The organism is Streptomyces sp. NPDC056231 (assembly GCF_048270745.1).
Taxonomy (GTDB): domain Bacteria; phylum Actinomycetota; class Actinomycetes; order Streptomycetales; family Streptomycetaceae; genus Streptomyces.
The window spans coordinates 1-52186 of sequence record NZ_JBLVKW010000060.1 but is presented as its reverse complement, the minus strand read 5'-3'; the positions used below and the strand labels follow the sequence as shown (position 1 = coordinate 52186).

Genomic DNA, 52186 nt, shown 5'->3' with positions numbered 1-52186 from the left:
GCCTTCTTCGCCCTCGACACCCAGGTGCTCAGGGTGGTCTCGTTGATCCCCAGGTCCTTCGCGACCTGCGCGATCGGCCGACCGGTCTCGGAGACGATCCGCACAGCCCCCTCACGGAACTCCGCGTCGAACTTCCGTCGCTTCTCTCCCATGACCCCCAACTTCCCCTGCAGTCACGGCCTCTACGCTACGAGGGGAAGGTCAGAATCCGCTGTGCTGGTTGTCAGTGCATTCTCGTAGGCGCTCGGCGACCTGATTGAAGGGATTGCCATGGAAGACCCAACAGGCATCACAGCACTGGCCAAGATCCTTCCCCCAGATCTTGGCGCTGACGAGGAGATCGACTGGTCGGCCGCGGAAGCGCGGTGGGGTACGCGGCTCCCGCGGGACTACATGGCCTTCATGTCCGTGTACGGTGCCGGCTCGTTCGCGGACGTATGCATCCTCATGCCCCTGCCGAAGGAGTACATCCAGTGGGATCCCGGGACGTTCGAGGAGGAGACGGAGAACGCCCGCTACACCTGGGAGATGCTGGACGGCCAGGAAGGCCTGGACAGCAACCCGGACCATATCCTCGCCTGGGGCATCACCGCTGGCCCAGACATCCTCTGCTGGCTGACTACCGATCCCGACCCTGACCGGTGGCCTGTCCTGGTCTGCGGCCGCCACACCCGAGACGACTTCACCCTGTTCCCCTGCGGCATGGTCGAATTTCTCCGCAAGCTGCTCGCTGACGAGTTCGACCCTTACCCACTCAGCATCGATCTCCGTGACGCCTCACCGCGCTACGTGCACTGGCTCGAGCGACAACGCCGCTGGAAGGCGGGCTTGGATCGATACCCCGGTGAGCCACAGCCAGCCAGCGAGTAGGGGTTGTCGCGGCCCCACTGGTCGCAGCCATTCGTTGATGGCTGCGACCACCACGGTCGCGTGATAACGGACGGCGAGCCTGTCATACCTCGTGGCGACCGCGCGGTGGCGCTTCAGGCGGTTGATCCCGCACTCGACGGCGTGGCGCTCCTTATAGTCGTCCTTGTCGAACTTCGGCGGGCGGCCGCCCCGAGAACCGAGCTTCTTGCGGTTGCGGACCTGGTCGGTCTTCTCCGGAATGGTGCACCGCACGCCTCGTCTGCGCAGGTAGGCGCGGTTTGCGCGGGAGCCGTATGCCCTGTCCGCGCGGACCTTATCCGGTTCCGTGCGCGGTCGGCCCGGTCCGGTTTGGGGCACACGGATACCGTCCAGGACCGGCTGGAACTGGGGACTGGCGTGTCGCTGGTCGGCGGTGACGAGCAGGGACAGTGGTTTCTGCCCCGGCTCGACCGTCAGGTGCAGCTTGGTGGTTAGGCCGCCACGCGAGCGCCCGAGGCCGTGGTCGTCGGGCTCGCTGTCGATGCCCCCGGGAGGCTCCTTCTGCAGGTCCCCCCTACGCGCTCCGGCAGCGTGCTGATGGGCCCGCGAGATCGTGGAATCCACGCTAACGTCCCATGTGATCGGGCCTTTTGCGTCGGATTCGGCCTGTAGCCGCTCGAAGATCTGATTCCAGGTGCCGTTGCGCTGCCATCGCCGAAACAGGTCGTCGGCCCGGTCCTGCGGCCCGTAGCACTCCGGGAGATCTTGCCGCGGCGCACCGGTCCTGGTGCGCCACCTTATGCCGTCGATCAGCTGCCGATGCGTCCAAGTCCGAGGGTGGCCTGGCTTCTTCCCCGCCGGCAGCAGCGGCTCCAGACGCTCCCACTGGTCGTTTGTCAGATCACCACGTCCCACAGCTGGTGATGATCCCTGACCTTGATCCACTTTCGCAACAGGCCCTGGATCCGTGCCCGGGGGCGGGCGCGGCCGCTGGGGGGACTGCTGGACCCCCGCTCTGCGCCTACCGCTAGAGTGCGATGCTTGTTCGATTCGCCGCGAGGTGGAGGGGGAGGGGTTGTGAGCGCACAACTGAGAGACACGGCCGTGGAGTTGGCGGAGATCTTGTGGCGGGAACACACTGTGTACCGGGAGCGGGCCGGCGGTGTGGTCATCCGGGGTGAGCATGTACGGCGGTGGATCAGCCTCGCTCCGACGGGCGGCCGGGACGAGGTCCTCGTACGCGCGGGGCGCATCCTGGACGGCGGCACCACCGCTCCGGCGCGTTCGGAGGCCGTGGTGCCCCTTTCCGCCGGTACAGGTGTGCTCGCCGCGACCTGTCGTCGCCTGCTCGCCGATGCGGCGGCCGATGCGGCGCTGGTCGTGCCGGGACGGGCAGCGCGCGGGCGGTCCAGTCGCACCGGGAAGGCCGCGCGGGCCAAAGGCAGTGGGAAACACACCAGTTTCGGTTCATGGGTGATCCTCGCCTGCGTCGCCGGTGTGATCGCCCTGTACGTCTACAGCACCGCGATGCACGGCTAGTAGGGCTTTGTTACGTGTCTGGGCAGGCGGGCCACCGGCCGACAGCGGCGACACGGACGAGGCCATCCGTACGAGGGGCGGAGCACCAGGGGAAGCAAGCCGGAGCCCGCCCGCTGGGACGCCAGACGAGCTTGTTGCCCGCCTGCTGGGAGGGCTCAAGGTGCGGCGGATAGTTCAAGCGTCAGAGACCTGAGGCAACCGATCGGTTGTTGGACATCAGTCGAGAGGAGGCTGAAAAAAAATAAGTCACTGATTCCGTCTCACGCGACTCTGTCTCTTTCTCACGGCGTCTGGTCGGATTCGCTACTGGTCTCACTCGGCGGTGTCTGTACGGGCTGACGCGACGCGGCGAGTCTCACTGGATCGTGTTCGTCAGCTCGACTTCTTCGGCATGATGTCCGTCTTCGCCAGCCTGCACCACGAGTTCGTACGCGCGGCCACCAACGACGGCCTGGCCGCTGCCCGCGCCCGCGGCAAGACCGGCGGGCGGCCCCCACGGTTCACCCCGGAACAGATCGAACAGGCGCAACAGCTCTACGACTCCGGCACCCCGGTCCCGAAGATCGCCCGCACTTTCAATGCCGCACCCGCAACCATGCACTGCTACATCACACTCAAAGCGGTGAAGTGACAGCCGGGCTCATCGCAGGATCAACACGGCCAGCGTTCCGATGACTGCGTTGGCGGTCACGTGCACCAAGTAGGTGATCAGGATGCCGCCACTGCGCACGCGCATGACGCCCATGACGAACCCCCAGGCCGCCGCCATCATCATGCCGACGGGTCCGGACGGGAATCCCGCGAAATGCGCGGCTCCGAACAGCACAGCTTGCAGCACTACCGCGGCCCTGACGCCCCAGACCGAGGCCAGTTCGGTCAGCAGCACCCCCCGGAAAAGCATCTCCTCCCACACCGGATTGACCAGGGCGAACGCCACGATGCCCAAGATCGCGAGCCAGAGCGGGAGCCGTTGCAGCTCACTCATGTATTCCGGTGGCTCGGGCCGCACAACGAGTGCCCAGGCCGTGAGCGCCGCCGCACTGAGCACCACAGTTGCCACACCCAGCCACGGGGCCCCGGGCGTCAACGAACCGCGCGCCAGCCACGGAACCACCGGTCTCAACGCAGGACGGCGACCGGCGAACAGCAAGCATGCCAAGGGAAGCGCACATACCAGAACCGTGGTGACCGCGGGCGGCCACCCGCCGAGAATCCCAACCGCGAAAAGGCCGAAGAGCGGACCGATGAACACCGCCGCGCGGATCGCCGCCGCCGATCGCAGGACACAGGCACCGACGATCAGCGCGACCGCGACCAGGCCAACGATCGCCGTCCGAACCGGCACCTCCGGCCGGATCGGCAGGACCGCGCATATGCCCAGAGCGACGATGAACGCGCCTGCAAGCGTTGTCCTGACAGAGGAGGGGGTGCCTCTCCTCGTGGCCGGCTGCGGCGGCGCCGAATCTTCCAGTTCGGAGGTCATCCATGGCTCCGATCAACTTGCTGTCAGCAGTGGGCAGCAGATCATCCTGCTACATCCTGCCGACAACGCCGATCGCAGGTCTCGCAGACACGATGAATTGAGACACAGTCCGCCATCTACGCTCGGCGGACACGGCATTGTGAGACACGGACAACGGCGCATCTCACTGCACACTGCATCACGCCTGGTCAGAGAGACGAACCGGAGCTAGATCAAATGAGACGGGACTGCTCCGCTGTTCCCCCACGCTGGTCTCTGGCCCGCACGGCTGGCTGGCCCGGGAGCCCGCTGTCATCGCAAGTTCTGCGGCCGCGTTCATACGAACTGCCCGTTCAGGTCCGGGTGATCCGGCGCGCGCGGATGCTGGTGTGGAGAGCCCAGGCCGTCAGGAGTACACAGGCGACGACGGCCGCGATCCGTACGACGGTCCAGGTGCCGGTGGCGACGGCTCCGTCGAGTTCGGGGTTTCCGGGCAGGCGCACGTTCATGTCGACGATCGCGATCAACGGAACCATCAGACGGAAAGCGAGTCCGCGCAGATGCGGCTGGCGCGCCAGGGTTCCGGCCCACCCCAGCAGCGGGCCGAAGATACAGGCCGCCACCCACCACACCATCGCGTTCCCGATGAAGCCGGCCCAGTCGATGGGCAACGACTCCACCTGCTGGCTCCCTGCCGCCATGTCGAAGACCCGAAACTCGCCCTGCCCCATCTTCACCAGGTAGTACGCAGCCACCGCCACCACCAGCGAGGCCGGTGCCAACCACACCGCCCGCTTCCATGACCGGCACACCAACCCGATCGCGAACGCGAAAGCCGCCCAGGACCACCCCGCGCTCGCCACCAAGTGCACAACATGCCCCGCCGCTCCGCCGACAGCCTCTCTCCCGCCATCCGACCTCTGCCGCGTCAACACCGGGCCCAAAGCCCCCAGAACAGCCCCCGCCACCAGAACGACGGGAACCACCACACGCACACGTGCCCAAGTCATATCCATAGACGAAGATCATCAGTCAGCCCGCCCCGGACCACCACCCTTTCCCAACAAAGAGTTCCGTAAAGCGGCCGAGGAATTGGGGCTCGTCCAGAAGCCGGACCTCAGCGCGTACTGGAAGAAGAAGTACGGGTTCGCCGGCACGAGGTACGACAAGCTCGCAGTCCGCTACGAGGCCACGGTGCTGGTCGCAGCCATCAATGAGTGGCTGTCGTCACAGTGGCTTGGGAACCCACTTGAGCGCCTCACGCCATCCTTCGCGATCACGCGCCCAATCAACCATCAGCTTCATGGGACCAGCCTCAGCCGAACCCCGACCGATGGCCAGCGTCTCAGCGTTGACCCCCAGATCAGCCGCGACCGACTTGATCGTCGTTCCGGCCGTGAAAGGTACAGCGCGGCGCGACCGCGTCCGCCTTGAACTCCGGCCCTTCACCCCCACAGGGGCTCAGTTCTCCCAGATCCTCAAGATCCAGTGTCCTACGGTGTCCAAAGTCCGAGGTCAGGGCCCCTCTTTAGGATGGAGGCGTGAGGACTGTGTCGATGAGGTACACGGTGGCGTTGGCCGTCCTGACGTCCCCACAGACGATCTTGGCGGTGTCGTTGACCTTGAACGACGTGCCGGATCCGGAGGTCTTGAGCGTGGAGCCCTCCAGCGTCTTGAAGCTTCCGTTGGGAAGCTGGCTGGGATTGATCGTCTTGTCCACGACGTGGTACTTCAGGGCCTTCTTCAGCTGCTCCTTGTTCCTGAGCAGGTCGACCATCTGTGTTCTGGGAATCTTGTTGAAGGCCGCGTTCGTGGGAGCGAAGACCGTGACGTGCTTCGCTTGATTGAGCTTGGTGGTGAGGCCAGCGTCCTTCAACGCAAGTGCCAGTTTTGTCAGTTTCGGGTTGTTGGCCGCCGCTGTGGCCACGCGTTCCTTGGCCATGGCGGCGGTACTGCCCTTGCCGCTGTGCGGCAGGGAGGAGCATCCCGGGCCGAACGGGCTCGGTGTGCTCGATGGTCTGGATGCAGCGCTGTCGGCGAACGCCTGCGGGGCGAACGCTCCGAGTGAAAGTGGGAGAGCCACTACAGCGGTCACCGTTGCGGCGGTGGTGCGGAGGTAGTATGCACTCATATCGATGCCTCTTCCCTCTGGGTGGAGGTCCGTGAGTGGTCATGACAAACCTGGTGTGGCTGACTTGGCAGGGGTGCCGTCTGCACTGTCCTGCGCATGCGTCAACAGGCCACCAGTCCCAGCGTAGACATGACTCAACGGGACGCGCACCCTGAGGACGATTGGGGTGGCACGGCGCCCCCGGTCACAACTGCACTGACTGCTGACTGCGGGCACAGTGCAGCTCCTGACCGACCCCCACATCAAGTACGGCGCGCTCTGTCGGATCGCCACCATGGTGGCCGCCAAGCGCGGCACGGTCCCGCGACATCATGGTCAGAGACTGCCTTGAGCCGGCAGATCTCTTGATCAGCGGGGGACGCCGCTCGGTCGAACCTAGCTTGATCTTTAACGGCCGGCGTCGAATCGTGCGTCGAACTTGATCACTCGGTTGCGGCTGGCCGAACGGTGTGGGCTGTCGGATCTGGTGACGCAGAAGGTGAAGCTGACCGGGACGACGAACGGCGCGGGTGCGTCGGAGGACGCCAAGGTCAGCAGCATCGTGGCCGGCATGGCCGCTGCGGCACTAGTGCGGTGGGCCCCGCGCCGTGGGGCGAGGCCCACCCGCGTCCGGCAGTCGTCAGCTGCCGCCGCACTGCTCCTGCACGGCGAACGGAAGGCTTCCGTAGCCTGAGACGTCGTACGAGCCGAGGGAGCCGTCGGCGGCTGCCGTGAGAACCGCCATCGTGGGGATGGTGAAGAGCCGTTCCAGCTGGCCGTTGCTCTTCTGGCCGACCGAGCGGACCTCGTAGAAGATCGCGCCCTTGGTCGGCGTGTGCAGCACCGGCTGTTCGCCGGCGGGGGCCGTGCCACCCATGAGCATGCGGCTGAAGACGGCATTGGTGATGTCGATGAGCGGGTAGTGGGCGACATTGGCCAGGCCGTAGTGGTCCAGCGCGTCGACGCTGGCCATGGCCATCTGCCGGTTGGTGAGCCACTGTTCGGCTGTCATCCGGGACGGGGCGATGGAACGGGCGCCGATCTGGAACTGGTTGAGGTCGTTCGTTCCCGCGACCACCGGGGCCTGATCCATGTGGTGCAGGTCGAGGCTCAATTGCGGGGCGGTCCGGCGCCACAGCTTCCAGTAGGCGACCGACTCCGGCTGGACGAAGTTCTCCCAGTCACGGTTGAGGTCGGTACGGGTCGGGGTGGTGCTCTGGCGGATGTTGGCCTCAGCGCCGTCCGGGTTGTACATGGGGAGGACGACGACGGTGAGTTTCTCGCGGATGAGGCGGGCGGCCGGGTCGCCGCTCGCCAGGTGCCCGAGGATCTGGAGGACGGCCTCGGTGCTGTGCAGTTCGTTGCCGTGGATACGGGCCTGCAGCCAGAAGACGGTCGGCCCAGTGCCGACGGTGGCGTACAGCAGCTTGCGTCCCTCGCCCGACAGACCGGCCGTTCCGACATTGACGAGTCCGTGCGAGGTCCGGGCGATACGGTCGAGCTGCCGGACCACGTCGTCGTATCCCGCGACGCTGGCCAGGCTGACGTTCTGGTCCGGCTGGATGCAGGGCCCGCCCGGCAGATGCGCCGGGTCCGCCGAGGCGGTGGAGACGCCGGCCAGTCCGGCAGCCAGCACGCCGGCGGCCCCGAGCAGTGTGCGTCGTCCGATCATGGGTGCCTCCCTCACAGGACGTCGCGCGGATTGCCGATGGACGGGCCGGCCGGCGGAATGTCGTAGTAGCGGGCCGGGTCGACGTTCTGGATGTCACCGGTGGCGAGGCTCTCGAGCGTGGTGCTCATCCCGATGAGCGACTGGCGGATCAGCATGCCCATGGACTTCTGGGCCACCGAGCGCGTCTCGTAGAGCATGATTCCGGCGCCGTTGAGTGCGTAGGATCCGAGCGCGGTGCCCGGCAGTTCGACGTCGGGGTAGCGGGTGATGCCTCCGAAGCCCGACTGGCCCAGGGCGCGCAGGGTGTCCCAGACGAGCACATTGACCCGGTAGCCCAGGTCGCGGGCGGCCGGGTCGAGCGGATATCCGGCGGTGCCCTTGGTGACGATGCCGACCAGTTGGAGCGTGGTGAGCTGGTTGTCCGTGTCGGACTGCGTGTTGCTGCCGCGGTGGTGGTGGTCGATGAAGACCTTCGGCCGCATCCGCTGGAAGACCGCCGCGGAGGTGCGCGCCTCGGGCGTTACGAAGAAGCCCGGCAGCTCGGAGCGTCCGGGCAACAGGCCTTCGTCGCCAGGCTTCAGCCGGAACGTCAGATCCGGGTGGAAGTCGCGGTTGATGTCGTAGCCGGAGACCCGGCCGGGCTCCAGCAGCGTACGGGGCAGATACCACGGCGCCGGTGTGCCCGCCGCGAGTCCCCATTCCTGCGGTGTCCAGCGCTGGGTGTTCTGCCGCCGCTGTACGAGGAAGCCGTCGGCGTCCCGGAAGTCGGCACCGTCCATGTTGAGCCGCGGGATGAACCAGACCGCGAGCCGGTCGAGGACCGCCTTGACGGTCGGATGCGAGCTGGTGGCGAGCGTCTGCATCAGATGCAGCGCGACCTCGGTGCCGAGAGGTTCACCGCCGTGGATCTGGGTCTGGATCAGTACGGGGAGCTTGCCGGCGGCGGGCTCGCCGAACCGTATGAGATGGATGGGCCAACCGCCGGCCGAGTGACCGGCCACCTCCACGGCCATCCTGCCCTTCGAACGGGCCGCGATGCTCTGGAGTTTGGGGCCGAGTTCGGAGTTCGCCGTCAACGCGGCCTTCTGGACTGTTTGTTCCGGCTGGATCCACGGCCCGTTGGGCCGCGACTGCGGTTCCGCGTAGGCCGACGGCTGGAGAACCGTCCCCACCCCGAGGCCTGCCATCCCGGCCAGGATCGTGCGTCGACGCATGTGCTCTCGCTTTCCGGTCGATGGGAGGGATCCCCCCGGTCCCCTCCGACAAGAACGATTGCAGCGATCACGGTCTGTCGGCCCAGTCTGATCCCCGGCAGCGTGCATGACAAGACATCAGCATCCTCTGTCTTCACTGCTGTACCGGGGCAGGACCAGGCATCGGCCCGGCCGGTCATCGAGGCGCTGGGGCGCCAATCGGGGCGGGACGGCCCGGGGTGGTCGCTCGGCCGTCGGGCTCGTTGCCGTCGGTGGCGACGGCCGCTGGCACCGCGTCGGCCGATGCCGACGCGACGCCGCATTCACGACGAGCTCCGCCGCCAGGTCCGGGAGCCGGAGGCCGCACCGTCCTTGCCCGCTCGGGCTGCTGATGATCTACCTGGCGCTGCCGATTGACCTCATCCCCGACGTCCTGCCGGTCATCGGCTACGCGGACGACGCCATCATCGTCGCGTTCACCCTGCGCTCCGTCGTGCGGCGGCAGGAATCGACGCCGTGCGCGCTCACTGGCCCGGCACCGATGACGGTTTGCGGCGCTGTCCCGCCTGACCGGCCTGAATCGAGCTGTGGGCGGCACTGACCCCACGCCCTCGGGGCCCCGGCCGTAGATCAGTTCCGCCGCCTCCTCTTCACGACGATCAGCGAGGCACTGCGCCTGAACTGACTGTCCACGAACGCACAGGGGTAGGGGGAGGTCGACGACCGGCCTTCCCCTGCAGTCGTCACAATGTGGCGGGCGGTCTGGCTTCGGGCGAGCGCTTGCCACGGATGTGATGTAGAAATTCCACCTCGCATCTGGACTCGGCTCATGTCTGTCTGATTCAGCCAGAGAGGGAGTTCCTATCGCCAACCGTGAACAACTTCGTTACTCAGCAGGCCAGTTCGGGCTACACCAGATGGTTGAGAGTGGAGCCTGCCTGCGACTGGAGGACTGGTCGAGTGCTGACGATCAACGTGGCGGTACTGCTCGCAGTCATTGTTGTCCTGCGGCTGCGCCGTCGGACACAGGCCAGGAGCCGACTGGACGAGAAGTTCACCGTGGTCATCGTGCTGGCCCTCGGGGTGCTGATTGCCCCGACAGACCTCGGTCAGGGAATTCTGAGCGTCCTGACCCAGCTCGTGCAGGGCATCTCGCAGTCGGGCTGAGAAACCACGACCGGTCGGCGGTACAGCTGGTGAAGGTCGCCCGCCCGCTGGTCGTGGGCGCCGTGGCTTCCGGGAGGGCGGTGACCACAGCGTCGTCCCGGAAGCTTCAGGATGCTGGCGCCTTCAGGGTCGGCCTGGGCGCTGCTGATTCACTCTCCGTGCCGGGTGGGGTGGGGGGCCCGGCGCGCGAGCGGGCGGGTTGTTCGTCACCTGGTTGGCCCGCAGCCGGCTCGTCTGCTGGTCGTACATCTGGTTCATCCTTTTCAGTATGTCGGCAGGTCCCGTACGCCGACTGCGGGCAGCTCCGTCCTGCCCAGGAAGGAAGGGACAAGGTGGCAGGTCCCGCTGTCGTGCGGGGTCCGGCAGCGGCGCTCCCGGCCCCCCTGGGTCTCACGCCGTTGGCGCGTCGCCGAAGTCCGGGATCGCCAGCCGGACGCCGCCCTGCCGCGCGGACTCGTGCGCGATGATGCCCGGCAGGGTGTAGCGGGCCGCGACCCAGGCGTTGACCGACGGCAGGGTCCGGGAGTTGACGGCGGTCACGAAGTCGTCCACCAGGAAGTGGTGGCTGCCCTCGTGGCCGTTGTGCAGCTCGTCGAACTCGCGCGGCAGCCGGGAGCGGTCGTGCACCGGTGCGGAGCCCGAGGTGAACGCGGCCCGCAGGTCCGGCGCGATGTGCTGGAGCGAGGGGTCGTCGGGGGACATGGTGGGCTTGGGCTCCAGCAGCTCGCTGATGTCCTCGATCCCGTTCTTGTCCTGCCAGTGCGCGACGGTGGCGAGCTGCTCCATGCTCGCCTCGGTGCCGAAGAAGCGGAAGCGTGATTCGCGGATGTGCGAGGGGTAGCCCACCCGCCGGAACTCGTTGGTGCGGAACGAGCCGCCGCCCGCCACCTCGAACAGCGCCGTCGCGTTCGACACGTCGTTGTCGAACTGGCTCACCGACCGGTCGAAGACGCCGTCGCCCCGGTCGTCGGTCACGCCGATCGCGGACACGCTCACCGCGTGCGTCTGCCAGGCGCCGAGGACGCCGCCCACCGCGTGCGTCGGGTAGAGCAGCGGCGGATAGCTGGCGGTGGCCTTCCAGTTGTCGCCGCCGCTGTACTGGTAGGCCTCGTAGAAGCCGAGGTCCATGTCGTGGACGTAGTCGCCCTCGGCGTAGAAGATCCGGCCGAACGCGCCCTTGGCGATCTGGTTGCGGGCGTGCACGGTCGCCGGGTTGTACTGGCTGGTCTCGCCCATCATGTACGTCAGACCGGTCGCCTTGACCGCGTCGATGATCGCCGCGATCTCCTCCGTGCTGATCGCCATGGGGACGGCGGAGTAGACGTGCTTGCCGGCGTTCAGGCCCTGCACGACCAGCGGGCCGTGGGTCCAGCGCTGGGTGAAGATCGCGACCGCGTCGACGGCCTCGGACTCCAGCATCGCCTCGTACGACGGGAAGGTCCCGGTGAGGCCTTCGGCGGCGGCCAGTTGCTCGGCCCGCTCGGGGAGCAGATCGGTGACGTACACGTCCCGCACTCCGGGGTGGGCCAGGAACAGCTTGGCGAACTGGCCGGAGAACTGGCCGGCACCGACAATGCCGAGAGAGAACACAGAGAACTCCTCATCGTGGAATCAGAACAACGATCCGGTCCCGCCCCACAGACTTGTGGCCGGTGCCGTGGCAGGCATCAGCCCTGGGCGGCCTTGTGGATCTCTCCGACGATAGGGGCCTACGATTTGCCAAGTCTTCATTGATGAGAGCGAGAACTTCTTGGATTCTCAGATCCTGCCTCACGCCGTACCGCCGAGCCTCACGGGATGGACAGGCCGACCGGAGCTCATGGGCGCCGCGCATCAGCACGACGACCTGGAGATCAACCTGGTGGCCGAGGGCGGCACGATGCTCTACCTGTTCGGCGGCGTGCCCGTCGAGGTCGGCCCGGGAAGCGTGGCTGCCTTCTGGGCTGCGGTGCCGCACCAGCTCGTGGCGAACTCGGCGACCCGCGTCCACTGGGTCTACGTGCCCTTCGCGACGTTCCTGGGCTGGGGGCTGCCCGACTCCCTGGTCAGTCGCCTCCTGTCCGGCATGCCCCTGGTCTCCGCGCCCTCGGCCGCCGTGCAGACCGATCCCGCGAACTTCGCCCAGTGGGCCGCCGACTTCACCAGCGACCAGCCCGAACGCCACCGGATCGCGATGCTCGAAGTCGAAGCCAGGCTCCGCCGACTCGCCCTGGCGACCCTGGGAGAACCGGTGCGCCGGTACACCGGAGGTGACCCGGCGCTGCGTCGGGTCTTCGCCATGGTGCGGTACATCGCCGAACACTTCCGCGAACCCCTCACCGTCGCCGACATCGCCGGCGCCGCGCAGCTGCACCCGAACTACGCGATGACCCAGTTCCGCAAGGTTGTGCGCACGACGGTGAGCGACTACCTGACGCAGTGCCGCCTTGCCGAGGCTCGCCGACTGCTGGTCACCACCGATCTGCCGGTCAATGACGTGGCGTCAGCAGCTGGCTTCGGTTCGGTCAGCCGGTTCTACACGGCGTTCACCTCCGCCTGCGGCACACCCCCGGCCGCCTTCCGACGTGAGCACCGGGGCCATGCAGACGGGGCAAACGCGTCCTGATCCGCTCGGGAGTGCGGTGCGGCGGGCTTCGGCCTGGGAGCGGGCGTGGTGTTCCTGGTCGTAGTGCAGACGGCGGCCTCCCGCGGCGCCGCGAGCGGGTCCTTGCGATCCCGCGCAGCACGGTCCCCCGCGACGGCGCCCGCAGGCCGCGAAGGTGGTGGCGTTGCTGAAGACGCCGGAGGGCAAGAAGGCCGCCCGGCGGGCGGACCCGGCGCTGCCCGCCTTCGGCCCCTCCGTATGCGCCGTCCACGCCCGCCCGTGCAGAAACGCCCTTGTGTGCCGTGCCGAAGCCGGGCGGGGCACGGCGCCGCTCGACGTGGTTGGGGCCGGCGCCGCCATGGGGCCGGGGCAGCAAGCACTGGTAAGGGGGTGTCGTCGGTCAGGTTCGGGCCGGCGACGCCCCCCTTTTTAATCACTGGTCGTCGTCGCGAGGCACGGCTGGTTGCTGGGAGGAACGCTCTCGCCGCCTGGACACGATCTGCCACACCAGCAGGCATACGGCGATGACACTGACGATGGCGGCGGCGACGAACTGGGTCGAGGTCAGCACCTCGATCAGCCCACCGCTGTCCTGATAAGGCTGATGGGGGTCATCGGCGGCGAAGATAAAGCAGTCGGACACGGAAATGGCTCCACGATGGTGCGCACCCGAGCACGGGCGGCGCGCCCGGTCGGGCAATACACCGTCCGCGGTACGAGCGCGTCAGGAAAGGAGAAGGGAAGGCCGGGGTGTGGAGCGGTCGTTCAGGGGGCGCAGGGCTGGCCGAGGTACAGCAGGGCCGTCAGCCGATGGGGGACCGGCAGAAGCGCCTCATGGCGGTGCCGGCGGCCCGTCGGGGCGGGCGCAGTGAATGGGCGGGTTGAGCACAGCAGCAGTGCGACCAGGCCCAGCAGGTGCCGCCACCCGGGGCGCACCAGTGCGCTGAGCGCAGAGCCCAGCCGGGCGGGAACGCGGCCTGCGCCCCGTAGCAGTGCGATCAACACGTGCGCGGCGAGCATGTTCAGCGCGGCCGTCAGCAGCATGTTGTGGTGCCATACCGGCGGCAGCCGCAGATGATCGTCCAAGTGGTCGGCGGGCACCGACGTACCGGTCGCCTCCAGCCATACCGGCAGGGCCCCGCAAGCGGCGGCGAGTACGGCCCGCGCCCCGGCACCCGCCCGGGGGCGAAGCGCCCATGCCGCCGGCAGGGCCACGGCCACCGCTGCGGCCAGTACCGCGGGCATCGAGAAGCCGGGAGTCTGCCGTGGCGTGATGCACGCCTACCGCCAGCGCCACACAGGCCAGGGCATGCACCAGCGCGCGGACGGCTGAAGCGCCCGCGCTGCTCAGAGAAGAGGAGGCGTTGCCCATCCGTGATCTTGCGTGGGTATCCCCGGCTTCAGCCGGGGAGGGAAACGCATCCTCGGCCCGGAGGCGCGAAGCGCCAAAGTTCGCTGCGTTGTCAGTGGCCTGCACTATGTTGATCACGACTGCCGAAGGGGGGTGGGCCGGATGATCCGTGCGTACAAGTTCCTCATGCGGCCCACTGCGGGCCAGGCGATCGCGCTCGCCGAGATGCTGCGTGATCACTGCTCGCTCTACAACGGAGCGTTGCAGGAGCGCCGTGACGCCTATCGGCACGGCTCGAGGACGACGGTTCGGTACGGGCAGCAGTCCGCGCAGCTCAAGGACATCCGGGCGTTCGACCTGGAGCGTCAGGGCCGTTGGTCGTTCTCTTCGCAGCAGGCGACGTTGCGGCGGCTGGACAAGGCGTTCGCGGCGTTCTTCCGCCGGGTGAAGGCCGAACAGGCGCCGGGGTATCCGCGTTTTCGTTCGGGCAAGCGGTTCGACACCGTGGACTTCCCGAAGGACGGCGACGGCTGCCGCTGGGACTCGACTCCGCATGATCCCGTCACCCGCGTCCGCCTCCAGGGCGTGGGGCACGTCAAGGTGCACCGGCACCGGCCGGTGGTCGGCAAGGTCAAGACGGTCAGCGTCAAGCGTGAAGGGCGGCGCTGGTACGTCATCCTCACCGCCGGGCAGACTGCGCCCGACCCGCTTCCCGCGACCGGCAGCGTGGTCGGCATCGACATGGGCATCGCGAACTTCCTCGCCGACTCGGGCGGCGAGTTCGTGCCCAACCCCCGTCACGGGGCGAAGGCCGCCGCCAGGCTCGAAGAGGCCCAGCGGGCCCTCGCCCGGTGCAAGCGCGGCAGCAAGCGTCGCCGCAAGGCCGTGGAGGTGGTGGCGCGGCTGCACCGCAAGGTCCGCCGCCAACGCCTGGACCACGCGCACAAGACCGCGTTGAACCTGGTGCGTGACCACGATTTCATCGCGCACGAAGCCTTAAGGGTCCGCAACATGAGCAAGGCCCCGGCCCCGAAGCCGGATCCCGCGACGCCGGGCGGCTTCCTGCCCAACGGGGCCGCCGTCAAGGCCGGGCTGAACCGTTCGATCGCTGATGCCGGATGGGGGGTGTTCCTGACGATCCTCACCGCCAAGGCAGAATGCGCCGGACGGGAAGTGATGGCCGTGGACCCCCGCAACACCTCCCGGCGGTGCCCTCGGTGCGGGCACACCGTCAAGGAGAACCGGCCCACCCAGGAGAAGTTCCACTGCGTCTCGTGCGGCCACCAGGCACACGCGGACACGGTGGGCGCCCTGAACGTCCTACGGGCCGGGCTGGTCCGTCGCGAAGCCCAACCGGCATAGCGAGAAGCCCCCTCGTTTACGAGGGGGAGGAGTCACGGTCCCCTCATGACGCGGCGCGGCACGGTTCGGGGCTCGGGCGCCGAATACGGGCGAATTCACCCGTTGGCCAGCCCCTGCTCGCCGCCTGCGTAACCGACCAGTCTCACTTGATGCGCTGGGCGGGCCGGGTAGCGATGTGGAGCAGGTACTCCAGGGGGCCACGCCGGAACAGACGGGTCCAGGCGGTCGCCAGAAGTGTGGCGGTCGCGATGAAGCCCAGGAGTACGGGCAGGGCGGACATGGTCTCGTCCTCGATCGCGGCCAGGTGCCAGACGTCGGTGAAGAACCAGAGGGCGACGATGTGCAGGACGTAGACGGTCAGCGCTGTCATGCCGACTGCAGCAACGGGTGTGGCCAGGCGCGTGAGGCGCGGCAGCCGGTCGGCGACGGTCAGGCACGCGGCCACCACCGCGAGGGCGATACCCGTGTTGCCGAAAATGGAGAAGGTTGTCTGGCTATGTGGTGCCGCCACCAGCAGCCAGGCGAGCGGCGTGTGGTGCTCGGGTTCGCCGACTCTGTCGGACCACCACGCAGACGACGCCGAACCGCCATCCGTGGCGACTGCGACGGCGGAAAGAGCGTGGGGCACCAGGCGCAGAGCCACCCAGGAGCCGCCGTAGCCGAGGAGGGCGAGTGCCCCGCCGGTGAGGGCCAGCCAGGACCGGATGCCGGTACGTGTGAGGTCGAGTCGGGCCACCGCCATACCCGCTATCAGGAAGGGCATCCACGTGAGAACCGGATACTCTCCCGTGAACAGCAGCTCAACGATGCCGTCCGTGCCGCTGATCCAGGCCAGCGGGTCCCGTTCAGTGATGGCGTCGGCCCAGTTTCCTTCCTCGATCGATGTCCTTATCACGTACAGGACTAGGGGAAGGATCAGCGCACCCGCGGCGGCGATGAGCGCGAGGGTCCTTGCCTGCAACCGGTACAGCGGGAGGGCGGCCAGGAAGAGCAGCCCGTAGAAGCTGAGGATCACGTCGACCTGGGTGTCCAGGGCGGTCAGGGCGTAGCCGAGGGTTGCCAGGAGGACGGCGCGGATCACGACCCTGACCACCGCCTGGCGGCCGGAGCGCCCCGTCCGGGGATGAGGACGGCCTGTGATGATGATCAGCGAGAAACCGGCGAGCAATGCGAAGAGTGCGGAGGAGCGGCCGCGCGCAGTCTCCAGCAGGAACCCCACCGGCCCGCCCACCGTTACATCGGGGCCGACATGGGCGGAGTACATGCCGAAGACCGCGAGCCCGCGGGCCAGATCGATACCGATCAGTCGACCCGTCGACGGCGCGGACCTCGAGACGGGGGAGTGATGGGCCTCAAGCTCGCCCGATATCTGTCCCGACACGGTCGGCGTTGTGTTCTGCGTCATGCCTTCAGGTTTGACCGACCGCACGCCCCAGCCACCCGGGCAGGTTTCCGAAGGCACCCCGCCGACCGGCCGGAGTTGACCGGCCGATCGGCTGGACCCGCGTCACCTGCTGATGCGAAACGCATCTGCCCGGCGGACCTACGGATTCCGGCGTGGTACGGATCAAACGGCGGCATGCGACGAGCGGAGCGAACGTGATCCGGGTACTGGTGGTCGACGACGAAGCACTCATCCGCATGGGCTTTACACACATTCTCAACACGGTGGACGACATCGAGGTCGTGGCGGCGGTCCCCGGCGGCCAGGCCGTCCAGACGGCCCGAGAGCTCCACCCCGACATCGTCCTGCTGGACATCCGGATGCCCGACGTGGACGGGCTCACCATTCTGGCCGACCTCCGGCGCATGCCGGACCCTCCGGTGGTGGCCATGCTCACCACCTTCGACACCGATGAATACGTGGCGGCAGCCCTGCGCTCGGGCGCCGCCGGATTTCTCCTCAAGGACACCGACCCCGAGCACCTTCCCCACCTCGTACGAACGCTCGCCGACGGTGGGACCGTGCTCTCGTCCAAGGTCACCCGCACGGTGGTGGACGGCTACCTCGACAAGGGCACGCACGAGCCTTCCGCTGCCCGCCTCGCCGCCAGGTTGACCGAGCGCGAGCGTGCTGTCCTCATACTCATGGCCGAAGGACTCGCCAACACCGACATCGGCGAACGGATGCACCTGAGCACCGGCACCGTCAAAGGCCACGTCAGTGCCGTCTTCAGCAAACTGCGGGTCAGCAGTCGCGTCCAGGCGGCCCTGATCGCCGAACGCGCAGGCCTCCTCACGCCACCGCAGGACCAGGACACCCGATGACCCTCCGACGACCTCCGGCTCCGCTGCTGGACGCCGCCCTCGTCGCGACCTCGCTGGCGGATGTATGGGGCAACGTCGATGTCGAGGAGCATGCGGCCATGGCCTGCGCGCTGCTGGCCGCGTTCGCCCTCGCACTGCGTCGCCGCCTGCCGCTGACGACCTTCGTGCTCACGCTCCCCACCGCCATGGTCACCGACGCGGTGTTCGCGACCCTGGCCGCGCTGTACACGCTCTCCTCACTCAGCCGCCACCGCGTCCTGCTGGCCGGCTGTGCCCTGGCCTACGCGATCACCAACTTCTTGCCCTGGCCGTGGTCGTCCCTGAAGGCCGCCGACCTCGCCCAGACCCACAGCCTGGTCCACCTCACCTACACCCTGGCCACCTCAGTAGCCCCCGTCTTCCTGGGCCAACTCGTACAGGCCCGACGCGAACTGTCCCTGCGGCTCGCCGAGATCTCCGATGCCCGCGAACACAAACGGCTGCTCACCGCCCAGAGCATCCTGGCGAAGGAACGCGCACAGCTCGCCCGGGAAATGCACGACGTGGTCTCCCACCAGGTCAGCCTCATCGCCGTCCAGGCCGGAGCACTCCAAGTGGGTAGCCAAGACGCCGAGACCAAAAAGGCCGCCGCAACGATCCGGCGGCTCAGCGTGCAGACCCTGGACGAACTACGGCACATGGTCAGCGTGCTGCGCGCCTCCGACAGCCGCCCCACGGAACTCACCCCCCAGCCTTCCCTCGCCGACCTGCAGCGACTGGTCGGCGGCAGCGGCATCGAAGCGGAACTGGAGACTGACCTGCCCGAAGGCCTCCCGCCACCCGTCCAACGCGCCGTCTACCGCACCGTCCAGGAAGCCCTGACCAACGTCCGCAAGCACGCCCCCGGCGCAACGGTGAGGGTATGCATCCACCACAGGGACGGCGCCATCCACGCCACGGTCACCAACACAGCCCCCACCCAACCCGCGCTCCCCCTGCCTAGCGCCCAGCACGGCCTCGCGGGCCTGCGCCAACGTGCCGAACTCCTTGGCGGCACCATCTCGGCCCAGTCCACAACTGACGGCGGGTACAGCCTTCATCTGAAGCTGCCAGTCGAGGACAGACATGCCCCTGCACCGATCGAGACGTAGAGCACTCGGATCCGTTCCACTCCTCCAGTGCGGCTCTGCCATCCGCCACATGGGCGATCGGCTGGTCAGTACAGGTAGACGTCGACAAGCAGGGCCGCAACGGCGGCCAGGAGCGCGTAACGGACGCTGGTGCGGGTCGGCTGCGCGGCGAGCGGCCCAGTTTCTCCAGCTGCGCGATGCGGTCCTCGTCCATGTCACCGTGGGTGTAGAAGCGCCGGTTGTCGGCGATCCACTGCCCGAGGGGGAAGTTGGCGAGCGAGGCCGGCCACCCGACCCCTTCCGCCTCTTCACCCTCGGGCACGCGGTACGTGAAGGGCACCTTCAGGTCACCGTGCTCGCGCGCGAAGATGACGGCGGCCTCCACCCCGCGCCGCCAGTGCTCGTGCTCGGGGTTGATGAACGCGGCCAGCTGCGCCGGGTCGCGCGGTGTGCTGAACTTCAGCAGCTTCCGTGCTGGCGCCGACGGGCCGCCGGCGTCCCCCTCGCCCCGGCTCTCCTGGCCCTGCGCGGCCTTCCGGACGGGCTTGTAGGTGCTGGGAGCCTGCTGCTGCGCCAACTGCTCCACCACCCGGGCGTCGTGCGCCCTGAGCGCCTCCAGCAGCTTCGCCAACCCGCCGAACGCCCTGGAGGTGAGCATGTTGTCCGCCGTCTCGCCGGGCCCGAGCAGCACCGGCACCACGAGGGATGCGACCTTGCCCTCGCCGGGCTGCATCCGCAGCGCGCGGCCGACGGCCTGGACGAGGTCGGGCATCGAGCGGTCGCGGGCTCCAGGGGCGGCGCGAGGTCAGGCAGGTGGCAGCATGGCGCGCCGCCCTGGGACGGCAGGGGACTGGATGGTCATGCCGCTGTTCGCGACGGCCGAGGCGGACTGGCTGAGCGCGTTCGGGATCAATACCGGAGGCGGCGGTCGGCTGCTCGACCTGAGCGGTGCCGACCAGGGACGGTCGGTGCCGTTTCTGCGCCCCGAGGAGTTGTTCGACGACCCGGAGCTGCGGGGCCGGGGCGCCGGGCTGTCCGCGCTGGATCGGCTGCGGGTCGTTGAACTCCGGACGCGGCCCACCGGCTTCAGCGTGGTCGCCGGGCGCGGCGACGCGCTGGAGCGGTGCCTTCCGCGGGTGCGGGGCAACGTTTTCGGGGGTCTACTCGGGTCCTCCTGAGTCCGCGGGGGTTGTGGCGGCTGCGACGGTCGCGGGCGTCGCGGGCGTCGCGGTGCCAGGCTGGTTCCCGCGCGGGCTTCCCGCGAACCGCCGAGCGAGCGGTCAGTTGAGGATGATCGGATTGGTGAGTGCGGCGACGTGCCCGTTGGAATGGCGGACCTCAATGCGCACGAACGCCGAGTGCTCCGCCGTCGTGTCCCACTGCACCACGCCCGCCCCGTCAGCAGCGAGAGACGCCCGGTGAACCTTCCCTCGATCGGTGTGGAAGCTGACGGTCCCGACCGGCACACCTCGTATTGATGCCTGCACTTCCACCTGCCCACCATGAGTCGGGAGCCGTTCTCCCACCCCGACAACGCGACCATCGGCATTGGCGGTCAACGACACGCCCACGTCCGCCGACTCGGCGATCCAGCTGCGGCCGGCACGGATTCCGGCCAGGACCGCCTCGGTGCTCAGCTCCTCGGCGAAGACCACGGTGTGAGGGATGCCGATCTGCCCTTCCAAGTGGGTGTCGCTGTTGCCCATCGCCGGCCGCCACGAGCCCGTGCGGATGTCCGCCGCGAGACTCCGCCCCCACTCCGCCAGAGCCGCCTCGTTGTCAGCATTCCAGGGCCGGTCCGAAGTCCACAGTCCGTTCCACACCTCCACCACGTCGAAGCCCTGGAAGGGGAACATGAAGTCGCCCGACGGGTAGGGCGCATGCGGGTGCGCGGCCACGCACAGGCCCCCTACTCGATGGACCTGGTCCAGGCACTTATCAACCAATCCGTCCCTGACCTGGTGGTTCCAGTCGACGACCTCGCCGGGATTGATGCCGAGCGCGAGCCAGTGCCCGGTCTTCGTGGTCACTTCCTCACCGAGGACGATCAAGAAGTCATCGGCGGCCAAATGCCCCCATGCACCGGGGGCCGCGGCTGAGTTGTGCTCCGTCGTCGCGATGAAGTCGAGCCTGGCGGCGCGCGCCCGAACGGCTATCTCTTCAGGGGTGAGTTCCCCGTCCGAGTGGACGGAGTGGACATGGCAGTCCCCGCGGTACCAGGCCGCCCCGCGTCCGACCGCCCGCGCCGACGGGAAGCTCAAGCTCGACAAGGTCATCCCTCCAAAAGCCTGTCGAGCCAACGCGCAGGCAGGGCAAGCAGTTCCGTCGCACCACTGAGCACCATTTCAGCCGAAAGTGCAGACCAAGATCTCATTCTGAAACGATCAGTTAGTGCTGTGCCCTCGGCAGGATTCGAACTTGCGACATCCGCTTTAGGAGTTCGATTCCTGTGCCGCCCGATGGGCTTCACCCGCGTGCGCTCGGACCGTCCGCTAACCGCCGGCCGTCCGGTCTTCTTCCCCGTTTCCAACACCCAGGGTCCCGCCCTCTTCTCGTCCCGTCCGGCAGTGATGCACGTCGCCAAGGCCACGGGTTCCTGAACGGGGCTCCGCTGACCCTGCACGAGTACACTTCACCGCGGTTCCGCGCAGGACTGGTGCCCCGGGCCGCCTGGGGACTGTGGTCGGCTCTGGCGCCCCTGCCCCCCCGGACAGTACGTCCTGGAGATCAAAGCGGACACGGGCGACGGCTTCTGGGTCGATACCACCTACCACCTCACTGCCGCCGCTTCCTGACACCGAAGCAACAGCAGTAGCTGGTAGGGGTGCTGTTCCTCGCCTGAGAATCGGGCCGCCGCCGGCCCCCAGCGGCTACATCGACGGTATGCGCGCCATCGCCCGCAGCAGGGGCTTCAGAAGGATCACCAGGTCAGTGGCAAGAACCCTTGCTGAAGGTTGCGTGGGAGAGGTAGAACGCGAGCATCCCCGGGTCGGGGGGCGGCCGGTCCTCGGCCCCCGGGAAGACTACGGGGGGCTGCTCGTCCAGGGTCAGCGTGATGCGGACGCAGTACTCCGTCTCGGTGTCCTCAGTGCTGACCGTGTAGCCTCCGCCCTCCTCCTCACGCGTGTCGACGCCGTGCCCTGGCCCGATGCCGCTCTCCCGGATCGCCTCCGCGATCAGGAAGCCGTGGTTGCCCTCCAGGCTTGTGTAGTGCCGTTTGCCGCCTAGATCTTGGACGCCCTTGCGGACGGCGTCGCGGAGTTCGCCCTCACTCCACGTCGACTCGGCCTGCATACCGAACAGCACGCCGAGCGCGACAAGCGGCGTGAGGATGATGAGTGCGAGACCAACCGGGTTGCGGTGGTTGTAGACGTACCGGCTGGTTCCCAACTTGCTCCGGATGAAGACGGGTTCTTCGCTCAACGTGCTGCCTGCACACCGCCGATGTGCGCTGCCCAGGCATCTGCCCGGAGCGCGAGCTTCGGGGCATCGGGGCTCTGCGGGGGCACGCCCTCAAACGGTCCGTCGAACTCGGCTTCGGCTCGGTTGATGCGGGCCGAGAATCTGCGGTGAGGTGCGGTCGTCATGGCGGCACTGTAGCGGCGAGGGTGATCACATCGGATATCCCGTCGATATCCGAGACGACGGCTCGGATACTGCGATCACGCCACGCCAAGCGCTCGTCGGCCGCGAACGCTCAGACTGGCCACGTAGAACGCTCACCGGCCAACTATGGCGCTCAGTCACAGAACCGGGCTGCCAGGGTCACACTCGGCCCCTTGTCCAGCTGACGACCCGAAGGCTGGCCCCGGCAGCCGACAGACCCGATACGCGCCGCGAGAACGGGCTCCAGCCGGGCCGACAACCTTGACCGGACCGCCCTCGTCCCCACCGCGAGTGCCAGGTGATGCGGCCGGAGCCTCGGCCCCATGAACCCGACCACCAGGGCGTCGACCGTGTCCGCGTGCCACTGGTGGAGTGTCGATATTCGAGACTTGCAGTATTCGCCCGCAGGGCGGCTGGGACGTCGCCAGCTGGCCCCCGCGAGGCGGCTTCATCTTGCCCCAGTCGGTGAAGATCAGGAATGGGTCGATGCGGGTCCGCGGCGACTTCGACTGGCCAGGGGTGGAGCCGTCTGGCCCCCTCCTACTCGTAGGCCGACTGCCCCGTCGTCCCCAAGCTGCAGACGTGACAAGATCTCAGTCGCACATATGTTTGGCAAGCAACGAGGCTGTCTATGTGGTGGGCACAGGAGATTCTCTCGGACGCAGACCGTCCGCAGTGGACTTGGGTCCCGTTCGAGTGCGTGGGGCCCTTGCGGTTCGGGCAGAGTGTCGACGAGGTTGCCGCCGCCCTGGACGAACCGATTTATTCATTCGACTCGAAAAACCAGTGGGTACAGTTCACCAGCCTGGGCGTGGACACCTATTACTCCCGTGACGACCGGACGCTGGCCGCAGTTGCCTTCGACGCCTGCCGCGGACCCCAAGTCCTGCACGAGGAAACTCGGCTGGTGGGCCGCCTGCCCTCCGAGCTCACCCCGTGGATCGAGTCGGCGGCGGAGTCCCTTGAGGACATGCCCCAAGGTTTGAATGGTCTGCGCATCGGCTTGAACGGGGAAGCCGGTCTCCCCGGCCTGGGCTTGGTCATGCGCTGCCAGCAGAACGGCGACTACTCCCGCACGCGCCCGGTCCTTGTCGCACGCGAGTGGGCCGAGGGCAGCGTGGACAGCTGGGAAGGCCCCATTCCCCGTAGGGAGTGGTCGTGTTACTGATCTTCACCAACTGGGGCCGGATGACGCCGCCTCGCGGGGATGTTGTCACGTTAACGGGTGCTTGATCATCTGACGCTGTGCCGGGGTGTTCCGAGGTGCGGCCTTGATGCCTGGTTCAGGCCACAGCGGGCAGGCCGATGCCGCCGGTGACGTGGTCCCAGATGGTGAAGCGGAGGGTCATCTCGAATCGGTGTTCAGCGGCTGTCCGGAGGTGGCGGCAGACGCGGAAGTGGGGACTGATGCCGCTGAACGCGGACAGGAACCGTTGCGCGGATCCAGGCGAGCGGAAGCCCTTCATGGCGCGTTCGCGCTGGCGGGTGGGCTGGTGGGAGTTCTCGGCCCGGTTGTTCAGCCCCTTGTGGGCGCGGTGCCCGACCGAGCTCATCAGCGCGCGGCGGGCGACCTGGTAGCTCTTCAGCTTGTCTGTGACCAGTACCCGGGGCACGCTGCACTGCTTCTTCATCAGCTTGGCCAGGAACCGCTTGGCGGCCTTCGCGTCCCGGCGGGACTGGACCAGGACGTCCAGCACGTTCCCGTACTGGTCGACGCCCCGCCACAGGTACTGCCGCTCGCCGTTGATCTTGACGAAGACCTCGTCGAGATGCCACTTGTCGCCGGCCGCGGGGCGGCGTCGGCGCAGCCCGTCGACGTAGGGCCGGCCGAACTTCAGGCACCAGCGGCGCACCGTCTCGTGCGAGACGATCACGCCGCGCTGGAGCATGAGCTCCTCGACCTCGCGGAAACTGAGCGGGAAACGGAAGTGCAGCCACACGCAATGCGCGATGGCCTCAATCGGGTACCGGTGACCCTTGTACGACGGCGACGCGACCGACACGAACAAGCCCTCCCTGGGCACGATCAACCCGAAGATCATTTCACTCCGTCAGCCAACGTGACAGCACCGTCCCTGCGGAGCGGCGGCGACTGACGGCAACACCGCGAGAGTGCGTGCTGGGGCGCGCGAGCCCAGCAAGATCCGAACGAGAGGCCCTGGCGGCGCCTGGCCCGGTGGCGTGGTCCTCGCCGCCTGCTTGGGCTGGATACCCCTGGGGCGGACAGGGCGAATGTGACCTGAGTCACTTCGTATCCCGCTGGCAGGTGCCCCGTACCGTGCATACGCTCATCGCCATCACCACCGGAGGGTCGCCAACTGACGTTTATCAAAGCTTGGTTGAGGTTTCGATGCGGGTATCTCGCGCCGCGTCGTGCGCACCACCGCTGGTTCCGTCTCATGAAGAAGAACCCGATGAGATTCCGTACGGCTCGTCTCGCCGCCACTGCCGGTGCCGTTGCGCTGCTCGGCGCCCTGGCCGCCGCCACCCCGGCCGTGGCCGCGCCGACATCCGCCACGCCCGCCTCGGCCACCGCGCAAGCGGCGGCCTGGCAGTTCGTGGCCTGGTACCCCAACAAGACGCAGTGCCAGACCGGCGGCGCCTACTACCTCCGCCACGGCTACAGCGAATACATCTGCCAGCTCGACCCGTTGCGCGGCTGGGCGCTGAACGTCCGCTGGCACGCGGCGCCTGTCCCGCCGCGACGGCGGGCTTCCCCGGCCGGACGCTCGACCCGGGTGCGGCATGGTGGCGCCGTGCCGCACCCGCACGGACGCCGGGCCCTGCCGGGGCAAGCCATGAGGCCGCCCGCCGACCGGCAGGGCGTCCACCAGTGAGGTCACTCCTGTCTGGAATATCTGATATGTAGGAATCGCAAGCGCGGTATCCCCGGACGCTGTTGGGGCGAGCGCCATGACGGCGCGCGGTTCGACCGGCTCGGGGTGTTCCGCCTGTCCGGGAAGGTACGCAGGGTGGCAGCGCATGCCGGCCGGTGAACGATGTCGGTAAGCCGGGTGCGCGAGAGGCGCATGCACGGTTTGACGGGCGAGGGCTGGAAACGGAGCCCTCACAGGCCGCCGTGCCAGTCCCCGGCCCTGCTGAAGGCACCCTCAGGTCAGGTCGCACCGTCGGCGAGGTCGTCGTCAGCGTCCGGCTTCGCGGGCAGGGCCTGGCTGGGGGACACCGATTCCACTTCGCCGATGTCCTGCGGGGTGAGGTCGAGGTTGGAGATCTCGTCGTCGCCGGGTCCCTCTGCCTCTTTTCGGGCCTTGCGCCGGTCATTGAGAAGCGAAAAGACAACAGCGGCGAAATAGAGCACCCAGATCGGTGAGGCCAGCGCCAGCATGGTCAGCGGGTCCGTGCTCGGCGTCGCCACAGCCGAAAAGACCGCGATCCCCATGACCATGCCGCGCCACCAGCCGAGCATCCGCCGGCCGGACAGCACTCCGGTGAGGTTCAGCATCACCAGCAGCAGCGGCATCTCGAAGGAGAGACCAAAGACGACCACCATGCGGGTGACGAGGTCGAGCAGATCGTCCAGCGGCAGCAGGTTGGTTATCCCGTGCGGGGTGAAGTTGATCAACACCTTCGCGGTCGTGGGCAGCACCTTGTAGGCGAAGAAGGCGCCGCCGAAGAACAGCGGGACCCCCGCGCTGACGAACGCGTAGGCGTATTTCCGCTCGTGCCTGTGCAGGCCGGGGGCAACGAATGCCCACAGCTGGTACAGCCATACCGGCGAGGCCAGCACGACGCCGGCCATCAGGGACACCTTCAGCGCCAAGGTGAAGGGCGCGAGCAGACCGTTGATCGTGATTCGCGCGCAGGTGGTGTCCGCGGTCTGCTTGGCCAGATCGGCGAAGGACGTCGGGCAGCCGACCGAGTCCAGCACCGGCCTGGTGAAGAAGTTTACGATGCCCTTGTAGTAGAAGGCCGCGGTGATCGTGACGACCAGGATGGCAAGGACGGCCTTGGCGAGCCGGTTGCGGAGCTCACGAAGGTGCTCCGCGAGCGGCATCCGCCCCTCGGGATCCTTCTCCTTGGTGCGGGCTGACTGGGGCACGCCACGTCCTCATCTCGTGTGGCAGACCGGAGACTACCGGGCCTGCGTTAGTACTTGATCGTTTCCGTCGCCCGGTGGACGCGAGCTCGCCGCGGCGCCGGTTGCGGCCGGTAGCGCGTCCAGGAGGCAGTTGGTCCAGGTCGGCACCACTTGCAGCGAGCTGATCTGCCCTGCCAGGTCCGAGGATGGGCGGCTCACGAAGGTCCTCAGAGCGTCCGCTGTCACGCCTTGCGCTCGGGCCGGGAAACAGCGCTGCTCCGGCCGAGGCGCCGGCCGATACCGCAGACAACGACGCGGGCGGCCCGACAGCGCGAGAGGTGAGCCGGCCGGGGAGGCTTCGGGCAGCGTCTCGTGCGGGGATGAGCCAGGGGCGCGCAGGACCGGGCTCAGTCGCAGTGGCTGGTCTTGCTGTCCGTGGGCGCGGTGCGGGCGATGGCGGTGTCTCCGGGAGCGCCCGAGATCGTCCGCGGTCCCGGTCCCGGTGCAGGCTCGGGGCGTGGCTCGTTTGAGGCGTCGTCGTCCTTCATGGCCTTGGTCTCGCTCTTGAGGATCCGCATGGACTTGCCCAGTGCCCGGGCCGTGTCGGGTAGTTTCTTCGAGCCGAAGATCAAAATCACCACGGCGACCAGGATCAGCAGGTGCCAGGGCTCCAGCGCATTGCGGAACATCGTCACACCACCCCTTCGAACGCGTCGGCCTTCATATCTGCCTCGGCGATCCGCGCCGCTTGTTCCTGCGCGGCGGCGGTGGGAGCGGGAGCGCCCGCGGCGCATCGTGTCTTGCCGCCCCAAGCATGTCCCCATCGCTCGTTGGGTGCGTGCAGAGCCTCGGCCGCTGCCCGAAGAAGCGTCCCGCCCGCGACCGGGCCCTGCGGAAGGCTGACGCGGCCAAAGGCGCACACCTTTGACCGCGGACGACAGCCGGCTGCCGCGGGCAGGCGCGTCCAGCACGGTTGCCCGTCCGCCGATACGGCGAAGAGTTCCCCCTCCGCGTCCCGGCCGCACTCGGCCGGGACATCACGCTGCTGGACGCGGTCGATGTCCACGACCCGGCAGGGCTCTGCACCGGCGGATGGCTGGCACTCGTCGCCGCAGAAGGGGATCCGCAGGAGGTGGCCGGGCAGGCCGGCGTCCGTGCCCGCGGTCTCGTGCGCGGGCGCTTGGGAGGAGGTTTCCCGGTGCACCTGGCACGGCGGTTTCACCGGTGTTTGCCGCCCGCGCCATCGGGAGAGTCCCACGGCGTCGTCGAGCCGGGTCTCGCAAGTGAATTCGTCGCCTGTCGCCGCCGCAAACGCGGGGAGCTCGACCGGCAACGGGCGTGCGGTGAGGTGCAGTTCGCCGCCTGTGACCTGCGTGGCCACCTGTGCCGGCTGCCCGGCCCGCGGAGTGTGCGGGGGCGTTTGGGCCGGATGGAGGCTCAACCGCTGCCCCTGGGAGCAACCACGTTCGGGCACCTGGAACAGCCGGTGGGTCTTCGGGTTCGGCCACGGTGCGTTCATCGGCTTTCCCTGGCGTGACCGTTCCTGTCGCCGGCCGGCGCGATGTTCACGCGTGGCTGTCGGGTGTGGAAGGCAAGACGAGCGGGGTTGGCCGGCTGCTGCGGTGGCGTGCCGGGTGTCGATGTCCTTGCGGGTCATGTGTCCTTCTCCTGTCGGTTCGGGGCCGATTCAGATCCGGCGGCCGTCCAGGCGGCGTACTCCTGGCGGACGTAGAGGCGGTGGCCGGGGGCGAGCGTGATCGCGTCGGGGTGGTGCGGGCCGGCCACCAGGTCGGGATGGCGGCGGTCGTGCAGGACGAGTTGTTCGGCGGTTTCTGCGGCGGCTGCGAGGGGGCCGGGGCCGGGGTCGTCCAGGGCCATCCGGTCCATGAGAGCCGCCCGGCGTAGCAGCCAGGCCCGTTCGGCGGCCGTCGCGTCGACCAGGGGGCCGGTGACGGTCCTGGCCCGGCGGCCGTCGCGTTCGGCCCCGAGAGCGAGCACTTGGTGCATCTCGCGGCGCAGATCGGGCGCATTCGTGTACGCCTCGTGCGGGGGCGGGGCGCCGATGTCCTCATGGCTGTTCGGGGTGACGTCCACGCTCACACCTCCGCCGGTGCGTAGGGGGTTGGCGCGGCAGCGTTGACACAGCACCGTGTCGTGGTCGGGGCCGCCGTGATCAAGGGCCGATGGGTGTGCCGCGGACCGCATGGGAACCTGGGCCGGGCTCGGGCAGCCGGCGACGGGGCACGGCTGGTGGGCTGCGAAGGCCCACTCGCAGCTGCCCCCGGTGACCCGGCGCTGTGCGGCAGTGCCGGCCCCGGCAGGGGGGCGCAGCTCGTGCGGAACGTCCGGCCCGGTCATGGCGAGCACCTCAGGCAGGCGCGGACTTCGCGGCCGCCGCGCGTCTGATGGACCTCGGTCGACTGGGCGAGGTGTTGGACGATGCCGGTGCCGCGGCCGTGTTCGTCGGGGGCGATGTCGGGGCGATGGCGTTCCACGGTCGTGCCGGAGTCAGTGACCACGATGTGCAAAGTGCCGTGGTCGAGGACGAGCAGCAGGGTCATGCGCTCGCGGCCGTACTGCGCGGCATTGGCGGCGAGTTCGTCGACGATGAGAACGGCGGAGTCCCGCTCGCTCGCGGGCACACTCCAGGCCTCCAGCAGATCGGCCGCGAAGTGACGAGCGGCGGAGACATGCGCCTCCTGCGCGGGCAGGGTGAGCAGCGCCTGGTGGCGGCAGGGCCGGCCGAGCAGTGAACTAGGGCTGGGGGAATCCATCACAAACATGGTCTTCTGGCTCTTCTGTGGATGTGCGGAGGTCGGAACGGGGGAGACCGCTTCGGGGGCGGTCGGTAGGCGGGATCCTGCATGGGCGCGCTCATTGAGTTCCACGGGCGACGCATGCCGAACGGTTCGAGTCATTCGCACCTTTTGTTCGACTTCTTACGAGTCATGTCACTGCCAGCGGCCTGGCTGGACTCACTCGCCTCTGTCAGAGCTCGATGCCGTACGCAGCCGGACCAGGCACCGGCGGCTCGGTCTCCTCGCCGTGGTCCTCCGCAACGGCCTTGCGGGAACCTCACGCCGTAGAGCCGGACGAACGTCCCTGCCCGCATCCCGGCCTGGTCGCGACACTCGGCGTGCAGGGATCCTGGATCGTCTTCTGCGGGCTGCACGGACTTCGGAGGAAAAGGAGAGTCGAGGTCGCCGGCCGTTTGGCGAACCGCATACCGCTGCTCGCGCGGGGGAGGGGAACACCTGGGCCGTGCCGTCGTAAAGACCAGGGCGGCGCCACCGGCCACCCGGACAGGGAGTGCAGGCCCCGTCGGCGCACTCACGCATCAAGTCGGCTGAGGACCGGGCCGATTCGTTGGAGCCGGGGGTGAGGGTGACCAGGGCCCGGAAACCGTCGGCGCGCTGCGGGAAGGACCAGGGCGCCGGCTTCGGCCTCCTCCCGGTGGAGGCTGAGGCGCATGCCGCCGGCCCTGGCATAGCCGTGCCCGCCCATGTGAGCGGCCGGCACCCGAGGGGGCCCGTCGCGGGGTGGTCGGCCCGTCACTGCCGCAAGCCGCGTGACAGGAGCGGGCCGAAGCCCCACGACCGAGCCGCTGAACTGCCCGGGTGCCGGCACGTCCCCCGATGGCAGGGTGTGCAGGCGAAGCAGCCGCAGCACCTGACCGGCCCCGGGGATGTGTGACACCACGGCGGCCGGATCGACCGGATGACCGCTTGCCCCGCCCCTCGACCCGCCGGTCGTGCGCCCGGACGGCCTTCACCTTGATCCGCCCGGTCGCGGAGGTGGCCTTTCCCGGCCTGTGGCAGCCGCTTCGACCGCCCGCCGCCTTCGCGCGCGTGGCGCCGATCAGCCCCTCGGCCATAGGGGTGCCGGTGTCGGCCTTCGAGGCCGCCGCGCTCATCCGCCGGGTAGCCTTGTCGGACTGTCTCGCCGGTCCCGGAGCCGTGCGGCGTGGTGGCATCGGTCGACGACGGTGATCACGAGCGTGCCTGTGCAGCCGATGTCACGAGCACACGCCTTCTCGACGGCCATCGGCTGGACGTCCCCGCGGCACGACCCTTCGGTGGCGACGTCTTCTTGGCCTCTTGTGCCGCCGTGCGCTCACACCCGACAGCTGTGGACGCGTCACGCCCGGATGGTGACCAGCTTCTGACCGTTGCCTGCGAGAATCTCGAAGTGCTCGATGACTCCCGGGGACATGGCAACCGCTCCTGGGATCGTGGTGCCGGGAGGGTACTCGCCTGCCCGCCAGGTAGCGCCGTCCGCCCTGGCTCCGCCGGGCCCGACCGCCTGCAGCCGGCAGGTGATTCCGGCGGGTGCCCCCTTGGCGGAGACCTGCAGGACACTGCCCCAGGCAGAGGGCGAGACCTTCACCGAGGCGGAGACGCCGGTGGCGGGATCGCTTCCGGAGAAGGTGCGCCAGGGGGCCGGTGCGGTCGGCCCGGGCGGCGTCGCCTGACTGCCCACGGATCCGACAGCCGCCAGCCATGTGCCGCCGGCGGTTGCCGCGATGAACATCAGCGAGGCGGCAGCGCCGGCCAGTTGCAGACGCCAGGTCCTGCGGCGCCGGGACGCGGCCTGCTGGAGCAGCCTCTCCAGCACACCCCCCTCTGGCACCTGCGACACCTCGGGCGTGGCGGGCCGTTCGCGCAGGGAGCCCTGCGCGCTTTCGGCTGCCCGTGCCACCAGCCGGTCGGTCAGGTCCCCGTCGGCCGTCGGCACCGTCTGGACTGAGGCTTCGGCTTCGGTCACCGTCGCCAGCAGCGCGGGCAATCCCGCCAGCTGGGTGTGTTCGGCCCGGCAATCGGCGCATTCCGCGAGGTGGACGCGCACCCGTTCCATTTCCGCCGAGGGCAGCGTGCTCAGGACGTATCCTCCCAGCGCCAGCCGGAGGGCGTCGTGCTCCGCACTCATGGTCGCCACCTCCTGCCCGCCACGGTCATGGCTCGATCCCCCGCTCCTGGAGCGCCAGCCGCAGGGCGTGCAGGGCGTAGTACGTCCGTGACTTCACGGTGCCCAGCGGGATGCCCAGCACCCGTGCGGCCTCCGCCATGGTCCGGCCCCGGTAGTAGGTCTCCAGCAGCACCGCGCGGTGGTCCGGGGACAGCGTCCGGACGGCGTCCGCAACCGCCCAGCTCTGCAGTGCCTGCTCGATCTCGTCCTCGCCCGGCGTCTGCTCGACGGCTCGCTCCAGCGCTTCGCCGCCGACCTCGGCAGGCCTGGCCTGCCGGGCCCGGTGGGCGTCGATGACCAGATGCCGGGCAACCGTACACAGCCATGCCCGGGCCGGGCCGCGTGCGGGATCGAACGCGGCGGGATGCTGCCACGCCCGCAGCAGCGTCTCCTGCACCACATCCTCCGCCCATTGCCAATCTCCTGAGGTCAGTCGCAGCACGTAGTGGAACAGGGGCCCTGCGTGCTCCGCGTACAGAGTGCGCAGCAGTTCCTCATCCGCGGTCGAAAGGGTCCCTTTACCAGAAACACGGCGCGCGGAGCGATCCGGATCGGTCCTTGGATCACGTTTTCGGGAACGCCAGGGCATAGGTCGATCATCGCGTACATGTACTGCTTTGTCCTGTAACGCACAGCATGGTGCAGGTGGCACTCTGCGAGCGCCCCGGGCGATACGTCCCTGTCGGGCCTTGCGGCACCACTAGGGCCGAGCGTGCGCGGCCCCCAGGGGAGGCCAGTTGATCCGCGACGACATCAAGATGCTTCACAAAAAGTGCATATCTACCGAACCGTGGGAACCCCGCCGCCCGTGGAGCCGGACAAGAGCCCACGTACGCGCAATTCCTCATCGATTCCCCGTGCGACAAAGGATGGACCAGAGGTGACCGAAAAACACCACGCGACGCACGCGCTCCTGGCGCCGGCCACGCTCACCGCGCCCTCGTGCATCGAAGCCGGCGCCACCGCGCAGCCTCGGCCGGTGCTCGATCGCCGGGTCCGTCAGGGGCACGCGCCCATGAACACGGCATCCACCACACATCCCTGCGATTGCCTGCGCCCCCTGCCGGCGCAGCCCCGTCTTTGCCTGATCAGTGAGGAGCGGACACCATGCATCGGAACTTCCGCACACCAGGCCGGCGATCACGCGCTGCGGCCGGGCTGGCCGTTGCCACCATCGCCACCGCCGGCGCGCTGGGGCTCCTCAGCGCATGCGGCCAGTCGCCGCACCCCTCGTCCTCCGCAGCCGGCGCCATCACACCCGGTCCGGGCCAGCACCGGACGGCCGGGATGCCCGGTGCCACGGGGTCGGGGAACACGACGGGATCCCCTCCCGTCGCCTCGCCGATGCCCAGCATGAGCATGCCCGCGAGTCACCCGAGCACGACCGCGCCGGTGACCGGGAACGCCGTGGCAATCAAGAACTTCGCATTCGCCCCGGCCACGCTGAAGGTGAGGGTGGGTACGACAGTGACCTGGACCAACCAGGACACCGACGCCCACACCGTCACCAGCGCCGGAACGGGCGGCCCGTTGCATTCCGCCGCCCTGGCCACCCATGCCACCTACAGCTACACGTTCACCAGACCCGGCACCTACGCCTACCTCTGCACCATCCATCCGTTCATGACCGCCACCGTGGAGGTGACCTGATGACCGACTACTACGACAGTCACGACGGAGCGCCGGACCACGACGCCGGTCGGCCCGACACGGAACACGGTATGACGCGTCGCCAACTCATACGCCACGCAGGGTGGTTCGGCGGCGCGGTGGTGTTGACCGTGGTCAGTGGAGAGGTGATCAGCCACATCGCCGACTCCCAGGGCACCAACGCCAAGGCCACTGCCGGTGCCGCCGCCGCGGGAAGCGGCGCGCTGCGGTTCGTGCAGGTCTCCGACAGCCATATCGGGTTCCAGGGCCCTGCGAACATGGACGTGGCCGGCTCCTTCACCGAAGCGATCAACCAGATCAACTCGCTCGGATTCAGGCCCGACTTCGTCATGCACAGCGGCGACCTGACCCACCTGTCCACGGCCGGACAGTTCAACCAGGTCAAGCAGATGATGGCCGCAATGAAGACAGACCGCGTCTTCACCGTACCGGGCGAGCACGACTCCATCGGCGACGCGGGCCGCGCCTACCGGCGGACCTTCGGCATGGGCACGCTCGGCGACGGCTGGTACAGCTTCGACACCCACGGCGTGCACTTCATCGCCCTGGTCAACACCCTGAGCCTGGAGAAGCTCGGCCACCTCGGCAACGACCAGATCGACTTCGTACGCAAGGACGTCGCCGGACTGTCGTCGGACACCCCCATCGTGGTCTTCAGCCACATCCCGCTGTTCGCCATGTACCCGCAGTGGGGCTGGAGCACCGACGACGCCCTGAAGGTCATCGCCCTCCTGCGCCGCTTTTCCTCTGTTACCTGTCTCAACGGGCACGTCCACCAGCTGTTCACCAAGACAGAGGGCAACATCACCTTCCACTCCGCCACCACCACCGCCTACCCCCTGCCCAAACCGGGCCGTGCTCCCGCCCCCACCCCGCAGGTTGTCCCCGCCCGACAGCTCAAAGAAGCACTTGGCATCCGCAGCGTCGGCTACCGCCAAGGCGACCGCGAACTGGCCATCAAGGACCAGAGGTTGGCATGAAGACCCGAAGAATCCCGACCCCCGCCTTGCGGTGGGCGACTGCCGCAACCCTCGCCGCCGGCGGATACATCCACGCCCAGCTCTACGTCGACGAGTACCGCTTCATCCACATCATCGGCCCCCTGTTCCTCCTCCAGGCCGGCGCTTCCTTCGCCCTCGCTGCCCTGCTGCTGATGGGGACACCACCCCTGCTGCTGAGGGCCGCCGCCGCAGGCGTCGCGCTCGGGGCCCTTGGCGGCTTCACCGCCTCGCGCACCGTAGGCGTGTTCGGATTCACCGAGCGCGGTCTGCAGCCCGCACCACAGGCCGCCCTCAGTCTCCTCGCCGAAACCGGCACGCTGCTGCTCCTCGCGACCTGGCAGATGACCGTGGCCACACAACACCGCGCTGCCCGACCACCCGTCAGGCCACGGCGCTCATCGACTTCTTCGGCGGTCGGCAGCCCTGATCTCAGCGGACCGGCGCGACCGCCTGATCGGGCCGGTCGGCGGCAGGCCGGCGGTGGCTGTTCATGACGGGAAACGTGACCGTGATGGACAGACCGCCCTCACGCCGTGCCCGGGTGCTGATCGTGGCGTCATGCGCATGGGCGATGGCCTGCACGATCGACAGCCCGAGGCCGAGCCCCTCGGCGCGCGCCTCCCGAGTGCCTCCCAGCCGCTGGAACGGCTGGAAGAGCCGGTCGACTGCGGCCGGCGGAACTACTGGGCCGGTGTTGGTGACCACGAGCGTCGCATGACCGTCCGCCGTCCACGTGGCCACGTCGATCCGGCCGAGCGGGACGTTGTGACGGAGCGCGTTGTCTACCAGATTCGTCACCAGACGCTCCGCCAGATTCCGGTGGCCGGCCGCCATCGCTGGGGAGATCGACGGATGCAACGTGATGTTCCGGTACTTCGCTTCGTCCCACCTGGCGTCGATCACCTCATGGGTCAGCCGTGCCAGATCGAACGGCTCACGGACATCGATCCCCGCACTGCCCCGGGTCAGCGTGAGCAGAGCCTCGATCAGCCGCTCCTGCTGACGCCCGGCGACCAGGATCCGCTCGTGCGCCCTGCGCAGGGAATCCACCGTCGCATCCGGGTCGGCCAGCGCGACCTGCCCGAGCGCGCGCTGACGGGCCAGCGGCGTACGCAGCTCATGGGACGCGTTCGCGACGAACTGGCGCTGTGCCTGGAACGAATCCTCCAGCCGGCCGAGGAGCCCGTCGAAGGTGTCGCCGAGCTCCGTCAGCTCATCACCTGGACCCTCCAGCGCCAGCCGCTGATGCAGGCTTGTCGCCGAGATGTCCCGCGCAGTCGCCGTGATCGTCCGCAACGGACGCAGCATCCGGCCGGCGACGACCCACCCCAGCACGACCGAGATCACCGACATGAGCGTGAGCGCTACGCCCGACTGGACGAGCAGTTGATGCATCACCTCGGACTTCTGATCCTCCAGAGCCTTCTGCTGCTGCGCCGACAGCACGTCTAGCGCACCCTGCCGACCGCCTCCGTGCCCTCCCGGCGACACGAAGGGCCCCTCGGCCCCACCAGGCGGCTTCACGCCTCCGCCGGGTGCAAAGGCGTAACCCTCGGCCGGCGCCCCCGAGACCGCATGACGCACCAGGAAATACGTGGCCGCCAGCAGGGTTGCCCCGGAGACGAGGAACAGCACCCCGTACAAAAGCGTCATCCGAAGCCGTACGGTGCGACGAGGCAGATACGGACGGGCAATGCGGCTCGTGAGCCGGGCGATGACAGGCATGGGCTCCTCAGATCCGGTAGCCGCGCTTGGCGACGGTCTCGATGACAGCGGGATTGCCGAGCTTGGCCCGCAGCCGGCTGATCGTGATCTTCACGGCGCTGGTGAACGGGTCGGCGGCCTCGTCCCACACTCTTTCCAGCAGCTCCTCGGCCGACACCGCCCGGCCCTTCGAGGCCAGCAGCAGCTCCAGCACCCCGAACTCCTTGGGCGCCAGCTCCAGCGCCCGATCCCCCCGCCGGGCCTTGCGCCGAGCCGTGTCGACCTCCAGGTCACCATGGCGCAGCACCGGTGGGACAGCCGGATGGGCCCGCCGCGCCAGAGCACCGATCCGCGCCACAAGAACCGGGAAGTCGAACGGCTTGGGCAGATAGTCGTCGGCCCCCAGGCTCAGCCCGTCCACCAGATTCTCGGCCGTGGACGCCGCGGTCAGCATCAGGACCCGGCTCCGGCACCCGGCCGCGATCAGCTCCGCGCACACCTCGTCGCCATGCATCCCCGGCAGATCCCGGTCCAGCACGATCACGTCGTAGTCGCTCTGCAGCGCCCGCTCAAGGCCGCCCGGGCCGTCGAACGTCACATCGACCGCCATCTGCGCCCGGCGCAGACCGACAGCCACCGTCTGAGCCATCTCCTCGTCGTCCTCGACCACCAGCACCCGCACCCGCGGCCCCCCTCGATGCACACACCGGACAAGAACACATTGACAAGCCTATCCAGAATGGTCTGGGGCCGGTTTCCACAGGGTTTCGCCACTGCCGTCCCATGGCCGGATCCTGTTCATCCGTCACACATCTCTATTGCTGAAAAGACTGTCCAAGTGCTGATTATGGATGGTTGGACGCCGCCCCACAGGAACCCCACATGACCAGCCTTGTCGCCCCAGATGCGTCCGGCTATCGTGATCCGCTTCTTAGTAAAGGCAATTGAGAGAAATAGATATGAAAGAACGGCGTGCCGGACTTTCCGGATCCCACGAGCAACGGATCGATCCTGCTCGACCCGAACAGCGGTATAGATGTCAACGGGGCCGTGTACAAGAAGGCGGAGGAGACCTGCAAGGACTTCCAGCCCAACGGTGGACGCCGGCCGTCACCGCCGCCCGGTGGTCAGCCCAAGGTGGACGAGTACGTCAACTGCATGCGGAAGAACGGTCAGCCGGGTTTCCCGACCCGGACAAGAACGGTTTCCTCGCCCCCCGAGGAGAACGGTATCGACGTCAAGAGCCCGGAGTTCAAGGCGGCCCACAAGGCATGCCAGAAGTTCCTGTCGGCGGGGGCGCCGCCGCCCGCCTGGGATCCGTCCCCGCCGCCCCGGGGTAAGGAGGCCCCTGCCCCGAGGTGAGAGGGCCACCGCCCCGAGGTGGGGGCACCGTCCCGATCGCCCTGGTCTGTCGCACTGCGTCCGGCAGACCAGGGCTTTTCTGTGCCCCAACGGGGTCGGAGGTGCACAGGGGTGAGCTGAAACTTTTTCGAAACCGCTGTCCTCGTAGAGATGGAGCATGTAGGGAATCCAGCTACCAATGGAGGGCAAGATGGAAGCCGTCGATAGCCGCGACGCGGACGACAAGGCCAAGGGGAAAGGGGCGCTGAGGCTTGCCGGTGCGATGGCGGTCCTGGTGACGGTCGTCGCGCTGAGCGCCACCGCATGCTCCAGTAATGACGAGCCGAACGACAAGGTGGCCGATGTCGGTAACGGCAGCAAGGCGCCTGTCGACGCGGCGGCGTCGCCCGACCCGCTGGCCTTTGCGAAATGCGTGCGTGAGCACGGCCTTCCGAATTTCAAGGACCCGGAGCCGAACAAGGGCCTTGGTGACGGCATCGACCCGAGTGACCCGGAGTTCAAGAAGGCCGCGGAAGCCTGCAAGCAGTACATGCCGCCGGCGCCTCCGCCGGGGGAAGGCGGGGATCAGATGTGGTCAGCGAAGGACAAGCTCAAGTACGCCAAGTGCATGCGGGAGAGCGGCGTGCCGAGTTTCCCGGATCCCCGCTCGGACGGCGGCTTCAGGCTGGAGACCGATCCCAACACTCCGCAGTTCAAGAAGGCGGAGGAGGCCTGCAAGAAGTACCAGCCCGAGGCCCTGCGGAACCTTGAGCCCAACAAGCCGGCAGGTGCCGGCTCGTGAGCGCTACACAGTCGCCGACGGAGGAACAGGAAGCCGCGCAGGCCCATGGCAAGCCCAAGGGGCGCTCGGGGCGGCGTGGACTGACCGTGGCGGTCGTCGTGGGGATCCTCATCGCGGGAGGTGTCGGTGTCGTCGTCGCCGATCCGTTCGGCCGGGAGAAACAGGACACGACGACCGAGACCACCACCGAAACGGCGCTGGCGAAGGTGACCAAGGGAACCCTTTCCGCCCGCACGCTGGAGAACGGGACGCTGGGGTTCGCAGGCGACTACCAGGTGGTCAACAAGACCAACGGCACCATCACCAAGCTGCCCTCCGTGGGCAAGGTGATCCCGCAGGGCAAGGTGCTCTACCGGGTGGACGGCAAGCCGGTCATCCTCCTGCAGGGCCCCTACGTGCCTGCCTACCGGGACCTTTCCTGGGGCATGGAGGGCACCGACGTACGGCAGCTGAACGCCGCGCTCGTCGCTCTCAAGTACGCCACCAAGAGCCAGATCGACCCCGACTCGGACTACTTCGGCCGGCAGACCTACTGCGCCCTGAAGGAGTTGCAGAAGAAGGTGGGCGCCGAGGAGACCGGGGAACTCCCGCTCGGGCAGGCGGTGTTCCTGCCCCCCGAGGAGATCAGGATCACCAAGGTCAACGCGGTGACCGGGGACAAGGCGGCGGGCGGGGGAGCGTTCATGCAGGCTTCCTCGACCGACCGGCAGGTCACGGTCGCCCTCAATGCGAACCAGCAGGCCGATGTAGCGGTCGGTAACAAGGTGACCATCACGCTGCCCAACGGGAAGTCCACACCTGGTGTGGTCTCGTCAGTGGGGAAGGTGGCCACGAAGGAGAACGACAAGACGACCATCGACGTCCAGATCAAGCCGTCGAATCCGAAGGTGACCGGCGAGCTCGACCAGGCGCCGGTGCAGGTCGCCATCGTCTCCGACACGGTCGAGGACGTGCTTTCCGTGCCCGTGAACGCGCTGCTGGCCACGGCCGGCAGAGGGTACGCCGTCGAGGTGGTAGACCCCAGTGGTGAGCACCGGCTGGTCGCAGTGAAGACCGGGCTGTTCGACGACAGCGCCGGGCAGGTCGAGGTGACTGGCAGCGGCCTCGAAGTCGACCAGAAGATCGTGGTGCCGTCCTCATGACCGGCGTCGAGGCAGAGACGCGGGTGGTCGAGGACCAGCAGACAGGCACGCCGGTGCTGCAACTGGACGAGGTCACGAAGATCTACCCAGGTGCCACGCCGGTGGTGGCGCTGGACAAGGCGAGCTTCACGATCCGCCAGGGCGAACTGGTGACGATCGTGGGCCCGTCGGGTTCGGGGAAGTCGACGCTGCTGCAGGTCATGGGCACTCTGGACCGTCCCACCTCGGGGACGGTCCGGATCGTCGGCGAGGACGTCGCCAAGATGTCGGACCGAGCCCTGGCCGGACTGCGGGCCACCCGGATCGGCTTCGTCTTTCAGCAGTTCTTCCTGGCACAGCATGCCACCGCGCTGGAGAACGTCGCCGACGGCATGCTGTATTCGGGCACCCGGCGCGGCGCCCGGCTGGACGTCGCGGCCTCGGCGCTGACCCGTGTCGGGCTCGGTCACCGGATCCATCACCGCCCGCAGGAACTCTCCGGAGGCGAGCGGCAGCGGGTCGCCATTGCCCGCGCGCTGGCCGGCAACCCGGCGATCGTGCTGGCCGACGAACCCACCGGCAACCTCGACAGTGTCTCCGGAGCGGCGATCTTCAAGTTGCTCAAGGAGCTCAACGCCGAGGGCGCCACGATCGTCATCATCACCCACGACCGTGATCTGGCCGCACAACTGCCACGCCGCATCGAGGTCCTCGACGGTCAGATCGTCGTCGACGTCAGCTCGGCGGAGCAACCCCTGTCCACCGAAAGGCATCTGCCATGACGACTTCGGCTCCCGGCCGCCTGTACCCGGCCGACCTGGCCCGTACGGCCAGCGTGGGGCTGCGCACCAGGCGGATGAGGGCCGCGCTGTCGGCGCTCGGTATCGCCATTGGAGTCGCGGCAATGGTGGCGGTCCTGGGACTGTCCGCCTCGTCCCAGGCGGGCCTGCTGGCCGAGATCGACAAGCTCGGCACCAACCTGCTGAAAGTCAGCCCGGGTCAGCAGCTCGGTGGCGGGGACGCGAAACTCCCCGTCGAGGCACCGTCGATGATCGCCCGGGTCGGCCCGGTCGAGACGGTCCAGAGCACCGGCAAGACGGAAGCCGTGGCCTATCGCAGCCCGCACATCCCGAGCATCAACACCAACTCGATCACGGTCAATGCGACGAGCCTGGATCTGCCCGACGCGGTACGTACCACCGTCGCCCAGGGCAGGTACCTCAACGCCGCCACCGCAAAGCAGCCCGTGGCCGTGCTCGGTTCGGCGGCAGCCAGCCGCCTCGGCATCGCCAAGATCCACCCAGGTGCGCGCATCTGGGTCGGCGGGCAGTGGTTCTACATCGTGGGGATCCTCAACTCCGCGACCCTGACCCCCGAGATCGATTCCTCGGTTCTGGTCGGCTATCCGGCGGCGCAGAAGTATCTGCACTTCGACGGCCACCCGTCCACGGTCTATGTGCGGGCCGACACCGACCAGGTCACGGACGTCCAGGGGGTGCTGGCCGCGACGGCCGACCCGCAGAACCCCAATCAGGTCAGCGTCAGCAAGCCCTCGGCCGCGCTGGTGGCCCGTGCCGCGACCAAGTCCGCGCTGAACGGGCTGTTCCTGGGGCTGGGGGCAGTGGCCCTGCTCGTTGGCGGCATCGGAGTCGCCAACACCATGGTGATCTCTGTGCTTGAACGACGGTCCGAGATCGGGCTCCGGCGGGCGCTGGGTGCAACCAAGGGGAACATCCGTATCCAGTTCCTGTCGGAGGCGGTGCTGCTCGCCGCACTTGGTGGGGTGGTGGGGGTGGCGCTGGGAGTCGTCTCCACCGCGGTCTTCGCCCAGGTCAAGGGCTGGGCCACGGTCGTACCGACGCTGGCCTGGGGAGGAGGACTCGGTGCGGCCATCGCGATTGGAGCGATCGCGGGACTGCTCCCGGCGCTCCGCGCGGCCCGCATGCAACCCACCGAAGCACTGTGTATCTCGTAGCACCGACGGCCGGGCCGGCCCGGCATGCGGAGGACGCCCCCCCCGCATGCCGGGCTTCGGTCTGCCCGACGCCGCCACGACTGTACTGCGTGCGCCTCGTCCAGCCATCGGCCCACCGCGGGCATGCACACCAGACCCACGACGACGCCGACCGTCATGGCGATGCCAGTGACCGGCGCGGACAGCCCCAGCACGGCCACCCCGTAGAGCAGCAGAAAGGGCCGCAGGAGGCCGGTGCCGAGCGCGTCCACGGCCAGGGCGACGGCATAGCGGGGGCCTCCGGAGGCCCGGACGAGGGCGCGGGGCTGGATCTTGGTGGTGATTGCCATGGCGCCAACGGCGCGTTCGGCGGCCAAGCCGGCCGCGTCGGTTGACGGACATCGTCAACCGACGCCGTCACCGGCCATCCGGTCGGTGATGATGAGGGGGTGACGTTGAGGATCGACATCAGCGGCCTGCCGTCCGAGCGAGTGCGGTTCGCTGCCTCTCCACTGGCCGAGTTGACCGCGATGCTGCACGTGCTGGCCGAACCCGGGCACGATCCGCAATTCGCCGACTGGGCCAGGGATATCTGGGCCGGGCTGCGGCCGGAGCTGGCCGAGCGGTTGCGGGAAGCGGAGTTCCTCTGGCGTTCCTCACAAGCCGACTTCCTGGTCCCCGCCCGACCTCGACCGACCCTCGCCGAGGAGTTGAACGACGTGGACCGGATCGGCGACGAAACGTATGTGACCGCCGCGCTGGTCTCCACGTGCGGCAGCAACCGGGTCCACCTCGCCGCGCAGTCGCCGCTCACCGACGCCACTGCGCGCGAGTGGGCCCTGGACCTGGCCCAGGCCCGCGGCCCACTGCAAGAGGCTTTCGCGGAACGGCTGCTCGCTGACCCGGCCGCGGTGCGGGCGCGGGTGCGCCACACCCTCGAACAGTGCGCCGAGGCCTTCTTCGACGCCGCTTGGGCGGGCGTCGCCGTGCAGCTCGCCACCGACCTGCGCCTGAAGAACGACCTGCTGAAGCGCCAGGGCATCGGAGCGGCACTCGCATCGGTCTCCGAGGCAGTCACCCTGGCACCGGACGGCGAACGCATCATCGTGGACAAGCTGCAGGACAAGTCGACCGCCGCCCACGGCACCGGAGTCACCTTCATCCCCAGTGTCTTCGGCCGCCCGCACCTGGTGGCGGTCCACGCGCCCGGGTGGCAGCCGGTGGTGCAGTACCCCGTGGCCGAGCCGGATCCATCAGAGCCGGTATCGCTGGAAACGATCACACTCCGGCTGGAGGCACTCGCACATCCGGTACGGCTGCGGCTGCTACGCACCCTGGCCCGCGGCCCGCACACCACCGGTGAGCTGGCCCACGCCTGGGAACTTTCACCCCCGGAGGCTTCCCGCCACCTCGCCGTCCTGCGCCGCGCGGGCCTGCTCACGGCCCGGCGGCAGGGGCGTTACGTCCGTTACACCCTCAATATGCCCGATCTGACAGCGCTGGGGGCCGACCTGCTGGCGGCCGTACTGCGCTGAGTAGCTTCGGGCCGCCAGAACGCGGGCGACCGCCGCCTTCGCAACATCGTCCAACTCGGCAGGCCGCCGAACAGTACCGGCGCGACCGACTGCTGCCCTGGGCCAGCCGGGCAGCGGACTGGCTGCACCGCCGGACGTTCCTCCTGGCCATACCCCGGGGACATCCTGTCCGGCCGTGCGTGCCAGGGCCTGTCACTCCTCGTCGATCGCGTCTTTGTCGCGAAGCGGCCGCAGACCGCCGGGCAGGTCGGGGAGCTGATGACACATCGAAGCTCCGGTGGTACGAGGCGACTTGGGAAGGTCGCCCCGGTCAACCGGAGCTTCGTGGCGTGCGTGACGGTCCAGCCCGCACTCCTTGGGCCGCCGCGACCTGCGGGCTCACATGATCACGGGGACATTGAAACGCCCCTACTGCCCGGACAGCCGATTCACCCGGCGGAGGCCGCCCGCCGGCCGCGTTCCCGACCTCACAAGACAGAATAGTGAGGCCCCGCGGGCTGCTGCGCTCAGGGCTGGTCGTACCAGGAGAACGCCGCGATCCGCCAGCCCTCCGGGGTGCGGATGAACTGGAAGGTCTTGGTCCCGCCGCCCTCGAACGGCTCGCCGTCCAGGACGCCGGCCTTGCGGTACTCGCCGAAGCGCGACGCGATGTCGCCCGCGATCTCGGTCCGCTCGGAGGTCTCCCACTCCGAGAACTCGACCAACCGGCCGTCGGCGAGCAGGCGTTCGCGCGGCTCGATGAACTCGTCCACGGTGTAGACCGTGTACTCCGGCCCGGTCAGCACGATGACACCACCCGGAATGACCAGCCGGCGGACCCGGTCCACGTCTGCGGCCTTGCCGCCGCGGTTGTCGAAGGCTCCGAAGAATTCGGCGGTTATCGCGTCAATCTCGATCTTGGACATGGTGCGACAGTAACACCGGATGGGGACAACGGACGTGGCGTCGAGGCGACTTCGGCCCAGCACACCCACGAGATCACGCGACTTTGCAACAGCCCTGGAACCACTACTGCTCGATAGAGCCATGGACGGCGCTGTCACGTTGTTGGGTGTGTACGTGCCTGACGGGGCGTCGGGGCATGGTGGGCCCCCGGGTCCGGGCCTGTGTTCAGGCCGTGGTGGGCCGGCCGACAGCGCTGGTGATCTCGTCCCAGATGGCGAAGCGATGGCGGATTTTCGGCTCGGTAGTCGTGTGCGGTCATCAGGCGGCGGGGTCGGAAGTGGGGCGAGATCCCGCTGAACGCGGACAGGAACCGTTGGGCCCCACCTACGGAGCGGAAGCCCTTCATCGCCCGTTCACGCTGCCTGGTTGGCTGGTGGCTGTTCTCCGCCCGGTTGTTCAGACCCTTGCGCGAGCGGTGCTCCACCGAGGCAATGCCCTTACGGTGAGCCGCGCCGTAGGAGCGCAGCTTGCCGGTGACGGCCACCCGGGGCACTGTGCGGGTCGTCTTCATCAGTCTGCGGAAGAACCGCCGGGCCGCGGCAGTATCCCGGCGGTTCTGCACAAGGACGTCCAGGACATTGCCATCCTGGTCCACGGCCCGCCACAGGTACTTCAGCTCACCGTTGACCTTGATGAAGACCTCGTCCAGATGCTTCCCAATGCTGATGTCAAGCCGTCGCTGTCACTGGAGGTGTGACCTGGTAGCACCGTCGGTCACGAATCAGGGCCCACAATACGTTGACGCGACGGCGTGCGAGCGCGAGGACGGCCTGGACGTGGCGTTTCCCCTCGGCGCGCTTGCGGTCGTAAAACTTCCGTGAGTTGGGGTCTCGTTGGATGCTGACCAGCGCGGAGATGTAGAAGACGCGCTGCAGACGACGGTGGTATCTCGTCGGTCGGTGGTCGTTACCGCTGACCTGGCCGGAGTCGCGTGGGGCGGGGGCCGTTCCGGCGAAGGCCGCGAGCCGGTCGGCCGTGGGGAAGGCGTCCAGGCTCCGCCGACGGCAACGAGGAACTCGGCACCGAGGATCGTGCCGATGCCGGGCATGGACTGGATCACGTCGGCCAGTTCGTGTTCGCGAAACCGGCCCTCGATGAGTTTGTCGGTCTCGGTGATCTTCTCGTTGAGGGTCATCACCTCCTTGGCGAGGGTGTGCACCATCGTCGCGATGGCCTTCTCACCCACGACGGCGGTGTGCCGGCGCTCGGCGGCTTCAACCACCTTCTCGGCGAGGGAAGCAGCGTTGCAGACCTTGCGGTTGCGCATCCATGCCGCCGTGCGGCAGGCCGCCGGACCGGTCATGGCCCGGCAGGTCGGCGAGATGCTGGGGGGGGACGTCAGCGTGCGGGGCAAGCTGGAACCGCTGCGTGGGAAGCTGGTGAGACTGGCCGACCGTGGCTGGCTGCGCAAACTTCCCGACGGCCGGTTCACAACCCGTCTGTGACCCGGGACGCTGCCGCCCGCAACGGTGCGGTACGGCGTAACCGGGGCGCCCCCGGTGGCCGTTGGAGCTGTGTGACGAGAACCGAAGAACGCGCCGAGGACTCCTGCCCGCTTGTCTACCAGTGCCGTCTGCCACTGTGCACGAGCACCGTCAACCACCTTGCCGACGTGCTGCGCCGTCATCTGAAGGCGATACGGTCCAGGTGGCGGGTCCTGCCGCCCGGGAGGACCGCGGTGATCGTCCTGGCCGTGCTGCGTCACGACCAGCGCCTGGCCGACATGGCCGGCGGCAACAACGTGTCCCAGACCACCGTCCGCCACTGGCGCGACGAACTGATCGGACTGCTTGCCGCGCAGGTCCCTCGTCTGGACCGCGCCCGGAAGAAGATCGCCAAACGGGGCAGGGAGGTGGTCCTGATCGACGGCACCCTCATCCCCACCCAGCGCCGCACCGGAAGCGCCGACCGACGGAACTACTCCGGCAAACTCCGCCGCCACCGCCTGCACTTCCTCGCCCTCACCGACGAGATCGGCCGCCTGATCCGGATATCCGCCGCCCGGCCCGGCCGCACCCACGACATCACCGCCGCCCGCCACGATCACGTCCTGGCTCACCTGCGCGCCGCCGACCTCGGGGCCCTCGCGGACCTCGGCTTCCGCGGCCTGGACAACGACGTACGTGACCCCGTGATCGTTACCGGCTTCACCGCGACCCGCGCCCACAAGCTCGCCCCAGGCCAGAAGGACGCCAACCGCGTCCTTGCCACCGGACGCGCACCAGCCGAACACGGCTTCGCCCACCTCAAGAACACTGGCGGACCCTCACCAAACTCCGCACCGACCCCGCTCGTGCCACCCACCTCCTGTGCGCTCTGCTGGTCCTGACGACCCTCGAAGTCAACCGCTGACTGTCTTCGATGGGTGGAGAGGTCTCCCTGCAGGAAGGGGAGTCAGCTCCACTGTCGATATGCGCTCTAGCTGGATTCCTCGCTGCTGCGCCGATCCGTAGGTTTCACGTCATGACGCTTTCAACCAGGCACTTACCGCTCGTCAACCGGCGACGTGGTCTGTTCATCTTCCTCGGTGTCGCTTACATCGGCATGTGGGCGGCCATGTCACCACTCCTGGCCAGTGGTTACCAGCGCCGTGACGCACGCGAGGAGACTGGTGCACTGGAGCAGGTGTGCATCGCGGCCGCGATGTTGGCGCCTGCCCTCGCCGCAATCCTCGTCGTCCGCTGGGTCGAGCGCAGCGGCCGGGTGCGGGACACGCTCGCCCTGCGCTGGACGAAGCCCTGGGGGCGTGCTGCACGGGCGTGCCTGATGGCTTTCGTCGTCCCCGCCGGCCTCACCACGGCTGCTCTTGTCATCGGCACCTTCGCCGGCCGCTACCCGTTCGGTGGAGTGCACTGGAACGGGCTCGGCTCGTGGGCGGCCGCAGCGGTGCTGAACATGCTGGTGTCGCTTCCGCTGTTCTTCGGCGAGGAACTGGGCTGGCAGGGCTACCTTTTTCCGCGCCTCGCACAGGACGGTGACCGCCGGAGCCTGATACGGGCGTACGCAATCACCGGCGCGGCCTTCGCCCTGTGGCACCTGCCCACGCTGCTGATGGGCGGCCAGTACCCAGGTCGGCCCTGGTATGTGTCGGTGCCCGCCATGCTGGTGAGTTGCCTCCTCATCCTGCCAGTCTTCACATGGCTGCGTCTGCGCTCCGGCTCGGTCGTACCCGCCGTCATCGGCCATGCGTTCGTGAGTTCGGTGAGTGTCGCCATGGTCACGGAGTTCGCCGATTCCAAGGCAGCACTGGATCCCCTGCACATGAGCATGGCCGGATGGCCCGGCTGGATCGTCACAGGCGCGTTCGTCGCCTTCCTGGCGCTGACCGGCCGACTCCAGCCATCCTTCTACACGGCCCGAACCGTCCCTCACCCCGCATCGATCCGCAGACTGTAAGTGCGTGTTCTGCGGGGTCGACCACGGGCCGAGCCACCAAGGCCTGGGCAAGGCGGTGCGGGCTGAGAGTCCACGGCCAGGTGCTCATCCACATTGCGTGAACCCGTTGATGTACGCCCCACGCACCGCACCCGTCCAGGGGCGGAGCCACGCAAACGGACATTGGTGTTCCCATCCTGAACGTCCATGTCGAAAACACGCTGACAAACGATCTACTCCGCAGACTGCCGTACACGACCAGCGCGAGTACTCCGGAAGACCGTCACACCAGCCCTTTGACCTGTGACTTCAAGTTGGCGGAGGCTCAGTGCAGGACATCGCCGGTGACGATGCTCGGCATCCACCCCGGTGCACCCTGCCGCGTTTCCCCTTGACACAGGCCCGTGTCAAGACATTTCAGGGAGCCAAGAGGTCAAGCTGGCTGCCCGCCGGAGAGCGCGAGTAGTGGGCTGAAGGCGTGTTGTTCGGCGTAGCACTTCCGGGTCTGGAGGCAGTGGTGGAGTTCTTGACGAAGCGGCGCCCGACGAAGCGTTTCTTCCCAGAGGCGCGCGTGATCGGTGCGGAGCAAGCATAGGACTTGAGGGCTCTGGCGTCGGTGAAACGAGCCCGGTCGTCGCCGATCTCGGCGAGCACCGAGCAGAGAGCCCAGGCCGGGGAAGCTGAGCAGAATCTCGCTGTCCGCGTGCTGGTGGAAGCACTCATCAGCGGCGGCGGCGAGGTCGTCCGTGGCCTGGCAGGCCGCGGCCAATTGCATGAGGAGGGCCTGCAGCTGCTGGCCGAAGGCGCCTTCGACCGCTGGAATCTGGTGAGCGTACTCGGAGCGGAAGACGGCCTGCAGGCGCTCGGCTTCCGCGTCGAAGGAGCGGGTGCGGCCGCTGCGTTTGAGGGCAGCCCGCAGCTGGGCGAGGGTGAGCCGGGCGGCCTTGGCCGGGGTGGGTGCCAGAGCAAGAACGACCCGGGCATCGGGCCGGGTCAAGCCGCCCTTCTTGCTCTGGAAAGCGAGGAGGGCAGCGGGATAGTACTCGCGCAGCAGCGAGCGGACCTGGTTGACGATCTGCTGTCGGCTCCAGACCGCGTCTTGCCGGGCACGGGCCAGCACGGTGATGGCCTGGGCGAGTTCGGAGTCGGCCGGCATAGGGCGGTGCATGCCGGGCCGTGCCGCTCTGGGCAGAGGCCTCAAACGGCCAGGGGAAACGGAGGCATCGGCCCGGGGTCCGCGTCACCCCGCGAAATTCGCCGGTGACGGTGCCGCTCTTTGAGGAGGCCTCGCGGGCCAGGGGGACTCAAGACATCCGTCACCGGCGTGAAGCGACTCGAGCCCCTTGCACGAACGAGTTCGAACCGCCTACAGATCGGATTAGGGGAAACGCGACGCACAGGGCCCACCGGAACACCGCACCGAGCCCACCCGATGCGCGCCACTCCTACCCGACATCCATCCGCGGCGCGCATCGTGCACCGGCTGGAGGCCATCGAGTGAGCCTCCGCCCCTGGTCCTCGCCGCCGTCGCCCCGTACATCGACCGCACCGCGCACCGTCTGGATCTGCTTCCCGCACCCGCGGGGATGGTCCCCCCCATCACGGTCCTCGGTGTCGTCCAGGTCCTCTGCTCCCCGCACCCGCGGGGATGGTCCCGGCCCGCAGCCGGGGGTGGGCACGTCGAATTCGTCGATCACGCCGTCGGTGGCGATCCGCCCGATCCGGTCCGCCCGGTACTCGGTAAACCACAGTGCGCGGTCCGGGCCGGGGGTGATGACGGTCGGCCCGCTGTCGGGTTCGAGCCGGTGGCTCGTCGGCTTCTCGCCGGGGACGAGGCGGCCGATCCGGCCGCTGTGGACGAGGGTGAACCATAGGGCGCCGTCCGGTCCCGTGGTGAGGGCGTAAGGTCCGGCCGCACTGTCGGCCACCGCGTTTTCAGCGATGGACACCTGGGGCGAATGACTCAAAGGGGTTTCCCCAATCCGTGCTCGGTGGCGATGCGTTCGATGTCGGCCGGGGTTCCGGCCATGAGGGTGCGGGCCTGTTCGGTGACGAGGCCGGCAGGCCCGTCCCACCACGCGGCGCGCCGCAGCCGCTCGACGTCGGCGTCGTCGAAGCGATGCCGTATCGGCCTGGCCGGGTTGCCGCCGACGATCGTGTACGGCGGAACGTCGGCGGTGACCACCGCTCCGGCCGCGATGATGGCGCCGTCGCCGATCCGCACGCCCGCAATGACGGTCGCCCGATAACCGAACCAGACGTCGTTGCCGACGACCGTGTTGTCGCCGCGGCTGGGCATGGCGGTGACGATGTCCAGGGTCTGCTCGGCCCACCGGCCGCCGAACATGGTGAACGGGTACGTCGACACCCCCATCGTCGGGTGCTCGGCGCCGGCCATCAGGAATGTGGTTCCCGAGGCGATCGCAGTACTTGCCGATGACGAGACGCTCCGGCCCGTAGGCGTAGAGGACGTTGCGGCGCTCGAAGTCCGTGGCGCCGTCCGGGTCGTCGTAATACGTGTACTCGCCCACGGTGATGTTCGGTGAGGTGACCAGCGGGTTGAGGAACACCACGCGTTCGTGGGCGGGCAGCGGGTGCACGGTGGTCGGGTCTGGGGACAAGGTCGGGGTCCCTTGCGTGGTTGCGGGTTGTCGCACACGGTCTTGGCGGGGCGTCGCCGGACCAGGATCGCGTCACCCTGGTGCGATGGGGCTTCGGGTGTTCTTGGGGCTGGGCAGGGTGACCCACTCGATGAACTGGGCGGTCACGCCGCTGGGGTCGGTGACCTGGAAGTAGCGTTCGCCCAGGGGGCCTCGGAGCGGCATGGTGATGTCGACGCCCTCGGCGCGCAGCCGCTTCTCTGGCCAAGGCGGTTGTTGTCAACAGCTGTTCACGGATGCCTCGTTCGAGGTGGTGACCGCATCTGGATCCGTGGAACGTTGCGGGGCCGGGGAGCCTTCCGCGGGCTTGGACCTCGCCAGCCACAGGCCGGTGAACACGGCGGTGGCCAATGTGACGGTGCCGGCGGCGAGGAAGGCGCTGTTGAGGCCGGTCTCGAAGGAGGCGCCGCCGGATTGCCGGGTGCGGACGATGGCTCCGAGTACCGCCACGCCGAGCACCGCGCCGATCTGCCGGGTGGTGCTGCTGATGCCTGAGGCGAGGCCGCCTTCCTGCGGGCTGACTGCTTGGATGGCGGCGCCTGTCAGTGGGGACATGGTCAGGGCGAAGCCGGTGCCGGCGAGTCCCAGCCGCCACCACACGTTCCCGTAGACGGTGTCGGCGTGCACCAGACCGAGCACCAGCAGTCCCAGGCCGGCCAGGGCCAGGCCGGTGGTAACCACGATTCGGAAGCCGTACCGGGCGGCGAGCCGGCCCGCGTACGGGCTGACGATCACCATGGTGAGGGATACCGGCAGGGTCTGCAGGCCGGCGCGCAGGATCGAGCTGCCCTGGACGTACACGAAGAACTGGGAGAAGAAGAACGACGAGCCCATGAGCGCGAACCCCACCACGACCATGGCGGTGTTGGACACGGTGAACAGGCGCTGCCGGAACAGCCGCAGCGGCAGCATCGGAGCGGAGCGGCGCGCTTCGACGGCGGTGAAGGCGGCGAGGAGGATCACCGCGGCGGTGAAGCTTCCCAGGATGACCGGTGAGGTCCAGCCGCGGGCACCACCCTCGATCAGCCCGTAGGTCAGCACCCCCACCGCCAGAACGGACAGCACCGTGCCCGGGATGTCGATCGCGGGGGCGCTCGGATTGCGGGACTCGCCGAGGTGGCGCAGGCCGACCAGCAGCAGGACCACGCCGATGGGCAGATTGACCAGGAAGATGGCGGGCCAGCCGAAGGCTTCTGTCAGCACGCCGCCGGCCACGGGGCCTGCGGCCAGACCGATTCCGCTGAATCCGGCCCACAGCCCGATCGCCTTCATTCGTTCTTGCGGCACGGGATAGGCGGCGGCGAGCAGGGCCAGCGAGGCAGGGCTCAGCGCCGCGGCCCCGATGCCCTGCAGCGCCCGGCCGGCGATCAGCCAGCCGACCGAGGGCGCGAGGCTGCACACCACCGACGCGGCGGTGAACACCACCACGCCGGCCAGGTACACCCGCTTGCGGCCGAACCGGTCGGCGAAGACACCGCCGGACAGCAGCAGCATGGCGACCAGCAGTACGTACGCGTCGACGATCCATTGCAGACCGGTCAGCTGAGTGTGCAGCCGGTGCTGCATATCGGGCAGCGCCGCTCCAACAATCGTGTTGTCGAGCAGGACCATGAACTGGCCTAGGCAGGTCACCGTGAGCCGCACGGTCCGGTTTGATCGACTGCCTACGGTCGCATGCGATGCAGCCATGGGATCCCCCTCAATCGTTTGTTGTGCCCGGCCACGGTCGACGCGGGTGGCGATACACCTGAGCACCCTAAAGCAGTCATCGACTGCGTTAGGCGAATATAAGGAGGGTTGCCTCGCAAACGCAAGTTGTAACTGCGTTAAGGTGGGGGGCATGAACGAGCGACAGCGAGCCCGGCGGCCCGGCGGGCGCAGCGCCCGCGTCGGCGCGCAGGTACACCAAGCCGTCACCGACCTGATCCGCGAGCGCGGCTACGGCACCTTCACCGTCGGCGACGTCGCAGCCCGCGCAGGCGTAGCCGACAGCAGCATCTACCGCCGGTGGGGCAGCCTGGAAACCCTGCTCACCGACGTGGCGCTCACCCGCCTCAACGCGCAGTCGCCGATGCCCGACACCGGGAGCCTGGCCGGCGACCTGCGCACTTACGCGGCCCAAGTGGCCCGCGAGATCACCGGACCCGATGGGCCGGCGGTGCTGCACCTGGCCGTCGCCCTGTCGAGCAACGGTCAGCAGGGCCTGCAGGCTGGTGACGACCTCCGCGCCGAACGCATGCGGCAACTGCAGTCCATGCTCGATCGCGCCCGCGACCGTGGCGAGCACGCACCCGACGCATTCGACGTGCTGGACCACATCTTGGCCCCGATGTATATCCGCGTCTTGTTCGGCATGGCCCCGCTCACCCCGGACTACATCGACGGGCTGGTCGACCGATTGCTATGACCTCAGCCCGGTTCCCACGATCAGCCCTCGGACGCGGTGCCAGGGCTTCTCGAGGTGCTCGCCGACACGCGCCCGGCCAGCTCAGGCATCCGGCGAGGGCGGCTGCCGCCCCCTGGCTCTGTTGATCACGCCGGGCCAGTGGGGCGACGCCCCGCAGATGATCGAGGTCCTGAACCGGATCCGGGTTCCACGACCGTGGGGTGGACGGCCCTGTACCCGGCCCGACCACGTGAGCGGCGACAAGGCATACAGCTCCCACCGTAATCGTGGCTACCTGCGAAGACGCCGTATCAAGTACACCATCCGTGATCTTGCGTGGGTATCCCCGGCTTCAGCCGGGGAGGGAAACGCATCCTCGGCCCGGAGGCGCGAAGCGCCAAAGTTCGCTGCGTTG

52 protein-coding genes and 8 pseudogenes are annotated in these 52186 nt (G+C 68.3%); 26 read left to right on the top strand and 34 right to left on the bottom strand.

The annotated features are described in order from the left end of the window. Positions 1–152 (bottom strand): transposase (locus ACNPQM_RS32565; protein WP_418086771.1); only part of this gene is annotated, 152 nt, incomplete at its 3' end. Positions 153–270: 118 nt separating this feature from the next. On the opposite strand from ACNPQM_RS32565, the gene ACNPQM_RS32560 reads away from it, so the two are divergent. Continuing rightward, positions 271–870, top strand: coding sequence for an SMI1/KNR4 family protein (locus ACNPQM_RS32560; RefSeq protein ID WP_418086769.1), 600 nt, complete (start codon positions 271–273; stop codon positions 868–870). Between the two features lie 21 nt (positions 871–891). Here ACNPQM_RS32560 and ACNPQM_RS32555 read toward each other — a convergent pair. Further along, positions 892–1764 (bottom strand): annotated as a pseudogene (locus tag ACNPQM_RS32555) (IS5 family transposase); the annotation flags it as partial. 162 nt (positions 1765–1926) lie between these two features. On the opposite strand from ACNPQM_RS32555, the gene ACNPQM_RS32550 reads away from it, so the two are divergent. Both ACNPQM_RS32550 and ACNPQM_RS32545 read left to right on the top strand, forming a co-directional pair. Next, the gene (locus ACNPQM_RS32550) at positions 1927–2388 is read left to right on the top strand and encodes a hypothetical protein (RefSeq protein WP_418086768.1); all 462 of its coding nucleotides are present in this window, start codon (positions 1927–1929) and stop codon (positions 2386–2388) included. 391 nt (positions 2389–2779) lie between these two features. Next, on the top strand, positions 2780–3019 hold the full coding sequence (locus ACNPQM_RS32545; RefSeq protein WP_418086767.1) for a helix-turn-helix domain-containing protein: 240 nt from the start codon (positions 2780–2782) through the stop codon (positions 3017–3019). A gap of 9 nt (positions 3020–3028) precedes the next feature. On the opposite strand, the gene ACNPQM_RS32540 is transcribed toward ACNPQM_RS32545, so the two are convergent. From ACNPQM_RS32540 to ACNPQM_RS32520, 5 genes are all read right to left on the bottom strand, one after another. Beyond that, a complete protein-coding gene (locus tag ACNPQM_RS32540; RefSeq protein WP_418086766.1) occupies positions 3029–3871 on the bottom strand; it encodes a CPBP family intramembrane glutamic endopeptidase in 843 nt (280 codons plus the stop codon). A gap of 332 nt (positions 3872–4203) precedes the next feature. Then, positions 4204–4638: a hypothetical protein gene (locus ACNPQM_RS32535; protein ID WP_418086765.1), complete on the bottom strand. Its 435-nt coding sequence runs from the start codon at positions 4636–4638 to the stop codon at positions 4204–4206. 740 nt (positions 4639–5378) lie between these two features. Beyond that, positions 5379–5981 carry a fasciclin domain-containing protein gene (locus tag ACNPQM_RS32530; protein WP_358861496.1) on the bottom strand — a complete coding sequence of 201 codons (603 nt, stop codon included), beginning with the start codon at positions 5979–5981 and terminating at the stop codon, positions 5379–5381. Positions 5982–6600: 619 nt separating this feature from the next. Beyond that, positions 6601–7632 carry a M14 family zinc carboxypeptidase gene (locus ACNPQM_RS32525; protein ID WP_418086764.1) on the bottom strand — a complete coding sequence of 344 codons (1032 nt, stop codon included), beginning with the start codon at positions 7630–7632 and terminating at the stop codon, positions 6601–6603. Positions 7633–7643: 11 nt separating this feature from the next. Further along, positions 7644–8846 (bottom strand): M14 family zinc carboxypeptidase, encoded by a 1203-nt coding sequence (locus ACNPQM_RS32520; protein ID WP_418086763.1) that lies wholly within the window; start codon positions 8844–8846, stop codon positions 7644–7646. A gap of 370 nt (positions 8847–9216) precedes the next feature. Here ACNPQM_RS32520 and ACNPQM_RS32515 point away from each other — a divergent pair, with 370 nt between their 5' ends. Beyond that, positions 9217–9426, top strand: a complete 210-nt coding sequence (locus ACNPQM_RS32515; RefSeq protein WP_358861500.1) for a YkvA family protein — start codon at positions 9217–9219, stop codon at positions 9424–9426. Between the two features lie 359 nt (positions 9427–9785). Next, on the top strand, positions 9786–9992 hold the full coding sequence (locus ACNPQM_RS32510) for a hypothetical protein (protein ID WP_358861501.1): 207 nt from the start codon (positions 9786–9788) through the stop codon (positions 9990–9992). A 390-nt stretch (positions 9993–10382) separates the two neighbouring features. Here ACNPQM_RS32510 and ACNPQM_RS32505 read toward each other — a convergent pair whose 3' ends face one another. Further along, positions 10383–11582, bottom strand: a complete 1200-nt coding sequence (locus ACNPQM_RS32505) for a Gfo/Idh/MocA family protein (RefSeq protein ID WP_358861502.1) — start codon at positions 11580–11582, stop codon at positions 10383–10385. 229 nt (positions 11583–11811) lie between these two features. On the opposite strand from ACNPQM_RS32505, the gene ACNPQM_RS32500 reads away from it, so the two are divergent. After that, on the top strand, positions 11812–12597 hold the full coding sequence (locus ACNPQM_RS32500) for a helix-turn-helix domain-containing protein (RefSeq protein ID WP_418086762.1): 786 nt from the start codon (positions 11812–11814) through the stop codon (positions 12595–12597). Between the two features lie 412 nt (positions 12598–13009). Here the strand turns inward: ACNPQM_RS32500 and ACNPQM_RS32495 are convergent, their stop codons facing one another. Both ACNPQM_RS32495 and ACNPQM_RS32490 read right to left on the bottom strand, forming a co-directional pair. Beyond that, a complete protein-coding gene (locus ACNPQM_RS32495; protein WP_358861504.1) occupies positions 13010–13219 on the bottom strand; it encodes a hypothetical protein in 210 nt (69 codons plus the stop codon). 122 nt (positions 13220–13341) lie between these two features. Further along, positions 13342–13821 carry a hypothetical protein gene (locus tag ACNPQM_RS32490; protein WP_418086761.1) on the bottom strand — a complete coding sequence of 160 codons (480 nt, stop codon included), beginning with the start codon at positions 13819–13821 and terminating at the stop codon, positions 13342–13344. Positions 13822–14089: 268 nt separating this feature from the next. On the opposite strand from ACNPQM_RS32490, the gene ACNPQM_RS32485 reads away from it, so the two are divergent. Then, positions 14090–15289 (top strand): RNA-guided endonuclease InsQ/TnpB family protein, encoded by a 1200-nt coding sequence (locus ACNPQM_RS32485; RefSeq protein ID WP_418086760.1) that lies wholly within the window; start codon positions 14090–14092, stop codon positions 15287–15289. Positions 15290–15431: 142 nt separating this feature from the next. Here ACNPQM_RS32485 and ACNPQM_RS32480 read toward each other — a convergent pair whose 3' ends face one another. Next, positions 15432–16694 carry a DUF418 domain-containing protein gene (locus ACNPQM_RS32480; protein ID WP_418086759.1) on the bottom strand — a complete coding sequence of 421 codons (1263 nt, stop codon included), beginning with the start codon at positions 16692–16694 and terminating at the stop codon, positions 15432–15434. 194 nt (positions 16695–16888) lie between these two features. On the opposite strand from ACNPQM_RS32480, the gene ACNPQM_RS32475 reads away from it, so the two are divergent. Continuing rightward, a complete protein-coding gene (locus ACNPQM_RS32475; protein ID WP_358861507.1) occupies positions 16889–17557 on the top strand; it encodes a response regulator transcription factor in 669 nt (222 codons plus the stop codon). Beyond that, positions 17554–18687, top strand: a complete 1134-nt coding sequence (locus tag ACNPQM_RS32470) for a sensor histidine kinase (RefSeq protein ID WP_418086758.1) — start codon at positions 17554–17556, stop codon at positions 18685–18687. Before ACNPQM_RS32475 ends, ACNPQM_RS32470 begins: the two co-directional genes overlap by 4 nt. A 166-nt stretch (positions 18688–18853) precedes the next feature. Here ACNPQM_RS32470 and ACNPQM_RS32465 read toward each other — a convergent pair. Beyond that, positions 18854–19324, bottom strand: a pseudogene (locus ACNPQM_RS32465) (helicase associated domain-containing protein); the annotation flags it as partial. Positions 19325–19487: 163 nt separating this feature from the next. Here ACNPQM_RS32465 and ACNPQM_RS32460 point away from each other — a divergent pair. Next, positions 19488–19844, top strand: a complete 357-nt coding sequence (locus ACNPQM_RS32460) for a hypothetical protein (RefSeq protein ID WP_418086757.1) — start codon at positions 19488–19490, stop codon at positions 19842–19844. Positions 19845–19946: 102 nt separating this feature from the next. Here ACNPQM_RS32460 and ACNPQM_RS32455 read toward each other — a convergent pair whose 3' ends face one another. From ACNPQM_RS32455 to ACNPQM_RS32445, 3 genes are all read right to left on the bottom strand, one after another. Next, complete coding sequence (locus ACNPQM_RS32455) at positions 19947–20927, bottom strand: CehA/McbA family metallohydrolase (RefSeq protein ID WP_418086756.1); 981 nt, start codon at positions 20925–20927, stop codon at positions 19947–19949. Between the two features lie 667 nt (positions 20928–21594). Beyond that, complete coding sequence (locus ACNPQM_RS32450; RefSeq protein ID WP_365694732.1) at positions 21595–22089, bottom strand: hypothetical protein; 495 nt, start codon at positions 22087–22089, stop codon at positions 21595–21597. Next, a complete protein-coding gene (locus tag ACNPQM_RS32445) occupies positions 22086–22253 on the bottom strand; it encodes a hypothetical protein (RefSeq protein WP_189282502.1) in 168 nt (55 codons plus the stop codon). The genes ACNPQM_RS32450 and ACNPQM_RS32445 overlap by 4 nt, the downstream gene beginning before the upstream one ends. 719 nt (positions 22254–22972) lie before the next feature. Between ACNPQM_RS32445 and ACNPQM_RS32440 the strand changes: the two genes are divergently transcribed. Next, positions 22973–23440, top strand: a complete 468-nt coding sequence (locus ACNPQM_RS32440) for a hypothetical protein (protein ID WP_418086755.1) — start codon at positions 22973–22975, stop codon at positions 23438–23440. 115 nt (positions 23441–23555) lie between these two features. Here the strand turns inward: ACNPQM_RS32440 and ACNPQM_RS32435 are convergent, their stop codons facing one another. Next, positions 23556–24314 carry an IS6 family transposase gene (locus tag ACNPQM_RS32435; RefSeq protein ID WP_418086754.1) on the bottom strand — a complete coding sequence of 253 codons (759 nt, stop codon included), beginning with the start codon at positions 24312–24314 and terminating at the stop codon, positions 23556–23558. 372 nt (positions 24315–24686) lie between these two features. On the opposite strand from ACNPQM_RS32435, the gene ACNPQM_RS32430 reads away from it, so the two are divergent. Further along, entirely contained in the window at positions 24687–25109 is a 423-nt protein-coding gene (locus ACNPQM_RS32430) for a hypothetical protein (protein WP_418086753.1), read from the top strand. Positions 25110–25387: 278 nt separating this feature from the next. Here the strand turns inward: ACNPQM_RS32430 and tatC are convergent, their stop codons facing one another. From tatC to ACNPQM_RS32395, 7 genes are all read right to left on the bottom strand, one after another. Then, positions 25388–26287: a twin-arginine translocase subunit TatC gene (gene tatC / locus ACNPQM_RS32425; protein WP_418086770.1), complete on the bottom strand. Its 900-nt coding sequence runs from the start codon at positions 26285–26287 to the stop codon at positions 25388–25390. Between the two features lie 431 nt (positions 26288–26718). Next, positions 26719–27000: a Sec-independent protein translocase subunit TatA gene (gene tatA / locus ACNPQM_RS32420; RefSeq protein ID WP_418086752.1), complete on the bottom strand. Its 282-nt coding sequence runs from the start codon at positions 26998–27000 to the stop codon at positions 26719–26721. 2 nt (positions 27001–27002) lie between these two features. Further along, a complete protein-coding gene (locus tag ACNPQM_RS32415; protein WP_418086751.1) occupies positions 27003–27830 on the bottom strand; it encodes a hypothetical protein in 828 nt (275 codons plus the stop codon). Between the two features lie 134 nt (positions 27831–27964). Beyond that, entirely contained in the window at positions 27965–28405 is a 441-nt protein-coding gene (locus tag ACNPQM_RS32410) for a hypothetical protein (RefSeq protein ID WP_358861514.1), read from the bottom strand. A 260-nt stretch (positions 28406–28665) separates the two neighbouring features. Next, positions 28666–29085: an ATP-binding protein gene (locus tag ACNPQM_RS32405; RefSeq protein WP_418086750.1), complete on the bottom strand. Its 420-nt coding sequence runs from the start codon at positions 29083–29085 to the stop codon at positions 28666–28668. 1363 nt (positions 29086–30448) lie between these two features. Further along, positions 30449–31237, bottom strand: a complete 789-nt coding sequence (locus ACNPQM_RS32400) for a zf-HC2 domain-containing protein (RefSeq protein ID WP_418086749.1) — start codon at positions 31235–31237, stop codon at positions 30449–30451. Between the two features lie 25 nt (positions 31238–31262). Further along, positions 31263–31865, bottom strand: coding sequence for a sigma-70 family RNA polymerase sigma factor (locus tag ACNPQM_RS32395; protein ID WP_358861517.1), 603 nt, complete (start codon positions 31863–31865; stop codon positions 31263–31265). 764 nt (positions 31866–32629) lie between these two features. On the opposite strand from ACNPQM_RS32395, the gene ACNPQM_RS32390 reads away from it, so the two are divergent. Genes ACNPQM_RS32390 through ACNPQM_RS32380 form a run of 3 tightly spaced genes read left to right on the top strand, consistent with a single transcriptional unit; the run spans position 32630 to position 34442 of the window. Next, the gene (locus ACNPQM_RS32390; RefSeq protein ID WP_418086748.1) at positions 32630–32926 is read left to right on the top strand and encodes a plastocyanin/azurin family copper-binding protein; all 297 of its coding nucleotides are present in this window, start codon (positions 32630–32632) and stop codon (positions 32924–32926) included. Continuing rightward, positions 32926–33927 (top strand): metallophosphoesterase family protein, encoded by a 1002-nt coding sequence (locus ACNPQM_RS32385; protein WP_418086747.1) that lies wholly within the window; start codon positions 32926–32928, stop codon positions 33925–33927. Before ACNPQM_RS32390 ends, ACNPQM_RS32385 begins: the two co-directional genes overlap by 1 nt. Next, positions 33924–34442, top strand: a complete 519-nt coding sequence (locus tag ACNPQM_RS32380; protein ID WP_358861520.1) for a hypothetical protein — start codon at positions 33924–33926, stop codon at positions 34440–34442. The genes ACNPQM_RS32385 and ACNPQM_RS32380 overlap by 4 nt, the downstream gene beginning before the upstream one ends. On the opposite strand, the gene ACNPQM_RS32375 is transcribed toward ACNPQM_RS32380, so the two are convergent. Both ACNPQM_RS32375 and ACNPQM_RS32370 read right to left on the bottom strand, forming a co-directional pair. After that, a complete protein-coding gene (locus tag ACNPQM_RS32375; protein WP_418086746.1) occupies positions 34378–35673 on the bottom strand; it encodes an ATP-binding protein in 1296 nt (431 codons plus the stop codon). The two genes, ACNPQM_RS32380 and ACNPQM_RS32375, sit on opposite strands and share 65 nt — an antisense overlap. 7 nt (positions 35674–35680) lie before the next feature. Beyond that, positions 35681–36334 carry a response regulator transcription factor gene (locus ACNPQM_RS32370; RefSeq protein WP_358861522.1) on the bottom strand — a complete coding sequence of 218 codons (654 nt, stop codon included), beginning with the start codon at positions 36332–36334 and terminating at the stop codon, positions 35681–35683. 290 nt (positions 36335–36624) lie between these two features. Here ACNPQM_RS32370 and ACNPQM_RS32365 point away from each other — a divergent pair, with 290 nt between their 5' ends. From ACNPQM_RS32365 to ACNPQM_RS32345, 5 genes are all read left to right on the top strand, one after another. After that, entirely contained in the window at positions 36625–37014 is a 390-nt protein-coding gene (locus ACNPQM_RS32365; protein ID WP_418086745.1) for a hypothetical protein, read from the top strand. 190 nt (positions 37015–37204) lie between these two features. After that, a complete protein-coding gene (locus ACNPQM_RS32360; protein WP_418086744.1) occupies positions 37205–37795 on the top strand; it encodes a hypothetical protein in 591 nt (196 codons plus the stop codon). Next, on the top strand, positions 37792–38937 hold the full coding sequence (locus ACNPQM_RS32355; protein WP_358861524.1) for a peptidoglycan-binding protein: 1146 nt from the start codon (positions 37792–37794) through the stop codon (positions 38935–38937). Before ACNPQM_RS32360 ends, ACNPQM_RS32355 begins: the two co-directional genes overlap by 4 nt. Next, positions 38934–39698, top strand: coding sequence for an ABC transporter ATP-binding protein (locus ACNPQM_RS32350; RefSeq protein ID WP_358861525.1), 765 nt, complete (start codon positions 38934–38936; stop codon positions 39696–39698). The genes ACNPQM_RS32355 and ACNPQM_RS32350 overlap by 4 nt, the downstream gene beginning before the upstream one ends. After that, a complete protein-coding gene (locus tag ACNPQM_RS32345) occupies positions 39695–40891 on the top strand; it encodes an ABC transporter permease (RefSeq protein WP_418086743.1) in 1197 nt (398 codons plus the stop codon). The genes ACNPQM_RS32350 and ACNPQM_RS32345 overlap by 4 nt, the downstream gene beginning before the upstream one ends. 66 nt (positions 40892–40957) lie before the next feature. Here ACNPQM_RS32345 and ACNPQM_RS32340 read toward each other — a convergent pair. Further along, positions 40958–41220 (bottom strand): annotated as a pseudogene (locus ACNPQM_RS32340) (MFS transporter); the annotation flags it as partial. A 99-nt stretch (positions 41221–41319) separates the two neighbouring features. Between ACNPQM_RS32340 and ACNPQM_RS32335 the strand changes: the two are divergent. Next, positions 41320–42405 carry a DUF5937 family protein gene (locus ACNPQM_RS32335; RefSeq protein ID WP_418086742.1) on the top strand — a complete coding sequence of 362 codons (1086 nt, stop codon included), beginning with the start codon at positions 41320–41322 and terminating at the stop codon, positions 42403–42405. Between the two features lie 506 nt (positions 42406–42911). Here ACNPQM_RS32335 and ACNPQM_RS32330 read toward each other — a convergent pair. The 3 genes and pseudogenes from ACNPQM_RS32330 to ACNPQM_RS32320 form a co-directional block, all read right to left on the bottom strand. Further along, positions 42912–43310 carry a DUF4440 domain-containing protein gene (locus ACNPQM_RS32330; RefSeq protein WP_358862176.1) on the bottom strand — a complete coding sequence of 133 codons (399 nt, stop codon included), beginning with the start codon at positions 43308–43310 and terminating at the stop codon, positions 42912–42914. Positions 43311–43618: 308 nt separating this feature from the next. Further along, positions 43619–44002 (bottom strand): annotated as a pseudogene (locus ACNPQM_RS32325) (IS6 family transposase); the annotation flags it as partial. 16 nt (positions 44003–44018) lie between these two features. Further along, positions 44019–44632: pseudogene (locus ACNPQM_RS32320) on the bottom strand (transposase); the annotation flags it as partial. A gap of 19 nt (positions 44633–44651) precedes the next feature. Between ACNPQM_RS32320 and ACNPQM_RS32315 the strand changes: the two are divergent. The 3 genes from ACNPQM_RS32315 (at position 44652) to ACNPQM_RS32305 (ending at position 46746) form a co-directional block, all read left to right on the top strand. Beyond that, on the top strand, positions 44652–44795 hold the full coding sequence (locus ACNPQM_RS32315; RefSeq protein WP_418086741.1) for a hypothetical protein: 144 nt from the start codon (positions 44652–44654) through the stop codon (positions 44793–44795). Between the two features lie 71 nt (positions 44796–44866). Then, a complete protein-coding gene (locus ACNPQM_RS32310) occupies positions 44867–45679 on the top strand; it encodes a transposase family protein (protein ID WP_418086740.1) in 813 nt (270 codons plus the stop codon). A gap of 134 nt (positions 45680–45813) precedes the next feature. Beyond that, entirely contained in the window at positions 45814–46746 is a 933-nt protein-coding gene (locus tag ACNPQM_RS32305) for a CPBP family intramembrane glutamic endopeptidase (RefSeq protein WP_418086739.1), read from the top strand. 498 nt (positions 46747–47244) lie between these two features. On the opposite strand, the pseudogene ACNPQM_RS32300 reads toward ACNPQM_RS32305, so the two are convergent. The 5 genes and pseudogenes from ACNPQM_RS32300 to ACNPQM_RS32280 form a co-directional block, all read right to left on the bottom strand. Continuing rightward, positions 47245–47997: pseudogene (locus ACNPQM_RS32300) on the bottom strand (transposase); the annotation flags it as partial. A 173-nt stretch (positions 47998–48170) separates the two neighbouring features. Beyond that, the gene (locus tag ACNPQM_RS32295; protein ID WP_418086738.1) at positions 48171–48674 is read right to left on the bottom strand and encodes a hypothetical protein; all 504 of its coding nucleotides are present in this window, start codon (positions 48672–48674) and stop codon (positions 48171–48173) included. Positions 48675–48688: 14 nt separating this feature from the next. Then, positions 48689–49346, bottom strand: a pseudogene (locus ACNPQM_RS32290) (CatB-related O-acetyltransferase). A gap of 72 nt (positions 49347–49418) precedes the next feature. After that, positions 49419–49550, bottom strand: coding sequence for a hypothetical protein (locus tag ACNPQM_RS32285; protein ID WP_418086737.1), 132 nt, complete (start codon positions 49548–49550; stop codon positions 49419–49421). A 54-nt stretch (positions 49551–49604) separates the two neighbouring features. Then, positions 49605–51074 carry an MFS transporter gene (locus tag ACNPQM_RS32280; protein ID WP_418086736.1) on the bottom strand — a complete coding sequence of 490 codons (1470 nt, stop codon included), beginning with the start codon at positions 51072–51074 and terminating at the stop codon, positions 49605–49607. Between the two features lie 151 nt (positions 51075–51225). Between ACNPQM_RS32280 and ACNPQM_RS32275 the strand changes: the two genes are divergently transcribed. Next, a complete protein-coding gene (locus tag ACNPQM_RS32275; protein WP_418086735.1) occupies positions 51226–51792 on the top strand; it encodes a TetR/AcrR family transcriptional regulator in 567 nt (188 codons plus the stop codon). 88 nt (positions 51793–51880) lie between these two features. Beyond that, positions 51881–52096, top strand: a pseudogene (locus ACNPQM_RS32270) (transposase); the annotation flags it as partial. Positions 52097–52186 lie beyond the last annotated feature (90 nt).

Excerpts from the sequence above, each read along its gene's own strand:
- ACNPQM_RS32545 (WP_418086767.1), top strand. The coding sequence starts at position 2,780 with ATGATGTCCGTCTTCGCCAGCCTGCACCACGAGTTCGTACGCGCGGCC.
- ACNPQM_RS32470 (WP_418086758.1), top strand. The coding sequence starts at position 17,554 with ATGACCCTCCGACGACCTCCGGCTCCGCTGCTGGACGCCGCCCTCGTC.
- tatC (WP_418086770.1), bottom strand. The coding sequence starts at position 26,287 with ATGCCGCTCGCGGAGCACCTTCGTGAGCTCCGCAACCGGCTCGCCAAG.
- ACNPQM_RS32330 (WP_358862176.1), bottom strand. The coding sequence starts at position 43,310 with ATGTCCAAGATCGAGATTGACGCGATAACCGCCGAATTCTTCGGAGCC.
- ACNPQM_RS32515 (WP_358861500.1), top strand. The coding sequence starts at position 9,217 with ATGATCTACCTGGCGCTGCCGATTGACCTCATCCCCGACGTCCTGCCG.
- ACNPQM_RS32490 (WP_418086761.1), bottom strand. The coding sequence starts at position 13,821 with ATGCCCGCGGTACTGGCCGCAGCGGTGGCCGTGGCCCTGCCGGCGGCA.
- ACNPQM_RS32400 (WP_418086749.1), bottom strand. The coding sequence starts at position 31,237 with ATGAGTGCGGAGCACGACGCCCTCCGGCTGGCGCTGGGAGGATACGTC.
- ACNPQM_RS32435 (WP_418086754.1), bottom strand. The coding sequence starts at position 24,314 with ATGATCTTCGGGTTGATCGTGCCCAGGGAGGGCTTGTTCGTGTCGGTC.
- ACNPQM_RS32530 (WP_358861496.1), bottom strand. The coding sequence starts at position 5,981 with ATGAGTGCATACTACCTCCGCACCACCGCCGCAACGGTGACCGCTGTA.
- ACNPQM_RS32305 (WP_418086739.1), top strand. The coding sequence starts at position 45,814 with ATGACGCTTTCAACCAGGCACTTACCGCTCGTCAACCGGCGACGTGGT.
- ACNPQM_RS32520 (WP_418086763.1), bottom strand. The coding sequence starts at position 8,846 with ATGCGTCGACGCACGATCCTGGCCGGGATGGCAGGCCTCGGGGTGGGG.
- ACNPQM_RS32560 (WP_418086769.1), top strand. The coding sequence starts at position 271 with ATGGAAGACCCAACAGGCATCACAGCACTGGCCAAGATCCTTCCCCCA.
- ACNPQM_RS32380 (WP_358861520.1), top strand. The coding sequence starts at position 33,924 with ATGAAGACCCGAAGAATCCCGACCCCCGCCTTGCGGTGGGCGACTGCC.
- ACNPQM_RS32385 (WP_418086747.1), top strand. The coding sequence starts at position 32,926 with ATGACCGACTACTACGACAGTCACGACGGAGCGCCGGACCACGACGCC.
- ACNPQM_RS32460 (WP_418086757.1), top strand. The coding sequence starts at position 19,488 with ATGGCGCGCCGCCCTGGGACGGCAGGGGACTGGATGGTCATGCCGCTG.
- ACNPQM_RS32445 (WP_189282502.1), bottom strand. The coding sequence starts at position 22,253 with ATGACGACCGCACCTCACCGCAGATTCTCGGCCCGCATCAACCGAGCC.
- ACNPQM_RS32375 (WP_418086746.1), bottom strand. The coding sequence starts at position 35,673 with ATGCCTGTCATCGCCCGGCTCACGAGCCGCATTGCCCGTCCGTATCTG.
- ACNPQM_RS32480 (WP_418086759.1), bottom strand. The coding sequence starts at position 16,694 with ATGACGCAGAACACAACGCCGACCGTGTCGGGACAGATATCGGGCGAG.
- ACNPQM_RS32285 (WP_418086737.1), bottom strand. The coding sequence starts at position 49,550 with ATGCCGCTCCGAGGCCCCCTGGGCGAACGCTACTTCCAGGTCACCGAC.
- ACNPQM_RS32275 (WP_418086735.1), top strand. The coding sequence starts at position 51,226 with ATGAACGAGCGACAGCGAGCCCGGCGGCCCGGCGGGCGCAGCGCCCGC.
- ACNPQM_RS32540 (WP_418086766.1), bottom strand. The coding sequence starts at position 3,871 with ATGACCTCCGAACTGGAAGATTCGGCGCCGCCGCAGCCGGCCACGAGG.
- ACNPQM_RS32525 (WP_418086764.1), bottom strand. The coding sequence starts at position 7,632 with ATGATCGGACGACGCACACTGCTCGGGGCCGCCGGCGTGCTGGCTGCC.
- ACNPQM_RS32360 (WP_418086744.1), top strand. The coding sequence starts at position 37,205 with ATGGAAGCCGTCGATAGCCGCGACGCGGACGACAAGGCCAAGGGGAAA.
- ACNPQM_RS32405 (WP_418086750.1), bottom strand. The coding sequence starts at position 29,085 with ATGGATTCCCCCAGCCCTAGTTCACTGCTCGGCCGGCCCTGCCGCCAC.
- tatA (WP_418086752.1), bottom strand. The coding sequence starts at position 27,000 with ATGTTCCGCAATGCGCTGGAGCCCTGGCACCTGCTGATCCTGGTCGCC.
- ACNPQM_RS32485 (WP_418086760.1), top strand. The coding sequence starts at position 14,090 with ATGATCCGTGCGTACAAGTTCCTCATGCGGCCCACTGCGGGCCAGGCG.
- ACNPQM_RS32430 (WP_418086753.1), top strand. The coding sequence starts at position 24,687 with ATGAGATTCCGTACGGCTCGTCTCGCCGCCACTGCCGGTGCCGTTGCG.
- ACNPQM_RS32390 (WP_418086748.1), top strand. The coding sequence starts at position 32,630 with ATGAGCATGCCCGCGAGTCACCCGAGCACGACCGCGCCGGTGACCGGG.
- ACNPQM_RS32280 (WP_418086736.1), bottom strand. The coding sequence starts at position 51,074 with ATGGCTGCATCGCATGCGACCGTAGGCAGTCGATCAAACCGGACCGTG.
- ACNPQM_RS32345 (WP_418086743.1), top strand. The coding sequence starts at position 39,695 with ATGACGACTTCGGCTCCCGGCCGCCTGTACCCGGCCGACCTGGCCCGT.
- ACNPQM_RS32395 (WP_358861517.1), bottom strand. The coding sequence starts at position 31,865 with ATGCCCTGGCGTTCCCGAAAACGTGATCCAAGGACCGATCCGGATCGC.
- ACNPQM_RS32500 (WP_418086762.1), top strand. The coding sequence starts at position 11,812 with ATGGGCGCCGCGCATCAGCACGACGACCTGGAGATCAACCTGGTGGCC.
- ACNPQM_RS32415 (WP_418086751.1), bottom strand. The coding sequence starts at position 27,830 with ATGAACGCACCGTGGCCGAACCCGAAGACCCACCGGCTGTTCCAGGTG.
- ACNPQM_RS32350 (WP_358861525.1), top strand. The coding sequence starts at position 38,934 with ATGACCGGCGTCGAGGCAGAGACGCGGGTGGTCGAGGACCAGCAGACA.
- ACNPQM_RS32315 (WP_418086741.1), top strand. The coding sequence starts at position 44,652 with ATGGCCCGGCAGGTCGGCGAGATGCTGGGGGGGGACGTCAGCGTGCGG.